This window comes from Streptococcus sp. 17.1, assembly GCF_016648655.1.
Classification (GTDB): domain Bacteria; phylum Bacillota; class Bacilli; order Lactobacillales; family Streptococcaceae; genus Streptococcus; species Streptococcus salivarius_E.
In genome coordinates this window covers 329,575-372,671 of sequence record NZ_JACLQM010000001.1, presented here as the reverse complement: position 1 = coordinate 372,671, position 43,097 = coordinate 329,575, and the positions used below count along the sequence as shown (strand labels likewise).

38 protein-coding genes and 4 pseudogenes (1 of these 42 running past the window's edge) are annotated in these 43,097 nt (G+C 38.5%); 35 read left to right on the top strand and 7 right to left on the bottom strand.

Annotated features, from left to right (window positions below):
- The 11 genes and pseudogenes from H7T99_RS01730 to htpX form a co-directional block, all read left to right on the top strand.
- A partial coding sequence (locus H7T99_RS01730) for a DUF2326 domain-containing protein (RefSeq protein WP_201035939.1) occupies window positions 1-517 on the top strand: 517 nt, incomplete at its 5' end.
- Window positions 518-612: 95 nt separating this feature from the next.
- Window positions 613-1,764 (top strand): restriction endonuclease subunit S, encoded by a 1,152-nt coding sequence (locus tag H7T99_RS01725; RefSeq protein WP_201035938.1) that lies wholly within the window; start codon window positions 613-615, stop codon window positions 1,762-1,764.
- Between the two features lie 165 nt (window positions 1,765-1,929).
- Window positions 1,930-2,294: pseudogene (locus H7T99_RS01720) on the top strand (type II toxin-antitoxin system RelE/ParE family toxin).
- Window positions 2,284-2,577: a helix-turn-helix domain-containing protein gene (locus tag H7T99_RS01715; RefSeq protein WP_021144391.1), complete on the top strand. Its 294-nt coding sequence runs from the start codon at window positions 2,284-2,286 to the stop codon at window positions 2,575-2,577. The pseudogene H7T99_RS01720 and the gene H7T99_RS01715 overlap by 11 nt, the downstream one beginning before the upstream one ends.
- Window positions 2,578-2,598: 21 nt before the next feature.
- Window positions 2,599-4,200 carry a type I restriction-modification system subunit M gene (locus tag H7T99_RS01710; protein ID WP_037600884.1) on the top strand — a complete coding sequence of 534 codons (1,602 nt, stop codon included), beginning with the start codon at window positions 2,599-2,601 and terminating at the stop codon, window positions 4,198-4,200.
- Window positions 4,201-4,277: 77 nt separating this feature from the next.
- Window positions 4,278-5,237: an Rpn family recombination-promoting nuclease/putative transposase gene (locus tag H7T99_RS01705; protein WP_037600887.1), complete on the top strand. Its 960-nt coding sequence runs from the start codon at window positions 4,278-4,280 to the stop codon at window positions 5,235-5,237.
- Window positions 5,238-5,248: 11 nt separating this feature from the next.
- Window positions 5,249-5,485: pseudogene (locus H7T99_RS01700) on the top strand (hypothetical protein); the annotation flags it as partial.
- A gap of 532 nt (window positions 5,486-6,017) precedes the next feature.
- Window positions 6,018-9,008: a YSIRK-type signal peptide-containing protein gene (locus H7T99_RS01695; protein WP_201035937.1), complete on the top strand. Its 2,991-nt coding sequence runs from the start codon at window positions 6,018-6,020 to the stop codon at window positions 9,006-9,008.
- A 145-nt stretch (window positions 9,009-9,153) separates the two neighbouring features.
- Window positions 9,154-10,158, top strand: coding sequence for a DNA/RNA non-specific endonuclease (locus tag H7T99_RS01690; RefSeq protein WP_037600896.1), 1,005 nt, complete (start codon window positions 9,154-9,156; stop codon window positions 10,156-10,158).
- A 148-nt stretch (window positions 10,159-10,306) separates the two neighbouring features.
- Complete coding sequence (locus H7T99_RS01685; RefSeq protein ID WP_002890636.1) at window positions 10,307-10,867, top strand: LemA family protein; 561 nt, start codon at window positions 10,307-10,309, stop codon at window positions 10,865-10,867.
- Between the two features lies 1 nt (window position 10,868).
- Window positions 10,869-11,768 (top strand): zinc metalloprotease HtpX, encoded by a 900-nt coding sequence (gene htpX, locus H7T99_RS01680; RefSeq protein WP_048790736.1) that lies wholly within the window; start codon window positions 10,869-10,871, stop codon window positions 11,766-11,768.
- 50 nt (window positions 11,769-11,818) lie between these two features.
- On the opposite strand, the gene H7T99_RS01675 is transcribed toward htpX, so the two are convergent.
- The 4 genes from H7T99_RS01675 to H7T99_RS01660 form a co-directional block, all read right to left on the bottom strand.
- Window positions 11,819-12,466: a metal-dependent transcriptional regulator gene (locus tag H7T99_RS01675; RefSeq protein WP_048790737.1), complete on the bottom strand. Its 648-nt coding sequence runs from the start codon at window positions 12,464-12,466 to the stop codon at window positions 11,819-11,821.
- 79 nt (window positions 12,467-12,545) lie between these two features.
- The gene (locus tag H7T99_RS01670; RefSeq protein WP_048790738.1) at window positions 12,546-13,472 is read right to left on the bottom strand and encodes a metal ABC transporter substrate-binding protein; all 927 of its coding nucleotides are present in this window, start codon (window positions 13,470-13,472) and stop codon (window positions 12,546-12,548) included.
- Between the two features lie 19 nt (window positions 13,473-13,491).
- Window positions 13,492-14,331, bottom strand: a complete 840-nt coding sequence (locus H7T99_RS01665) for a metal ABC transporter permease (protein ID WP_021147014.1) — start codon at window positions 14,329-14,331, stop codon at window positions 13,492-13,494.
- Window positions 14,321-15,049 (bottom strand): metal ABC transporter ATP-binding protein, encoded by a 729-nt coding sequence (locus H7T99_RS01660; RefSeq protein ID WP_048790739.1) that lies wholly within the window; start codon window positions 15,047-15,049, stop codon window positions 14,321-14,323. Before H7T99_RS01660 ends, H7T99_RS01665 begins: the two co-directional genes overlap by 11 nt.
- A 289-nt stretch (window positions 15,050-15,338) precedes the next feature.
- Here H7T99_RS01660 and H7T99_RS01655 point away from each other — a divergent pair, with 289 nt between their 5' ends.
- From H7T99_RS01655 to H7T99_RS01630, 6 genes are all read left to right on the top strand, one after another.
- The gene (locus H7T99_RS01655; RefSeq protein WP_014634243.1) at window positions 15,339-15,812 is read left to right on the top strand and encodes a membrane protein; all 474 of its coding nucleotides are present in this window, start codon (window positions 15,339-15,341) and stop codon (window positions 15,810-15,812) included.
- Window positions 15,809-16,204, top strand: a complete 396-nt coding sequence (locus tag H7T99_RS01650) for a DUF4430 domain-containing protein (RefSeq protein WP_002884044.1) — start codon at window positions 15,809-15,811, stop codon at window positions 16,202-16,204. Before H7T99_RS01655 ends, H7T99_RS01650 begins: the two co-directional genes overlap by 4 nt.
- A 175-nt stretch (window positions 16,205-16,379) precedes the next feature.
- Window positions 16,380-19,202 carry a phosphoenolpyruvate carboxylase gene (ppc, locus tag H7T99_RS01645; protein WP_195519914.1) on the top strand — a complete coding sequence of 941 codons (2,823 nt, stop codon included), beginning with the start codon at window positions 16,380-16,382 and terminating at the stop codon, window positions 19,200-19,202.
- A gap of 67 nt (window positions 19,203-19,269) precedes the next feature.
- A complete protein-coding gene (holA, locus tag H7T99_RS01640; RefSeq protein WP_195519915.1) occupies window positions 19,270-20,304 on the top strand; it encodes a DNA polymerase III subunit delta in 1,035 nt (344 codons plus the stop codon).
- A 95-nt stretch (window positions 20,305-20,399) separates the two neighbouring features.
- Complete coding sequence (sodA, locus tag H7T99_RS01635; RefSeq protein WP_049545964.1) at window positions 20,400-21,005, top strand: superoxide dismutase SodA; 606 nt, start codon at window positions 20,400-20,402, stop codon at window positions 21,003-21,005.
- A gap of 98 nt (window positions 21,006-21,103) precedes the next feature.
- The gene (locus H7T99_RS01630) at window positions 21,104-22,495 is read left to right on the top strand and encodes a serine hydrolase (protein ID WP_195519916.1); all 1,392 of its coding nucleotides are present in this window, start codon (window positions 21,104-21,106) and stop codon (window positions 22,493-22,495) included.
- A gap of 31 nt (window positions 22,496-22,526) precedes the next feature.
- On the opposite strand, the gene H7T99_RS01625 is transcribed toward H7T99_RS01630, so the two are convergent.
- Complete coding sequence (locus H7T99_RS01625) at window positions 22,527-23,183, bottom strand: prepilin peptidase (protein WP_195950484.1); 657 nt, start codon at window positions 23,181-23,183, stop codon at window positions 22,527-22,529.
- A 109-nt stretch (window positions 23,184-23,292) separates the two neighbouring features.
- Between H7T99_RS01625 and H7T99_RS01620 the strand changes: the two genes are divergently transcribed.
- The 18 genes and pseudogenes from H7T99_RS01620 (at window position 23,293) to ileS (ending at window position 40,779) form a co-directional block, all read left to right on the top strand.
- Complete coding sequence (locus H7T99_RS01620) at window positions 23,293-23,814, top strand: Dps family protein (protein ID WP_014634248.1); 522 nt, start codon at window positions 23,293-23,295, stop codon at window positions 23,812-23,814.
- An 87-nt stretch (window positions 23,815-23,901) separates the two neighbouring features.
- A complete protein-coding gene (locus H7T99_RS01615; RefSeq protein ID WP_002884117.1) occupies window positions 23,902-24,339 on the top strand; it encodes a Fur family transcriptional regulator in 438 nt (145 codons plus the stop codon).
- Between the two features lie 102 nt (window positions 24,340-24,441).
- Complete coding sequence (locus H7T99_RS01610) at window positions 24,442-24,648, top strand: YqgQ family protein (RefSeq protein WP_014634249.1); 207 nt, start codon at window positions 24,442-24,444, stop codon at window positions 24,646-24,648.
- Window positions 24,641-25,609, top strand: a complete 969-nt coding sequence (locus tag H7T99_RS01605; RefSeq protein WP_195519918.1) for an ROK family glucokinase — start codon at window positions 24,641-24,643, stop codon at window positions 25,607-25,609. The genes H7T99_RS01610 and H7T99_RS01605 overlap by 8 nt, the downstream gene beginning before the upstream one ends.
- 144 nt (window positions 25,610-25,753) lie before the next feature.
- Complete coding sequence (gene typA / locus H7T99_RS01600) at window positions 25,754-27,604, top strand: translational GTPase TypA (protein ID WP_002884130.1); 1,851 nt, start codon at window positions 25,754-25,756, stop codon at window positions 27,602-27,604.
- 19 nt (window positions 27,605-27,623) lie between these two features.
- Window positions 27,624-27,893, top strand: coding sequence for a DUF3165 family protein (locus tag H7T99_RS01595; RefSeq protein ID WP_037600914.1), 270 nt, complete (start codon window positions 27,624-27,626; stop codon window positions 27,891-27,893).
- Window positions 27,894-28,020: 127 nt separating this feature from the next.
- Window positions 28,021-29,373 (top strand): UDP-N-acetylmuramoyl-L-alanine--D-glutamate ligase, encoded by a 1,353-nt coding sequence (murD, locus tag H7T99_RS01590; protein WP_037600917.1) that lies wholly within the window; start codon window positions 28,021-28,023, stop codon window positions 29,371-29,373.
- A 3-nt stretch (window positions 29,374-29,376) separates the two neighbouring features.
- Window positions 29,377-30,447, top strand: a complete 1,071-nt coding sequence (locus H7T99_RS01585) for a UDP-N-acetylglucosamine--N-acetylmuramyl-(pentapeptide) pyrophosphoryl-undecaprenol N-acetylglucosamine transferase (protein ID WP_037600920.1) — start codon at window positions 29,377-29,379, stop codon at window positions 30,445-30,447.
- A 9-nt stretch (window positions 30,448-30,456) separates the two neighbouring features.
- A complete protein-coding gene (locus tag H7T99_RS01580; protein WP_037600923.1) occupies window positions 30,457-31,599 on the top strand; it encodes a cell division protein FtsQ/DivIB in 1,143 nt (380 codons plus the stop codon).
- A gap of 126 nt (window positions 31,600-31,725) precedes the next feature.
- On the top strand, window positions 31,726-33,102 hold the full coding sequence (gene ftsA, locus H7T99_RS01575) for a cell division protein FtsA (protein WP_037600477.1): 1,377 nt from the start codon (window positions 31,726-31,728) through the stop codon (window positions 33,100-33,102).
- Between the two features lie 28 nt (window positions 33,103-33,130).
- Window positions 33,131-34,220 (top strand): annotated as a pseudogene (gene ftsZ, locus H7T99_RS01570) (cell division protein FtsZ); the annotation flags it as partial.
- Between the two features lie 74 nt (window positions 34,221-34,294).
- A pseudogene (locus tag H7T99_RS10720) lies at window positions 34,295-34,453 on the top strand (cell division protein FtsZ); the annotation flags it as partial.
- A gap of 2 nt (window positions 34,454-34,455) precedes the next feature.
- On the top strand, window positions 34,456-35,139 hold the full coding sequence (locus H7T99_RS01565; protein WP_037600930.1) for a YggS family pyridoxal phosphate-dependent enzyme: 684 nt from the start codon (window positions 34,456-34,458) through the stop codon (window positions 35,137-35,139).
- A gap of 4 nt (window positions 35,140-35,143) precedes the next feature.
- A complete protein-coding gene (locus H7T99_RS01560; RefSeq protein WP_037600934.1) occupies window positions 35,144-35,743 on the top strand; it encodes a cell division protein SepF in 600 nt (199 codons plus the stop codon).
- Window positions 35,744-35,746: 3 nt separating this feature from the next.
- On the top strand, window positions 35,747-36,004 hold the full coding sequence (locus H7T99_RS01555) for a YggT family protein (RefSeq protein ID WP_004182719.1): 258 nt from the start codon (window positions 35,747-35,749) through the stop codon (window positions 36,002-36,004).
- Window positions 36,004-36,807, top strand: a complete 804-nt coding sequence (locus H7T99_RS01550; protein ID WP_002883997.1) for an RNA-binding protein — start codon at window positions 36,004-36,006, stop codon at window positions 36,805-36,807. The genes H7T99_RS01555 and H7T99_RS01550 overlap by 1 nt, the downstream gene beginning before the upstream one ends.
- 52 nt (window positions 36,808-36,859) lie before the next feature.
- Window positions 36,860-37,735, top strand: coding sequence for a DivIVA domain-containing protein (locus tag H7T99_RS01545; protein ID WP_037600939.1), 876 nt, complete (start codon window positions 36,860-36,862; stop codon window positions 37,733-37,735).
- A gap of 245 nt (window positions 37,736-37,980) precedes the next feature.
- The gene (gene ileS, locus H7T99_RS01540; protein WP_037600942.1) at window positions 37,981-40,779 is read left to right on the top strand and encodes an isoleucine--tRNA ligase; all 2,799 of its coding nucleotides are present in this window, start codon (window positions 37,981-37,983) and stop codon (window positions 40,777-40,779) included.
- A gap of 91 nt (window positions 40,780-40,870) precedes the next feature.
- Here the strand turns inward: ileS and nrdF are convergent, their stop codons facing one another.
- Window positions 40,871-41,830 carry a class 1b ribonucleoside-diphosphate reductase subunit beta gene (gene nrdF / locus H7T99_RS01535; RefSeq protein ID WP_002890675.1) on the bottom strand — a complete coding sequence of 320 codons (960 nt, stop codon included), beginning with the start codon at window positions 41,828-41,830 and terminating at the stop codon, window positions 40,871-40,873.
- A 157-nt stretch (window positions 41,831-41,987) separates the two neighbouring features.
- Window positions 41,988-43,097 carry the 3' portion of a class 1b ribonucleoside-diphosphate reductase subunit alpha gene (nrdE, locus tag H7T99_RS01530; RefSeq protein ID WP_002890676.1) on the bottom strand. The gene runs 1,050 nt beyond the window's last position, so only the last 1,110 of its 2,160 coding nucleotides appear in the window; the start codon falls outside the window, past its right edge; the stop codon is at window positions 41,988-41,990.

The window sequence follows — 43,097 nt, the reverse complement described above, 5'->3', positions numbered from 1 at the left end:
GGAAAAAAATGTAATAACTAAAAGAATTGAAAGTTTATCATCTTTTACTAAAGAAGAATTTAAAACTGTTTATTCTGAAAAGATAAATTTATTTAATACTTATTTTAATAAGATTTCAAATAAAATAAATGGTGAAAAACCTATTCTAATTTATAATCCAGATATTAGCGAATTCCCAGTTTCGATAAAAAATATACATAGTGGAACTAGTACTGGAACAAAAAAATCTCTCATTGCAGCATACGATATTTCATATCAAAAGTTTGCAACAGTTGAAAATAAAAAAGTACCAAAATTTGTCATACATGATGTTTTAGAAAGTATAGAAGGTGATAATTTAAATAATATTATAAGAGAGGTTAATGAATCTGATTCACAATACATAATTGCTATTTTAAGTGAAAAATTGGATTCATCGCAAATTTCCAAAGTTGATCAAGAAAGAATGAGAATAATTGAGTTATCAAAAAGTAATCTTTTGTTTGAAGGAAATATCAAACAAGCTGGAGAAGATTAATCTAATGGTTATGGTTATATCTAGAAAAATGTAATAATTAAAGCTATTTACTATATTTATGTGCTAAATATAGTACAAATAGAGGAGACTAATTAATGTTTGAACCGAAAATACGGATAAATATTTTTAAAGATAGTTTATGGGAACTGAAGACTATAGTAAATTTTGTACTTGAAATTGGTACAGGAAAAAGTGAATATATAATTAATGATTATTCTATAAAAAATTCTTTTCCGATATTGGGGTCAACTTCTATTATTGGATTTGATAATTCTTTTGATTATTCTGGTGATTTTATTTTAACTGCTAGAGTTGGAGCGAATGCAGGAGAGATTTATAAATATTCTGGAGAAGCAAAAATAACAGATAATACAGTTTATATAAAATCAAATTGTTTGGATTATTTATATTATTCATTACTGCATTATAATCTTAAAAGGTTATCTTTTGGTACAGGACAACCATTAATTAAGACTAGTGAATTAAAAAAGATAAAGATATTTTTCCCAAGTTCATTAGAACAAACTGCTATCGGCACCCTCTTCCGCACCCTCGACGACCTTCTGGCTAGCTACAAGGACAATCTTGCTAACTATCAATCTCTCAAGGCGACCATGCTCTCTAAGATGTTTCCAAAAGCTGGACAGACTGTTCCTGAGATACGTTTGGATGGATATAAAGGTGAGTGGGACCTAATCAAGTTAGGTGATTTTTGTGATTTGATTACAAAAGGAACTACGGGAAAATCGCAATCAGAACAAGGAAAGGTTAACTTTGTTAAGGTTGAAAACTTAAAAGATAATGAAATCTATCCTATTGTTAAAATTTCAGAGGAAGAGCATTTCGGAAGTTTGAAGAGATCTATACTGTATGAAGGAGATATATTGTTTTCGATTGCGGGTACTCTTGGTAGAACTGCAATTGTTAAAAATAATATTCTTCCAGCTAATACAAATCAAGCTCTTGCAATTATTAGAGGGTACAAATTAGATGCATATTTTTTGTTAGTAGTATTATCTGGGGAAGTTGTGAAAGATTATATCCGAAAAAACCCCACAGTAGGTGCACAACCAAATCTGTCCTTAGAACAAGTTTCTTCTTTAAAAATAAAAATACCATCTTTAGAAGAACAACAAGCCATCGGCGCCTATTTCTCTAACCTTGATAACCTCATCAACTCTTACCAAGATAAAATTTCTCAGCTAGAAACACTCAAAAAGAAACTCTTGCAAGATATGTTTATCTAACCTTCAAAAATTCCCTTTATCAGCATCCATAAGCACAGCCTTTTTCGAATAGTATAAGTGAGCCCCTTTGATTCTTTCAAAGGGTGTTCCTTAGTATTTAATAACTTAAAAGTATTTACTTTTAATAACTTTAGAGTTATAATAAGTTCGAAAAGGGGTTGCTTTGTGCACGCTATTTATTTTTATAAGGACAAACAAGGGAATCAACCGGTCTTGGACTACATGAGGAAGCTAGCCGTAACGATAGCAAGGACAGTCGGATCAAACTCAACAAGCTCAACGACTATATTGAACTGTTGAGCCAGCATGGAACTCGTGCTGGCCAACCCTACATCAAGCATCTGGATGCGGAAATCTGGGAGTTGAGACCCTTGCGGGATCGGATTTTATTCGTGGCTTGGCTGGATGGGAGCTTTGTCCTACTGCATCCTTTTGTCAAAAAGACGCAAAAGACACCCAGACGAGAGATCGAAAAAGCCAAGCGAGAGTTGCAAGATTTGAAGGAAAGAGGGCTAAGAGATGAAGAATAGTGCCATCGGCAGCAATTGGAAAGATGTGAGAGCAGAGCTCTTCACCAAGGAAGAAATCCTGGAAAGTGATTTGCGGGTCGCGATTATGACTGAGCTCATCGAGGCTCGGCATGAAAAGGGCATTAGCCAAAAGAAACTAGAAGAACTTAGTGGGGTCAGTCAACCGGTCATCGCTCGGATGGAGACAGGAAAGACCAGTCCTCAATTGGACACGGTTTTGAAAGTCTTAGCCAGTCTGGGCAAGACCCTCGCTGTCGTCCCACTGGAACAAGAAAAGGTCTAAAAGAAATCAGAAAGAATTATTATGGAAACAACACAAACCTCCCAGTCGCTTTATCAAGCCCTGTGGAACTCAGCGGATGTGCTCCGCTCTAAGATGGATGCCAACGACTACAAGTCTTATCTCTTGGGCATGGTCTTTTACAAGTATTTGTCGGACAAGATGCTCTTTTTCGTGGCAGAGACCATGGGGGAAGAAACAGAAAGCTTGGAAGAGGCACTGGCAGTCTATCGTAAATACTACGAGGACGAGGAGACTCACGAGGACCTCTTGACAGTTATCACTGATGAGATGAGTTATGCCATTCATCCTGACTTGACCTTTACGGCCTTAGTGGAGCGAGTGAACGATGGAAGCTTTCAGTTAGAGGACTTGGCTCAGGGCTTCCGTGATATTGAGCAGAGTGACGAGCTTTATGAAAACCTTTTTGAAGATATCGACCTCTACTCTAAGAAACTTGGAGCGACTCCTCAAAAGCAAAATCAAACGGTTGCGGCTGTGATGAAAGAGTTGGCAGTCCTAGATGTGGCAGGTCATGCTGGTGATATGTTGGGGGATGCTTACGAGTACTTGATTGGTCAGTTTGCGACGGATTCGGGTAAAAAAGCTGGTGAGTTCTATACACCGCAACCTGTTGCCAAGCTCATGACTCAGATTGCCTTTTTAGGTCGTGAGGACAAGCAAGGCTTTACCCTTTATGATGCGACTATGGGGTCAGGATCGCTCTTGCTTAATGCCAAACGCTATTCACGTCAACCACAGACAGTGGTTTACTTTGGTCAAGAGTTGAACACCTCAACTTATAACCTGGCACGTATGAACATGATTCTGCACGGTGTGCCGATTGAAAACCAGTTTTTACACAACGCTGATACCTTGGATGAAGATTGGCCAACCCAAGAGCCGACTAACTTTGACGGTGTTCTCATGAACCCGCCTTATTCAGCCAAGTGGTCTGCAAGCTCAGGTTTCATGGATGACCCCCGATTCTCACCATTTGGGAAACTAGCACCTAAGTCTAAGGCTGATTTTGCCTTCCTCTTGCATGGTTACTATCACTTGAAGCAAGACAATGGTGTTATGGCCATCGTTCTACCTCATGGGGTGCTCTTCCGTGGTAACGCCGAAGGGACTATTCGTAAGGCTTTGTTAGAAGAGGGTGCCATTGATACGGTTATCGGTCTGCCTGCTAATATTTTCTTTAATACCAGTATTCCGACAACGGTTATCATTCTCAAAAAGAACCGCACCAATCGTGATGTTTATTTTATCGATGCCTCTAAGGAGTTTGATAAGGGGAAAAATCAGAACATCATGACAGATGCCCATATTGAAAAGATTCTCAATGCCTATAAGAGCCGTGAGGATATGGACAAGTTTGCCCATCTGGCTAGTTTTGAAGAGATTGTGGAAAATGACTACAACCTTAATATCCCTCGCTATGTGGATACCTTTGAGGAAGAAGAAGTGGAGCCCTTGACCGAGATTGTGGCTAAGATTAATCAGACCAATGCGACGATTGAAAGTCAGACAGCCTCCCTTCTTGATATGCTTGGTCAGCTTCATGGAACGACCAAAGAAGCAGACGCAGAACTCAAGGCTTTTGTGAAAGCATTTAAGGGGTAGTTGCAAGCTTTCATTTACTTTTTCCGAATAGTAGAAGTAGAGGGGCCAACCCTCTATTTTTTCTTAAGGAGAGGTAAATGGAAAAAAGACACAAGCATGTCTCACCGACCTTGGATATCATGGCTAAGAAGATTTTTAGCCTGCCTGAGGTGACGGTGGCTTTTATTCGAGATATTTTGGATTTGGATGTTGTGGATGCTCAGATTTTGGAGGGGACACAGCTTCATAAAAAGGACTTTGACGAGGATGAGCTCTTTTCAACCTCGGTGGATGTTTGGGCTAAGTTGAATGATGGAACTGAGGTTATCATTGAGATTCAGGTGCGTAAGCAGCATTATTTTCTCAATCGTTTTCATTATTATTTGGCTAACCAGCTGGTGGAAAATGTGCAACAATTACGCCAACAAGGACAGACGCATAAGATGTACGAGCAGATGAAGCCAGTCTATGGCATAGCTATCTTGGAGAAGACCTTGTTGCCAGATGAGGAGTCCCCGATTAATACTTATTGGATGGCCAATAGTCGGACGGGCAAGCCTTTGTATTCTTTCTATAAGGATGGGAAACGGCAAAACCTTCTTCAGATTGCCTTTTTAGAGTTGGATAAGTATAATAAAGGTAAACATATTACGGATGAAGGGCGGCAGTGGCTAGAGTTTTTTGGGAATCTCCCATTTTCTAAGGAACCTAGTCAAGCGGTCACGCATGCCGATTCATTACTGGATTCATCCAGCTGGACACAGGAGGAAAAGGCGATGATTGATGAACGCATACGTATTCAAGAAAATTATGACATGACCATGGAAACAGCAATTGATGAAGCACGTGAAGAAGGCTTGGAACAAGGGATAGAGAAAGGAATAGAGAAAGGGTTAGAGCAGGGACTAGAGCGTGGACTTAAACAAGGCCTGGAACGAGGTCGTCATGAGGGACAATTAGAAATGATTCATAAGATGCTCTCAAGAGGTCTATCACTAGAAGTTGTGTCAGATGTGACTGGTCTATCGCTTGAAGAATTAGAGGCATTGTTATCGTAAAAACCGGTCGACAGGAGGAAAAGGCGATGATTGATGAACGCATACGAATTCAAGAAAATTATGACATGACTATGGAAACAGCAATTGATGAAGCACGTGAAGAAGGTTTGGAGAAAGGACTGGAGCGAGGTCGTCATGAGGAGCGCTTAGAGTTGATTCGTAAGATGCTGTCAAAAGGTCTATCTCTAGAAGTAGTATCAGATGTGACTGGTCTGTCACTTGAAGAACTAGAGGCAATGTTATCGTAAAATCTTGTTAGGTTAGTTATTTTTTTGAAAAATAAGAGGCAGATTTTTGTCTCTTTTTTATTTTTTTGATGTTTAACATTTGTAATACTAAAACATTCGGAAAATAATACTTTGAAGCGTAAAATTAAAAAAGACTGTCAAACGTTTGACAGAAATCTGAGAAAACAAATTTAAAACATTTTGATTGTTTTGCCTGATAACTCTTGCTAAATAAGCCTTTATGGAAATTCAGAGTTTTTTCTTTCTTACACGTGAAAGAAATCACCTTTTTGTGCGACATTTTTAGACTGTAATTTAGACGTGATTGACTGAACTTTCTAATATGACAATTTTGTTAAGGCCTTGTTAAAATGGATAGCCTAGCCTTTTTTTTTACTTTTTCATCCCTTATAATTTATTTTGGTTTGTTTTTAATAAGAAAAACAACAGCATTATTAACAATCTTTAATGTGAGGGAATCTTTATTTTCTTTCAAAGGACGGCTTGGTCCTATGATAGAGAGATTGTGAAAAAAAGTATCAGGAGAATAGACTTGTTTAAAGAAAGAAAAACGAAACCAAAGTACAGCATCCGTAAATATTCTATTGGCGCAGCATCAGCTTTGATTGGCTTTATGGCTCTTGCTAATGGGCAAGCTGCTCAGGCTGATGAGGCACAATCGATTAGTGATTTGACTGATGCCTCAAATCAGGCACAGACACCTCAAACAGCCTCAACGGCACAATTGGCGACTTCCGAACCAGCATCAGTTGAGACTGTGCAAGCGTCACAGCCTGCCAATATTATGCCAGCTCAGCCACAGGTTACCACTGTTCAAGCGGCTGAACAGACTCCGACCATTGATCAATTAGTTGAGGCAAGTAACCCACAAACTCAAGAAACTTCAGCAAATGTCTTAACCAATGCGACTGAGGACCAAGGTCAAGGCAAGGAGTACAGCACAGATGGTTACGGTGCAAAAATGCCTTATACGACTCATGAGGCAGAAAATGCAAGTGTTGAAAATGGTGCTACAATCCAGCAGTCAACGGACATGGAATCTACGGCTGTGGAAGCGACTAACCAAACTTATGTTGAACTTCCTAAAAAGGATGCGGCAGTTACTTTCAATGTCACTGAGCCAGCCAATGCTTTGAATGTGCGTTATACAATACCTGATGGTGCATCAGGTCAGTTGGATGTGCAGGTCAATGGTTCAAGCGTTGGTAATCTTGATTTGTCATCTCACTCAGCATGGCAGTACCTTAAAGGGGACCATGAGTATGATCAAGCCATTGATGGTTCAAGTGCACGTTTTCGTTTTGATGAGACACGTCTTCTCCTAAAGGATATCCAATTGAAATCTGGAGATAAGATTTCTCTAGTTAAAAAGAAAGATGACAATGTCCCTTACGGTATTGACTTTATTGAGCTAGAACAGGCTCCAGCGCCTGTTGCCCAAGGTGAAAATAGTATCAGTATCGTGGATAAGGGTGCATCTGCCAATGATGATAGTGACGACACAGCTGCCCTACTTGCGGCTGTGGAAGAAGCTAAAGCCAGCGGAAAATCTGTCTATATTCCAGAAGGACGTTTCAATTTTGACAAACAGGTTAATATTGAAGCTGATAATCTAAAAATCTCAGGTGCCGGCGTTTGGCATACGCAACTACACTTTACAAGTGACAAACGCTATGGTGGTGGTATTGTCTTCGGTCATAATAGTAATGGCATTGAGTTGAGCAATCTTTACATGGATTCTAACTTGACGTCTCGTTATAATGAGGATGCGCAGTACAAGGCTATTTCGGGAACACTTGGTAAGGATTCGAAAATTCACGACATCTGGGTTCAGCATTTTGAAGTCGGTATGTGGATTGGAGACTACGACCAGACGGGAAATATGAAGTATACGGACGGTCTTGTCGTTGAAAATGCTCGTATCCGTAATAACTTAGCTGATGGTATTAACTTTGCTCAAGGGACCAAGAATTCAACAGTTAAAAACTCTAATATCCGTGGGAATGGTGATGATGGTTTAGCTATCTGGTCAAGTATTTCAGATGGGACAAATGCAGCAGTTGAGGAAAATAATAGATTCCTAAACAACACCATTGAATCAGGCTGGCGTGCGGCTGGTATCGGTATTTTTGGTGGTAAGGGGCATGAAATTTCAGGAAACCTCATCAAGGACGTCTTTGCTGGAGCAGGTATCCGTATAAACACTGTCTTTGCAGGTCACAATTTTGACCTCAATGATTCTGGAATTAAGATTCATGACAATACCGTTCTACGTTCAGGGACAACTAATGACCTCTATAACCTCCATCGTGGTGCCATTGATTTCCAACAAGTTCGTGGAACAATCAAGAATGTCGATGTCTACGATAATAAACTATTGAATACCTTGGCTGATCCAGTGATTACCAAAAACTTTGAGATGGGTGACAATGGTAATGGAGAAATCCGTTTATCTAATAATACGATTGACAATAAGGCGACGATTGTTGGAGCTGTTTCAACAGTTTCTCCAACAAAGCCTGTCAATAATCCAGTCTCAGAGACTTCAGTTTCCGAGACACCAAAGAGTGAGGGAGGTTCAAGCACTCCAGTTTCTGAAGCATCTAACAGTGAAGTAGCTTCCGAGACATCAGTTTCAGAAACACCAAAGAGTGAGGCAAGTTCAAGCACTCCAGTTTCTGAAGTATCTAACAGTGAAGTAATCTCAGAGACATCAGTTTCAGAAACACCAAAGAGTGAGGCAAGTTCAAGCACTCCAGTTTCTGAAGCTTCTAACAGTGAAGTGATCTCAGAGTCTTCAGTTTCAGAAACAGCAAAGAGTGAAGCAAGCTCAACTGCTCCAGTCTCTGAGTCACCAAAGAATGAGGAAACTTCAGTGGCTTCATCTACTAGTCAGGTTAACGTAGCAATTACTTCTGACAGCCCAGAGAAATCTCCAACTTCAGAAAGTACACAAAAGGATCCGATTAGCGAGGTTTCTTCAGAAGTTATTGAAAAAGGTTCAACAAGTCAGGTCGATGTCAAAGTTTCTGAATCTCCAACAACAGCACGTACATCTGAAGTTGTCAGCATCTCACCAAATAGTCAGGTCGCTTATAACAATGACCTAAAAATCTCTGTAACAAGCAGTCAGCTCGCCTCAGAAGCTATTCGCTATAATTCTCTTTTGAATGAGAAGTCTGTGGATATGATTGCAAGTAAAGTTATGGCGGTTATGGCCTCTGAAACATTAGCCTCAGAAGCGGCATCACTTACAAGCTCTGAAGGTGTTGCCAAAGAGATTAGCAGTGATTTGTCAGAATTGGCGGAAAGCAAGAAGGATGACACACCTAAGAATGTCGCCCGAATTGATAAAGCAACTGAGGCTAAACAGGTGGCCAAGAGTTCTGAAAGCCAAGCTAGCACTTCAAAAGAAAAAGGTAAGTCTAATACGACAACGGTCTTCCTTCTTGTCGGAGTTGCTGCGGCACTAAGTATATCTACAGTTTATCTTACAAAACAAGGTAAAAAAGCAGGTAAATAATAGGTAAGAAACATCCATTAAATTGGATGTTTTTTTGTTTTTAAGCAAGCTCTAAGATACCTAATATCATTATTCTTTATTTTTAATCATCCGTTTTGATTTGGTCCTGTATAATTAAAGTGATAAGAAAAATTAAGGAGTTAAGATGATGAAAGAAAAAAGAAATAGTAGGATTTGTTTATTTGCTCTCCTTGTTTTAGTATTTACTTTAGGATTCGGATTTTCATTAGATACTAGCAAACAATCTTTGGCTGTGAGTTCTCAAGTGGTTCAAGCGGATGAGAATAATGGTATCTTGGCTTTTAATGGTCAAAAGCAGTTTGTCATGGAGGAGAAGGACCAGCTAGGACGTGCCCACAGTGCTCATATACAGTTACAAGATAAGGACGAGCCGAAGAATAAACGCCCCGGTAAAATAAAATATGATCCTGTAGGATGGCATAACTATAAGTTTTATTATGGTGATGGTAAATCAAAATCTTGGTTAATGAATCGAGGACATTTGATTGGCTATCAGTTTTCTGGTGTCAATGACGAGGGCAAGAATTTAGTACCTATGACTGCCTGGTTGAACTCTGGAAATTATAAAGGAACCGACGAAGGTAATCAGTCAGGCATGCTTTATTACGAGAATCGCTTGGATAACTGGCTGGCACTCCACCCTAACTATTGGTTAGATTATAAGGTAACAGCTATCTACAGTGGAGACGAGTTGTTGCCTCGTCAAGTGGAACTTCAGTATGTCGGTATTGATAGTTCTGGAAATCTCTTAGAAATTAAACTTGGTGGAGATAAGGAGACTCTTGACAGTCAGGGAGTTACGCATGTTATCTTGGATAACCAATCACCAAATGCAGAAATCAATTATGCAGATGGGACAGCGACAAATACGGTTACTGAATTTACTGAAGCACCATCTGAGCCTAGTTCTGAGAGTTCACAGGTGACTGAACAACCGAGTTCTGAGCTAGAGCCTGTGCAACCTACACAAGAAGAAAGTAGAACAGTTTATGTGGCGCGTCATGGAACAGCAGATGTTTATTGGTATGACATCAACAGTATGCCTAGCAATACCAACAAAGCAAATGTCGTTACTATGACAGAAGCAGATGCCCTAGCCCAAGGTAAACGACACACGTCTAAAGAGTAGTACAAAAGCTGGACATCTTGTCCAGTTTTTTTGTAAAACGGCTCACATTTTACCACTTTTATCTGAAAATTTGATATACTGAGACTATCAAAATACTTGTAAGAGAAGTCGTACCGACTCTTTTTAAGTATAAGAAAGGAAACTAAATATGATTTGGATTATTATTGCCATTATTGTTGTTCTTGTGATTTTTGTTATTACAAGTTATAACGGCTTGGTTAAAAGCCGTATGCAAACCAAGGAGGCTTGGAGTCAAATTGATGTTCAATTGAAACGTCGTAATGATCTCCTTCCTAACTTGATTGAAACAGTTAAAGGTTACGCTAAATATGAAGGTTCAACGCTTGAAAAAGTAGCAGAACTTCGTAATCAAGTAGCAGCTGCGACTTCTCCTGCAGCAGCTATGCGTGCCAGTGATGAATTGACTCGTCAGGTTTCTGGAATCTTTGCCGTAGCTGAAAGTTACCCTGATCTTAAGGCTAGTGCCAACTTCAGCCAGCTTCAAGAAGAGTTGACGAACACTGAAAATAAAATTGCCTATTCGCGCCAACTCTATAACAGTGTGACAAGTAACTACAATGTGAAATTGGAAACTTTCCCAAGCAATGTTATTGCTAAAATGTTTAGCTTTAAGGCTGCTGAATTCCTTGAAACACCAGAAGAAGAAAAAGCTGTTCCTAAGGTTGATTTCAGTGGACTAGGTAACTAATATGTTATTTGATCAGATTGCTCGAAATAAGAGAAAGACTTGGCTTTTGCTCCTGGTCTTTTTCCTCTTGTTGGGTCTTGTTGGTTACGGTGTCGGCTATCTTTGGTTAGGTTCAGGCTTCGGTGGTCTGATTCTTGCTCTAGTTATCGGTTTTATCTATGCTGTTACCATGATTTTCCAATCAACCAATGTCGTTATGGCTATGAATGGTGCACGAGAGGTTGATGAACAAACCGCTCCGAACCTTTATCATGTGGTCGAGGACATGGCTATGGTGGCTCAAATCCCAATGCCACGTGTCTTTATTGTCAATGATCCTTCAATGAATGCTTTTGCAACGGGATCTAGCCCTAAAAATGCTGCTGTAGCTGCTACAACAGGTCTTCTTGCGGTTATGAATCGTGAGGAACTTGAAGGAGTTATTGGACATGAAGTGAGTCATATTCGCAACTACGATATCCGAATCTCTACCATAGCAGTTGCCTTAGCATCTGCCATTACCATGCTAGCTGGGATGGCTCGTAATATGATGTTCTGGGGTGGAGGCCGTCGTAGAAATGATGATGACCGTAATGGAAGCAGCGGTTTGGAAATTATTCTTCTCATTATTTCCTTGATTGCCATTATTCTTGCGCCTTTGGCAGCTACCTTGGTTCAGTTGGCTATTTCACGCCAGCGTGAATTTTTAGCTGATGCTTCTAGCGTCGAATTGACACGTAACCCACAAGGTATGATTAATGCTCTGCTTAAACTTGATAATAGTGCGCCAATGCAACATCATGTGGATGATGCTAGCGCAGCCCTCTTTATCAATGACCCTAAAAAAGAATCTGGTTTGCAGAAGCTCTTTTATACCCACCCCCCAATTTCAGAACGGGTGGAACGCTTGAAACAAATGTAAAAAAAGTGAGGCTGATGACACTTCTAAGTGTGTTCATCAGCCTCGCTTTTTTAGTTTGATTCAATATAAAGGTTGCTAGCAACAGTTTCTGGAATTTGAATTTCTTTTCCATCAATATTCAGGCGGTATAGTAGTGTAAAAGGGTCAAAGCCTTCAAAGGTAAAAGGTGTTCCAATTTTAAGACCGACAGTCTTCAAATAATGGAGTAGATCAATTTGATCTTGAACTCGACGAAGGACATAGTCTCCAGGAGCAAGGTCTTGTGTAAAAGTCTGGTTGTAGATTTCCTCTATGAGCTGACCTGATTTAGGAATCTGCCCACCGTGTGGACAGGTTTTGGGGTAATTGAGTAGGCGGTCAAGGGCATTGATAAAGTGATCAGAGACAGTATGCTCTAAAATTTCTGCCTCTTGATGAATTTGATCACAAGTGTATTGCAAGTGGTCCACCAAAAAGGCTTCGATGAGGCGATGTTTCCGATAGAGTTCAGCAACGTTGATTGTACCTGTTTCCGTTAGGAGGTAGCCCTTGGCTTTATCTTTGATGATAAGGCCTTCTGAAATCAATTTCTTAATCATTTCTGTCACAGCAGGTGGAGACACCTGCATGCGGTTCGCAATTTCCTTATTACTAATTTTGCCTTCTTCAGTACCAATCTCATAGATACATTTGAGGTAGTCTTCTTTATTAGGTGTCATTTCTCTTCCTTTGAAAATAGTCTCATCTTAGTATAACAGATTTATCAGAAGAATACAGAACATATCTTAGATAAGATTTTTACTGATTCAAGCCTTGGGTGATTTTATCCAGATTATATTTCATCATGTTGTAGTAGCTGTCACCGTTTTGCCCTTTTTCAGCAATAGAATCTGTAAAGATCTTTGCATAGATAGGAATATTGGTATCCTTAGATACTGTTTTCATAGGGCGTTCATCGACACTAGATTCGACAAAGAGAGCTGGTACCTTTGTTTGACGTAGTTTTTCCACGAGTGTTTTGATTTGGTCTGGTGTGCCTTCTTCTTCTGTATTGATTTCCCAGATGTAGGCAGATGGTACGCCATAGGCTTTTGAGAAGTATTTGAAGCATCCTTCACTAGTGACAATCAGTTTTTTCTCATCGGGAATCTTGTTAAATGTTTCTTTAGCTTCTTGGTCCAGTTTACTAAGTTTGTCAGTATAGGATTTTAGATTCTTTTCGTAGTAGGTCTTGTTTTTAGGGTCCTTAGCAATCAGTTGCTTGGCAATATTTTGAGCATAAATAATCCCATTTTCCAGATTAAGCCAAGCGTGGGGATCCTCTTTACCTTTTTCTGACTGACCTTCAAGATAAATCACCTCAACACCATCACTAACTGCAAAATAATCTTTATTTTCTGTCTTATGAGCATTCTTGACTAACTTAGTAAACCAAGCATTTCCACCAGTTTCTAAATTGATACCGTTGTAAAAAATCAAGTCAGCTTGCGATGTCTTCTTTACATCATCAGGAAGGGGTTCGTATTCGTGAGGATCCTTACCAACGGGGACAATACTGTGGAGAGTGATTTTATCTCCGGCAATATTTTTGGTGATATCAGCAATAATGGAATTGGTCGTAACGACTCGTAATTTATCCTTGTTACTGCCTTGTTTATTGGTACAAGCTGTTAGAGTAACTACCGCTAAAAGTAGTAGTACTATTGTTGATAGTATTTTTTTCATATTATTTTCATCCTATTTTTTATTGTTTAGAAGTTTTATTCATGCCACTTTGTTTTGGGGCGATGAAAAAGCTGATGAGAAAGAGTAGAGCAGACGTTAATACAATGCTCGAACCAGCTGCAATATTAAAACTATAGCCGATAAAAAGACCTAGAACAGATGCCAGAGCCCCCAATCCTGATGAGAGAAGAATCATTGTTTTTAGGCTATGAACATAAAGGTAGGCAGTGGCAGCCGGTGTAATTAAAAGTGCCACAATAAGAATAGTGCCAACACTCTGCATGGCAGTTACAGAAACCAAAGTTAGAATAACCATAAGTAAGTAGTGGTAGAAGGTGACCTTAACTCCCATAGACTTGGCCAAAATTGGATCAAAGGATGTTAGGAGTAGAGGGCGAAAGAAGATTGTAATAGTTGCTAGTACGAGAAGTGAAACGATAATCGTTATCCACATATCCATGTCTTGTACAGCTAGAATATTCCCGAAGAGAATATGAAAGAGATCTGTGGAACTATTAGCAACACCGATGAGAATAATACCGAGAGCTAGAAAGCTCGAAAAGGTAATCCCAATTGCCGTGTCACTCTTAATAATGGAATTGCTTTTGATATAGGTAATCATTGTAGAAGCTAAAAGTCCAAAGATGATGGCTCCTATGAAAAAGTTAATACCCAAGATAAAGGAAGTAGCTACGCCGGGTAAAACCGCATGTGAAATCGCATCACCCATAAGCGACATGCCTCTTAGAATAATAAAACAACCAACAGCCCCTCCGACAATTCCAATAACTAAAGCCGTTATAAGAGCATTTTGTAAGTAGTGGAAATTTAGCAAACCATCAATAAATTCAGAAATCATTTACATCTCCTTTATAAAATAAACTGTTACCGTAGGTTTTACGGAGATTATCCTCATTAAAAACAAGATTAGTAGGCCCACTAGCAATCAGTTTACGATTTAGGAGGATAACTTGGTCAAAATAATGAGGAACTTTGCTCAAATCATGGTGGACAATAAGAATAAGCTTACCTTTGTCCCTAAGTTCTCTCAAGGTGTCCATGATAATATCTTCACTAACAGAGTCAATCCCTACAAAGGGTTCATCTAATAAAATAATATCAGCCTCTTGTACAAGACAACGAGCGATTAGAACACGTTGAAATTGGCCTCCTGATAATTGGCTTATTTGTCGATGGGCCAAATCATTTAGACCAAGTAGTGTTAAAGCATCTGTGACCTTAGACCAATCACTCTTAGATAGACGTTTAAAGAACTTGGTTTTGGGATAGAGTCCTAGAGAGATGCACTCTCTGACAGTAATCGGAAAGTTAAAATCAATATCAGCCTTCTGTGCAACATAGGAAATACGATTCAATTGCTGACGAATAGGTTGTTTATTGAAAAGGATTTTTCCAGAGTGAGGAATAATACCAATTAATGCTTTGATTAGAGTTGATTTACCAGCACCATTTGGTCCAATAATCCCAGTAATACTAGGTCCCTCCAAGTTTAAGGTGATATTATCCAGAGCTAATGTCTGTTGGTAAGACACATTAATATTTTCAATTTGAATCATTAGCTACCTCCTTGAGTCTAATATACTTTAAAACAAAAATTAAGTCAAGTTAACTATAATAATTAATTGAACTTAATTATTTATTATTATCAAGATGACAGAGGATAGTGAATGAGAGTACATTTTTTATATCAAATATTTAGCCTGATCAAACTGTTTGATATTTGGGAGAGGCAACAAGGGACATTATTTTCTTCAATTTGTACGATCTTACTCTGTATTTCAAGAAATCTTTAGTTTTTATTTTTAAAAACTAGTCATATTTCCTTATTTCTGGCATAATAGATATATGAAATTAACGATTCAACGAATGGCTCGGATAGCTATTCTGTCAGCGCTGGCAGTAGGATTACGGTCAGCATTTATAGGATTGCCAAATATTCAGCCTATTACAGCTATGTTTTTTGTGGCTGTTCTTTATTTGGGTTTGGTTGATGGTCTATTGATTATGGCTTTAACCATGTCCATCTCAGGATTCATCTTTGGTTTTGGTCCCTGGGTCTTTAATCAGATTCTGGCCTTCGGAGTATTGATGGCTCTTTGGAGTTTGATGGCACCTAGGTTATCACTTGTCTGGCAGATTGCTTTGGTCACTCTTTTGTCCTTTCTCTATGGGGTTCTCATGGATTACAGCTATGGCCTCCTATTTAAAAGTGGGATTACCTTTGTTATTTCTGGTCTACTTTACGACACCTATCATGCAATATCGACGCTTCTATTTTATCCATTCATACAGTCTATTTTTCGGAGGTTTTTGAAATGAAAAAATTATTAACCTATATCTTTCTTGCCTTATCACTTGTTACCCTAGCAGCCTGTGGAAAAAATGAGGCAGCTAAACTTACTAGTAGCACAAACAATCATCAGTCTAAGGTTCAAGGTCAGGTGACTTTGATTTTGAAAACAGATAAGGAAAGTAAGAAAAAATCAGTAGAAATCCAAAAAGGAGATACAGTACTTGATGTCTTGGAAGAGGTATATCCTGTTCAAGAAAACGATGGCTTCATCACTGAGATTGATGGTATTTCTCAAGATAAAGATAAAGGCATCTATTGGATGTTTGATGTTAATGGGAAACTTGGTGAAAAAGCAGCCAACCAACTTAAGGTTGAAGATGGCGATGAAATAAAATTCTATCAAAAAAAGTATAATTAAGATTCTGAACTCTGTTTCAGAGTCTTTTTTTTATAAAGTTCGGAAATAGACTTAAAAAATTGTTTGAAAAAGTCGGAAAATTGCAAAATAACTGACGATTTAAAGGAAAATAGTTTACTTTTGTTTTAAAAGTGATATGATAAAAGGGTACTACATAAAGTAAGGAGAATACGGTTTGGCTTTTAACAAATTGGAAAGCAGTAACAACCAGGAAATCATCTCTGAAGAAGTTGGTATCTTGAAAGAATTGTTGGATGATGCAACACGAGGCATGGCTGGAGAGCAAGGTCTCACAACTATCCAACATTTGGTTGAACTTTATGATGAAGGTGACTATGTGGCCCTTACACAAGCCATTTCAGAAATGACGAATGACGATATGGTCGTTGCATCACGTTATTTCTCTTTGTTACCTCTCTTGATTAATATCTCTGAGGACGTGGATTTGGCTTATGAAGTCAACCACAAGAACAATATTGATGAATCTTATCTAGGTAAGTTGTCTGAAACCTTTGATGTTGTCGCTGAAAGTGATAATGCACGTGACATTCTTGAACATGTCAATGTCGTGCCAGTATTGACAGCCCACCCAACTCAGGTTCAACGTAAAACTATGCTTGAATTGACTAACCACATTCACGAACTTCTTCGTAAGCATCGTGATGTTAAGGCTGGTCTTATTAACAAGGATAAATGGTATGCAGATTTGCGTCGCTATGTAGAAATTATGATGCAAACAGATATCATTCGTGAGAAAAAACTTAAGGTTAAAAACGAAATCACTAACGTTATGGAGTATTATAACTCCTCATTGATTAAGGCGATTACGAACCTATCACATGAATTCAAACGTTTAGCAGTTGAAAAAGGTATTGAACTCGACAATCCAACCCCTATTACTATGGGTATGTGGATTGGTGGTGACCGTGACGGGAACCCATTTGTAACAGCAGAAACTCTTAAACTTTCTGCAACATTGCAAAGTGAAGTTATCCTCAACTACTATATCGAAAAAGTTGATAATCTTTACCGTTCATTCTCCCTCTCATCACGCTTGACTGAGGTTTCAGATACAGTAGCAGAGATGGCGAAACATTCTCCAGATACATCTGTTTATCGTGAAAATGAACCCTACCGTCGTGCTTTCAGTTACATCCAGTCTAAGTTGATTCAGACACTTCTTTTCTTTAAAGAAGGAAACTTCAATAAGGAAAGAGTTGCTAAACGCCTTTCTGAAAATGTTCGTCTGGGTTCAGCTTCAACAGGTGAAGTAGTAGCTGATTACGTGCAACAACGTCTCAGCCAAAGTCTTCAAGCTGTCTCACAACAAACAACAGAATTCTACGAAACAGCAGATGCCTTCCATGACGATCTTTTGGCAATCAAAAATTCACTTCTTGAAAACGACGATGCTGTCTTGATTTCAGGTGATTTCGAAGAGCTTCTTCAAGCTGTAGAAGTCTTTGGGTTCTATCTTGCTACAATCGATATGCGTCAAGATTCAAGTGTTCATGAAGCATGTGTAGCAGAGTTGCTTAAATCTGCAAATATTGTTGATAACTATAGTGAATTAACAGAGGTTGAAAAAGTTGCGGTTCTTCTTAAAGAATTGCAAGAAGACCCTCGTACCTTGTCATCAACTAATGTGCCTAAGTCTGAAACACTTGAAAAAGAATTGGCAATCTTCCGCACTGCTCGTCTCTTGAAAGACTATATCGGTGAAGATGTCATCAAACAACATATCATTTCTCACACTGAGAGCGTTTCTGATATGTTTGAGTTGGCTATCCTTCTTAAAGAAGTTGGCTTGGTTGATACAGAACGTGCGCGTGTCCAAATCGTTCCACTTTTTGAAACTATCGAAGACTTGGAAAACTCTAATGATATCATGAAACAATATCTTGGTTATGATATCGTTAAACGTTGGATCAAGAATAGCAACAACTACCAAGAAATCATGTTGGGTTACTCAGACTCTAACAAAGATGGTGGTTACTTGTCTTCAGGTTGGACGCTTTACAAAGCTCAAAATGAATTGACTAAGATTGGTGAAGAGCGTGGTATTAAGATTACCTTCTTCCATGGTCGTGGTGGTACTGTCGGTCGTGGTGGTGGTCCATCATACGATGCCATTACGTCTCAACCGTTTGGTACCATTAAAGACCGTATCCGTTTGACTGAACAAGGTGAGGTTATCGGTAATAAATATGGCAACAAGGATGCTGCTTACTACAATCTTGAAATGCTTGTTTCAGCTGCTCTTGACCGTATGGTGACACGTCAAATTGCCGATCCAGAAGAATTGGTTGATTTCCGTGAGGTTATGGACGGAATTGTTCACGATTCAAATGTTATTTATCGTGACCTTGTCTTTGGAAATGAACATTTCTACGATTACTTCTTTGAAGCTAGTCCTATCAAAGAAGTGTCAAGTTTGAATATTGGTTCTCGTCCAGCTGCTCGTAAGACTATTACTGAAATTTCTGGTCTTCGTGCGATTCCTTGGGTATTCTCATGGTCACAAAACCGTATCATGTTCCCAGGTTGGTATGGTGTGGGTTCTGCCTTTAATCGCTTTATCCAAGCTGAAGAAGGCAACCTCGAGAAACTTCAACATATGTTTGAAACATGGCCATTCTTCCGTTCACTTTTGTCAAACGTAGACATGGTGCTTTCAAAATCAGATATGAATATCGCCTTCCACTATGCACAATTGGCAGAAAGTGAAGAAGTTCGTAGTGTCTTCAATATTATTTTGGATGAGTGGCAGTTGACTAAAGATGTCATTCTTGCGATTGAAAAACATGATGGCTTCCTAGATGAGAGTCCGTCACTTAAAGCAAGTTTGGACTTCCGTTTGCCATACTTCAATGTCTTGAACTACATCCAAATTGAATTGATTAAACGTCTTCGTAACAATGATTTGACCGATGACGAAATTAGCCTTATTCACATTACCATCAATGGTATTGCAACAGGTCTTCGTAACTCTGGTTAATCAAGTAAAGTTCATCACTTTAGTGGTGGGCTTTTTGTTATGGGAAAATTTCTGTTATAATAGGACCATGATTGCTATGGAAACGATTGAAAAGCTGTCCAAAGAAAAGCTTCCCATGATAACTGTCTTGGCTGGTGAAGATTTAGGGCAGTATAGTCAAGTTAAAGAAAAATTTTTAAAACAAATTGGTTTCGATCCCAGTGACTTGACCTATTCTTATTTTGATATGTCAGAGACTGATTATCAAGATGCTGAGCTCGATTTAGAAAGTATGCCTTTTTTTGCAGATGAGAAGGTGGTCATTTTTGATCATTTCGCAGATATGACTACTGCTAAAAAGTCGTATCTGGATGAGAAAGAGTTGAAGCGTCTTGAAAATTATCTTGAGTCTCCTGTTGAAACAACTCGTCTTGTCTTAATGTCTGCAGGAAAGCTAGATGGAAAGCGTCGTTTAGTCAAACTTCTCAAACGTGATGCCATGGTGCTTGAAGCTAGTCCTTTAAAAGATGCAGAACTTAGAACCTATTTTCAAAAGCAGGCGCATCAAGAGGGGCTTACTTTTGATACAGGAGTTTTTGAGGAACTTTTGATCAAGTCAAATTTTGATTTTTCAGATGTTCAAAAAAACTTAGCTTTTCTAAAGGGATATAAAACTGAAGGGAATATCTCATCACAGGACATTGCGGAGGCCATTCCGAAAAGTTTGCAAGATAACATTTTTGATATGACGCAACTTCTTATACGAGGACAGATTCAGAGCGTTCGTGAATTGGTTCATGATTTACGGCTGCAGGGTGAAGATGAGATTAAGTTGATTGCTGTTATGTTGGGACAGTTTCGTACCTATTTACAGGTTAAACTTTTATCTGCTCAAGGTAAAAGTGAGCAGCAAATTGTTTCAAGTCTCTCAGATTATCTAGGGCGTAAAGTTAATCAGTTTCAGGTTCGTTTCGCACTGAGAGATAGCCGTCCCTTATCAGTAGCATTCTTAAAGATGACGATTAAGATTTTAGTAGAGACAGATTACCAGATAAAAACAGGAACTTTAGATAAAGACTACTTGTTTGATTTAGCACTTTTAAAAATTCTATCAAACCGCTAGAGATTTAGAGTTTTCTATGATTTTGTAAGCAAAATTTTTGAAAGCTCTACCACTTTGCGGTAAAATGAAGAAAAAATGAAAAGAGGACCTTTACTATGGCAATTATTCTTCCAGACCTTCCTTACGCATATGATGCTTTGGAACCTTACATTGATGCTGAAACAATGACTCTTCACCACGATAAACACCATGCAACTTATGTAGCAAATGCTAATGCTGCTCTTGAAAAACACCCAGAAATTGGTGAAGACCTTGAAGCACTTTTGGCTGATGTGGAACAAATCCCAGCTGATATTCGTCAAGCACTTATTAATAATGGTGGTGGACACCTTAACCACGCACTTTTCTGGGAACTTTTGTCTCCTGAAAAACAAGAACCAACTGCTGAAGTAGCAGCTGCTATTAACGAAGCTTTCGGGTCATTTGAAGCCTTCCAAGAAGCTTTCACAGCAGCAGCAACAACTCGTTTTGGTTCAGGTTGGGCATGGCTTGTTGTTAACGATGAAGGTAAACTTGAAGTTGTTTCAACTGCTAACCAAGACACTCCTATCTCAGATGGTAAGAAACCAATCTTGGCGCTTGATGTTTGGGAGCATGCTTACTACCTAAACTACCGTAACGTACGTCCAAACTACATCAAAGCTTTTTTTGAAATCATTAACTGGAATAAAGTTGCTGAGCTTTATGCAGCAGCTAAATAAGTTTAAAATTATCCTCAATAAAAGAGGATAATTTTTTTGTAATATGATTGTAAAATCTCCTTGCTTTTTAGTGAATTATAGCTTAAACTATTATTGTTATGAAAAAAAAGAAAAAACATTCAAGCAAGAAGTACAGTGGAAGTCGCCGAAAAACTAAAGATAAAAAGAAAGATTCGGTAAAACAAGACCTTCAACAAGACGTCAAGAAAGACACTAAAGATACTAAAAAAGATGTCAAAAAAGGCGCTAAAAAGGCCAACAAAAAAGAAGCGAAAAAAGATACAAAAAAGGTTTCTAAAAAATCAGCAGACAAAAAAGTAGCTGAAGAAACAGTAGTACCAGTTGAGCACAAGGAAAAAGAAACAAAAACTGAAACCTTGGCACTTAGAAGTAAACGCTCTAAGAAATCTAAATCAAAATCATCTCGTGATGATAAAAAAGCATATCTTATCTTAGCCTTCCTAGGTGTTCTGGTAATACTTTTGTTTGTTGCCATGCTTGCTTTAGCAGGACGTGGGAAAAAAGCTGGTCACACCGGTAGCCTTGGAAATATCTTCGGCTCTAGTTCTAAAGTCACTAAAAAAGAAGACAAAGAAAAAGAGGAAAAGGTAACTCCAACTAATAAATCAGCCGAAGCTAAACAAGCAGTCATGGAAGCAGATGCAGATACCATGTATGGTAATGGCTTGTATTATGATTATGCTAACATGACATTGAACCAAGTGGTTGAAGCTTTTATGGCTGACCAAGGTATCGAGTCTAGCCAAATTGCCTTTTCATATAAAAATACCAAGACAAATGAGCAATTCTCTATGAATGATACTCAGCCAATGACTGCAGGATCAACTTATAAATTGCCACTAAACATGCTTGTCATGGATCAGGTTAATAAAGGAAAACTTTCTTTAACTGAACGTTTTGATATTACTAATACTGAGTATGAGTATCAAGGCGAACATGATAATTATGTTGCTGCTTTCGGTGGTTCAATGACTATTCCAGAAATGCAAGAGTATTCTCTTGTTTACTCTGAGAATACTCCAGCCTATGCTTTGGCGGAACGCCTTGGTGGTATGGAAAAATTCTATGGTATGCTTGATAAATACGGTAAATCAAAAGGTGAAGTGAAGACCATCCAAATGCATGGTAATAAGACAACAACGGATTATTACATCCAAGTTTTGGATTATCTTTGGAAACACCAAGAGGATTATAAAGACATTCTCAAATATTTAGGAGAGTCTTTCCCAGAATATTATTATAAAACATATAATCAAGGATTGACTATTTATCAGAAACCAGGTTATGTTCGTGAAGCACTTAACGTTGATGCTATTGTAATGGAAGATACACCGTATCTTATTGCAATTTATACACGTTACCTAGGAGGTTCTAACGAAGAAACTTCAGAGGTTAATAATGTGGGATTACAACAATTAGAGATGCTCTCTTATGTCATTAATGAGTGGCACCGTGTCAATATGAACTAACAAAGAAAAGCCGAGTTTATCGGCTTTTTTTCTATACAATTGAACAAAAAGTAAGAAGTACTATTCCTAGAAAAAGAAATGGGACAAATGCGATGCATTCTTTAAGATTTCTTCGTAGAAGGAAGTAAGCTAGTCCTAATAGGCAGGCAATTTCGATAATTAGTAGTATTTTTGAAAATGGGAAAATAAGTGAGGCACTTGCTAAGTAGAGAAAATCTCCTTCCCCAATATTTAGATGTTTCATATAAGAAAGGATAGCGAGGATTATACCTAAGGCAAATGTGATGTAGTAGTTGCCCATGAATAAGAGTGGGACTGTTCCAACTATCCAAATCAGAAGCGGATAGGATTTATGTTGCAAATCAAAAATCGACAGACAAAGGCTGAAGTAAAGAAAGTAGGTCACTTCAAGACTTAAAAAGTCATAGAAATATAGCAGGGATATTACTCCACAAAATAGTTCCATAAAGAGGTAACGAAAAGGGATAGGAGTCTGACATGAACGGCATCGAGATCTTAAGAAAAGTTGTGAGAGGATAGGGATCATCTCGAAAAAACGCAGCTGATGCTTGCAATGGCTACAGTGACTTCTAGGGAAAATAATCGACCTCTCAGGAAAACGATCACAAATTAGTCCGATGAATGAACCAAAAGAGGCTCCTAGAAAAAAATAAATAATACTTAACATACCTAATTATTCGAAAAAGAGTGAGAAAAAGCATTTTACTTGCATCTTATTTAGAAATATTCTAAAATAAAAGTATAAATAATAGTAATTCTAAATAAGGAGTATTAATATGGTAGATTCAATTAAAGAAACAATCAATGAAACAGTTAACCAACAAGCTGAAACACCTTCATATACAAAAACTAAAGCAGTTTTGAATCAAGCAGTCGCTGATTTGTCTGTAGCAGCTTCAATTGTTCACCAAGTTCATTGGTATATGCGTGGTCCTGGTTTCCTCTATCTTCATCCAAAAATGGATGAATTGATGGATAGTTTGAATGCTCACCTTGATGTTGTTAGTGAACGTTTGATTACTATTGGTGGGGAACCATACTCAACTTTGGTAGAATTTTCATCTAATTCAGGCTTGACTGAAACTACTGGTACATTTGATAAACCAATGTCTGATCAAATCCAATTATTGGTTGATACATACAAATATTTGTCAGTCTTGTTCCAAGTTGGTTTGGATATCACAGATGAAGAAGGAGATGCTCCTTCAAATGATATCTTCACTGCAGCTAAATCTGAAATTGATAAGACAATCTGGATGTTGACTGCAGAACTTGGACAAGCTCCAGGCTTGAGATAAGCATTTTTGAGTTAAGATGATTGTCAAGAGTTCCTCTAAAAGTGTATAATAGACATAAAATACTTTTAGACGAAGGGAGGCGGCGATATGTCTGAGCATCGACGTAGTCTAGGCGTTTATGAAGATGTCCTGAATCAGTTAAAAGCTAAAGGAATTCGGTTGACGGAATCTCGTAAAGCTGTTATTCGCTATTTGATGATGTCTGATCAACACCCTAGTGCAGATGTGATATATTATGACCTACTCCCTGACAATCCTGGGATGAGTTTGGCGACGGTCTATAACAACCTGAAGGTGTTGGTTGAAGAAGGGATTGTCTCTGAAATCAAGGTTAATAATGATAATACAACCTATTATGATTTTATGGGACATGACCACTTAAACATTGTTTGTGAAAAATGTGGTCACATTACTGACTTAGACTTACCGATTCCGTCTTTCAAGGAAGAGGTAGAATCACAAACTGGATTTCGCATTACTCGTGAACAGATGATTTTACATGGGATTTGCCCGAATTGTCAATAACCTGAGTCTAAATGACTTAGGTCTTTTTTGAAGTATACAATAATCTGTAAAGGTTTTCAAAACTATCTTGTCATGGCAGAAGCTTTTTGCTAAAATATTGCTATGAAAACTTTATATGACGTTCAACAGTTGTTGAAACAGTTTGGCATAGTAGTTTACCTGGGAAAAAGGCTCTATGATATCGAAATGATGAAGATTGAATTAGAAGCCCTCTACCAGAATGGTTTGGTGGACAAGGACAGCTACCTTACTGCTGAAATGATTTTACGACGTGAACATCGCATTGAAATGGAGAAAGAAAATGAGTAAAAAACTCTTGGGAATTGACCTTGGTGGAACAACTGTTAAATTTGGTATTTTGACTTCAGAAGGTGAAGTGCAAGAAAAATGGGCGATTGAAACAAATACGCTTGAAAATGGTCGTCACATCGTCCCTAACATCGTGGAGTCTTTGAAACACCGTTTGGAAATGTACGGACTTACTGCAGAAGATTTCATTGGAATTGGTATGGGTTCTCCAGGAGCTGTTGATCGTGAAAATAAAACGGTTACTGGTGCCTTCAACTTGAACTGGGCAGAAACTCAAGAAGTTGGATCTGTCATCGAAAAAGAACTCGGTATTCCATTTGCCATTGATAATGATGCTAACGTTGCTGCCCTCGGTGAACGTTGGGTTGGTGCTGGTGCTAACAATCCTGATGTTGTCTTTGTGACATTAGGAACAGGAGTTGGTGGTGGCGTTATCGCTGATGGTAACTTGATTCATGGTGTTGGCGGTGCTGGTGGTGAAATTGGCCACATTATCGTTGAGCCTGAAACAGGATTTGAATGTACTTGCGGAAACAAAGGATGCTTGGAAACTGTAGCTTCTGCAACAGGTGTCGTACGTTTGGCACGTCATTTAGCAGAAGGCTATGAAGGTAACTCTTCTATTAAAGCTGCTGTAGATAATGGTGAGCAAGTAACAAGTAAAGATATTTTCGTTGCCGCTGCCGAAGGCGACAAGTTTGCTAATAGCATCGTTGACAAAGTCTCTGAATACCTAGGACTTGCAACAGCAAATATCTCAAATATTCTTAACCCAGATTCAGTTGTAATCGGTGGTGGTGTTTCAGCAGCTGGTGAATTCTTGCGTAGCCGTGTTGAAGGATACTTTACATGTTATGCATTCCCACAAGTTCGCCGTACAACAAAAGTGAAATTAGCAGAGCTTGGAAATGATGCTGGTATCATTGGAGCTGCTAGCCTTGCACTTACAATTGATAACTAATGAATGACAGAAGGTGTGTCTGACCAATTATAGGTGGACAGCACCTTTTTCTTGTTGAAAAACGTTTACAATCAGCTGAGCTCTGCCATTTTGTTGAAAATGTGGTATACTTTAAAAGTTGAAATAAAAATTAAAGAGGAAAAAATGACTAAACTTAGAGAAGATATCCGTAACGTAGCCATCATTGCCCACGTTGACCACGGTAAAACAACACTTGTTGATGAATTGTTGAAACAATCACACACTCTTGACGAGCGTAAAGAGCTTGATGAGCGTGCAATGGACTCAAACGATCTTGAAAAAGAACGTGGAATTACAATCCTTGCCAAAAATACAGCCGTTGCTTATAACGGTACGCGTATCAACATCATGGATACACCAGGTCACGCGGACTTCGGTGGAGAAGTTGAACGTATCATGAAAATGGTTGATGGGGTTGTCCTTGTTGTCGATGCCTACGAAGGTACAATGCCTCAAACACGTTTTGTGTTGAAAAAAGCACTCGAGCAAAACTTGACACCTATCGTTGTTGTTAACAAGATTGATAAACCATCAGCTCGTCCTGAAGAAGTTGTTGATGAAGTTCTTGAACTTTTCATCGAGCTTGGTGCGGATGATGATCAGTTGGAATTCCCAGTTGTGTATGCTTCAGCGATTAACGGAACATCATCATTGTCAGATAACCCTGCTGATCAAGAGCACACTATGGCTCCAATCTTTGACACTATTATTGACCACATCCCAGCTCCTGTAGATAACTCAGATGAGCCTCTTCAATTCCAAGTGTCGCTTCTTGACTACAATGATTTCGTTGGTCGTATCGGTATTGGACGTATCTTCCGTGGAACTGTAAAAGTTGGTGACCAAGTTACCCTTTCAAAACTTGACGGAACAACAAAGAATTTCCGTGTTACTAAACTTTTCGGTTTCTTTGGTTTGGAACGTCGTGAAATTGAAGAAGCAAAAGCTGGTGATTTGATTGCCATCTCAGGTATGGAAGACATCTTCGTTGGTGAAACAATTACACCAACTGATGCTGTTGAACCATTGCCAGTTCTTCGTATTGACGAACCAACACTTCAAATGACTTTCTTGGCGAATAACTCACCATTTGCCGGCCGTGAAGGTAAACACGTGACATCACGTAAGGTTGAAGAGCGTCTTTTGGCAGAGTTGCAAACAGACGTTTCTCTTCGTGTTGATCCAACTGATTCTCCAGATAAATGGACTGTATCAGGTCGTGGTGAATTGCACTTGTCTATCCTTATTGAAACAATGCGTCGTGAAGGATACGAACTTCAAGTGTCTCGTCCAGAAGTTATCATCAAAGAAATTGATGGCGTGAAATGTGAGCCATTTGAACGTGTTCAAATTGATACTCCAGAAGAGTACCAAGGTTCTATCATCCAAGCCCTTTCAGAACGTAAAGGTGATATGCTTGATATGCAAATGGTTGGTAACGGTCAAACTCGCCTTATCTTCCTTGTACCAGCTCGTGGACTTATCGGATTCTCTACTGAATTCTTGTCTATGACACGTGGTTACGGTATCATGAACCATACCTTCGACCAATACTTGCCAGTTGTTGCTGGTGAAATTGGTGGACGTCACCGTGGTGCCCTCGTTTCTATCGATACAGGTAAAGCGACAACTTACTCAATTATGCGTATTGAAGAACGTGGTACAATCTTTGTTAACCCAGGTACTGAAGTTTATGAAGGTATGATTGTTGGTGAAAATGCTCGTGAAAATGACCTTGGTGTCAATATCACTACAGCAAAACAAATGACAAACGTGCGTTCAGCAACTAAGGACCAAACGGCAGTTATCAAAACTCCACGAATCTTGACTCTTGAAGAATCACTTGAATTCTTGGATGATGATGAATACATGGAAGTAACGCCTGAATCTATCCGCTTGCGTAAACAAATTTTGAATAAAGCAGAGCGTGATAAAGCCAATAAACGTAAGAAAAAAGCAGCAGAAGCTGAATAATATATAGAGAGGAGAAGAGATGTTTTATCTGATTGTTGCTGTATTGATTGCATCATTCTATTTCTTTATTGCACCAAAGTCGGTAAAAAACACCATGAATCTTCTCTTTGTCATGGCTACCTTAGCATTGCTCCTACTTTTAGCAGTGCTATCAATCATTAAATTCTTCAGCCTACCTGGTGAGTTCTTTGTTACAGTTGGAATGCTTGTATTGGGCTATTTCACCTTGAAAGATTTTTTCGCCATGTCGGACCTTAATCATGAAAAAGCTGAGCATGAAGATAAATAAGTAGCATGAGATTAAAAGTCAGTCTGATAGATTGGCTTTTTCTTTTACCAAGAAGAGGTAACTCCTTGAAATAGCTTGGGATAAAGGGTAAAATGATTATGATACAATTTGAGAGAATGGACGAATTATGAAATCAGTAACACAATTTGAAAATAAAAAAGTTTTGGTCCTTGGCTTGGCTAAATCTGGTGAAGCAGCTGCCCGCCTATTGGCTAAGTTGGGTGCTATTGTCACAGTAAATGATGGTAAACCATTTGAGGAAAATCCATCGGCTCAAGCCCTTCTTGAAGAAGGCATTAAGGTTGTTTGCGGCGGACATCCTCTTGAACTTTTGGATGAAAATTTTGAATTAATGGTGAAAAATCCTGGAATTCGTTATGACAATCCAATGGTAGCTCGTGCACTAGAAAAAGGTATTCCTGTTTGGACTGAAGTGGAATTGGCCTATCTAGTATCTGAAGCACCTATTATCGGTATTACAGGGTCAAATGGTAAGACAACAACGACAACTATGATTGCTGATGTCCTAAATCACGGTGGTAAATCAGGTGTCTTGTCTGGGAATATTGGTTTCCCTGCGTCAGAAGTTGCACAGTCAGTAACTAATCAAGATACCTTAGTTATGGAATTGTCTTCTTTCCAATTGATGGGGATTGACAGCTTCCATCCACATATTGCTGTGATTACTAACTTGATGCCGACACATATTGACTATCATGGTAGTTTTGAAGCATATGTGGCTGCCAAGTGGAATATTCAAAATCAAATGACTGTGGATGATTTTGTTATTTTGAACTTCAATCATGATTTAGCTAAGGAATTAGCTACACAAACTAAGGCACGAGTAGTTCCATTCTCAACAGTGGAAAAAGTAGATGGTGCCTATCTTGAAAATGGTGCTCTTTACTTCAAAGGTGAATTAGTGATGCAAGCTGATGAAATTGGCGTTCCTGGTAGTCACAATGTTGAAAATGCCTTGGCAACTATAGCTGTAGCAAAATTGTCAGGTGTTTCAAACCAAGCTATAAAGGAAACCCTCACAAGTTTTGGTGGGGTTAAGCACCGTCTCCAATTCGTTGATACTATTGATGAAGTGAAATTCTATAATGATAGTAAGTCAACTAATATTTTAGCGACACAAAAAGCACTTTCTGGTTTTGATAATAGTAAAGTTATTTTGATTGCTGGTGGTTTGGACCGTGGTAATGAATTTGATGAACTCATTCCTGACATTACCGATCTTAAGAAAATGGTGATTTTAGGGGAATCAGCTCCTCGTGTCAAGCGTGCTGCTGATAAAGCAGGAGTAACTTATCTTGATGCCAAAGATGTGGCAGATGCGACACGTATTGCTTTTGATCAAGCCAGTGCAGGAGATGTTGTCTTGTTGAGCCCTGCAAATGCAAGCTGGGATATGTACAAGAATTTCGAAGTGCGTGGTGACGAATTTATCACAACTGTTGAACAATTGAAGGGATAGGCTATGGCAAAAGCGAAAAAAATTGTTTTTACCGGTGGTGGAACTGTTGGACATGTGACTTTAAATCTTATCTTAATTCCAAAATTTCTAAAAGATGGATGGGAAGTGCACTATATTGGTGATAAGCACGGAATTGAACACGAGCAAATTGATAAATCTGGCTTGGATGTGACATTCCATAGTATTGCTACAGGTAAACTACGTCGTTATTTCTCATGGCAAAATATGTTAGATGTCTTTAAAGTTGGTTGGGGGATTCTACAGTCAATTGCAATTATTGCCAAGATTCGTCCTCAAGCACTCTTTTCAAAAGGTGGATTTGTCTCAGTGCCACCGGTAATTGCTTCTAAATTATTGGGGGTTCCTGTATATGTGCATGAGTCTGATCTTTCTATGGGCTTGGCCAATAAGATTGCCTATAAATTTGCGACTACTATGTTTACGACTTTTGAACAATCTAAAGGATTGGCGAAGACAAAACATGTAGGTGCTATTACAAAGGTAGGGATGGCAACGTCCAATCAGTCTGATGCTCTGGATAAGATTAAAGTACAGTTTGATGACAAGTTAAAAACTGTCCTTTTCATAGGTGGATCAGCTGGTGCAAAGGTATTTAATGATTTTATTAGTAATACTCCACAACTGACTGAAAAATATAATGTCATTAATATTTCTGGGGACTCTTCATTGAATACTTTAGAACGTCATCTTTATAGAGTTGATTATGTGACAGATTTGTATCTACCTCTTATGGATACGGCAGATTTAGTTGTCACTCGTGGTGGTTCAAATACGATTTTTGAATTGTTAGCTATGAAAAAACTTCATTTAATTATTCCTTTAGGGAAAGAAGCTAGCCGAGGAGATCAACTTGAAAATGCTGCCTATTTTGAACGAAAAGGTTACGCACGTCAATTACAGGAAGCAGAGTTAAGTTGGGAAACCTTAAATCATGAGCTTGAACAACTTGTTGAACATGCAGAGACTTACAAAGAAGCTATGGCTAAATCTGAGGAAATTACTTCTCCTGATGATTTTTATAACCTATTAGTGACTAGTATTTCAAAAAAATAAAGGAATTTCATGGCAAAAAAGGATCAAGAATCACAAGAAAAACAAGTTCTCACAGAGTGGCAGAAGAGAAACCTCGAATTTTTGAGAAAAAAAGAAACCGGAGATTCTGAAGAATTTGCGAATGGGAAGGTCGTTCATTCAGAAGGAGCGACTTCAAATGAGAGCCAGCCACCAGTGAAAAAGAAGGTTAGAAAGAAAAAAAAGACCAAAAAGAGGAAACGAAAAAAAGGGAATACGAGTAGTAATATTCCAATTGCACAACAAAATCTTGCGGGACTAGTTATTTTTATCGCTGCAATCCTAATCGTATTTTCACTTTTCTTTATTTCACCTTGGTCAAAACAAAAGGTTCTCACTGTATCAGGAACAAAAAATGCTCTACCAGAAGATGTGAAAGTTGCAAGTGGAATTCTTGATACAGACTATATCACTCATGTCTTTTTCAACCAAGGAAAGGTTGCATCAACTGTTGAAAAAACCAATGTTTGGGTTAAAAAGGCTACAGTAACTTATAGTTTTCCAAATCAATTTAATATTGCAGTAAAAGAATACCCAATTGTTGCTTATCGTCAAACTACAAATGGTTATGTTTCTATTCTTGAAAGTGGTAAGACAGGAGGAACGGTTTCAACTAGCAATCTACCTGATAAATTCATCACTTTAAAGATGGATGACGAGAAGAAAATCGAAGATTTAGTAAAAGAATTGAATAAACTTGATTCAAAAATCAAGAATAATATTCAAATTATTAATCTTACGCCAACTAAAGCAACTTCAGATTTACTAACGATTGAGTTGTATGATGGCAATTCCATTCGTGTTCCTCTTTCTCAATTAACGGTTAAGCTCCCTTACTACGAGAAAATTAAGAGCCAACTTTCAGATGGAAGTATTGTTGATATGGAAGTTGGACTTTATACAACGACTCCTGAGGTTGAATCATCAAAAACTGATGGGGATAAAAAGAAAGACAAAGATAAGACTGATAAAAAGGAAGAAAATAAAACTTCTGAAGAAGATCAAGATACTACAACATCAACTGAACAGCATTCTGAGGGAGAGTCTAATTCTGAAAATCCGGGTATTCAAGGACAGGAAAATCCAACTGTTGGTCAAGAAACAACTCTTCGTCCTTCCCCTGCTCAAGGCTAATATTGAATAATAAAAAACGTAAAATGCTGACATTTTACGTTTTTTTATGGTACAATAGTATCCGAATAATTCTGTTTTTATACAGTTTACAAAGATATTGAATGGAAAGATTGAGAGGTCGAGTGAATGGCTAGAGATGGCTTTTTTACAGGATTAGATATAGGAACTAGCTCGATTAAGGTTCTTGTTGCTGAGTTTATTGATGGATCAATGAATGTCATCGGGGTAAGTAATGTTAAGAGTTCTGGTGTGAAAGATGGCATCATTGTTGACATTGACGCTGCAGCGAAAACAATCAAAACAGCTATTGAACAAGCAGAGGAAAAAGCTGGGATTGTTATTGAGCAAGTGAACGTTGGGCTTCCAGCTAATCTTCTTCAAATTGAGCCTACACAAGGTATGATTCCTGTAACAAGTGAATCAAAAGAAATCAAAGATGAAGATGTTGAAAGTGTTGTTCGCTCAGCCTTGACAAAGAGCATTACACCTGAGCGTGAGGTTATCTCACTAGTTCCTGAAGAGTTTATTGTTGATGGCTTCCAGGGGATTCGTGATCCTCGTGGAATGATGGGGATTCGTCTTGAAATGAGAGGTCTCATTTATACAGGACCAACAACAATTCTTCACAACCTTCGTAAAACAGTTGAACGTGCTGGTATTCAAGTAGAGAATATTATCATCTCTCCTCTTGCAATGACACGTGCTGTTCTAAACGAAGGTGAACGTGAATTTGGTGCTACTGTTATTGATATGGGTGGCGGTCAAACAACTGTTGCAAGCATGCGTGCTCAAGAACTTCAATTTACCAATATTTATTCTGAAGGTGGCGAGTACATCACTAAGGATATTTCAAAAGTTTTGAAGACTTCAATGCAGATTGCTGAAGCGCTTAAGTTCAATTTTGGTAATGCAGATATTGAAGAAGCAAGCGAAACAGAAACTGTCCAAGTAGAGGTTGTAGGTGAGAATTCACCTGTTGAAATTACAGAAAAATACCTTGCTGAGATTATCTCAGCTCGTGTGAAGCATATCCTTGATAGAGTTAAACAAGACTTGACTCGAGGACGTCTACTTGATTTGCCTGGTGGCATTGTTCTTGTAGGTGGAACAGCTATCATGCCAGGTGTGGTTGAAGTTGCTCAAGAGATTTTTGAAACAAATGTTAAACTTTACGTGCCAAACCAAGTTGGTATCCGTAATCCAATGTTTGCAAATGTGATTAGTCTTGTTGAGTATGTTGGTCTTCTTACAGAAGTTGACATCATTGCGCAACAGGCTGTGTCTGGTGAAGAGTATCTACGTCGTAAACCAATCGACAATGAGGCTCCTTCCTTGAGTTTTGACAGAACTCCTGCTCCAGCACCTCGAGTGGCTCCTCAACCAAATCCTATTCCTGTTGAGAACACTATTGAGGTACCTCTGCCAGTTGAAGAAGAAAATCATGAACAAAAACAAAAACTTGGTGATCGTGTTCGTGGAATTTTCGGCAGTATGTTTGATTAATTGAATCTAGTAAAAGCGAGGAAATAAAATGAGTTTTTCATTTGATAGCGCATCAGTTCAAGGTGCGGTAATTAAAGTTATCGGTGTCGGTGGGGGTGGCGGAAATGCTATCAACCGAATGATTGAAGAAGGTCTTGCTGGTGTTGAATTTATTGCAGCTAATACTGATATTCAAGCACTCAGTTCTTCTAAAGCAGAAACAGTAATCCAATTGGGTCCTAAATTGACTCGTGGCCTTGGTGCCGGAGGTCAACCTGAAGTTGGTCGTAAGGCAGCTGAAGAAAGTGAAGAAACACTTACAGAAGCACTTACAGGAGCTGATATGGTCTTTATCACTGCTGGTATGGGTGGTGGCTCTGGTACAGGGGCAGCACCAGTTATTGCACGTATTGCGAAAAGTTTGGGTGCATTGACAGTTGCAGTTGTGACACGTCCATTTGGATTTGAAGGTAACAAACGTGGTGCCTTTGCTGTCGAAGGGATTCAAGAGTTGCGTGAGCAAGTTGATACCCTTCTTATTATCTCTAACAATAACCTTCTTGAAATCGTTGATAAGAAAACACCTCTTCTTGAAGCTCTTAGTGAAGCAGATAATGTTCTTCGTCAAGGGGTTCAAGGTATTACTGACCTTATCACTAACCCAGGTTTGATTAACCTCGACTTTGCCGATGTGAAAACAGTTATGGCCAATAAAGGTAATGCACTTATGGGTATCGGTATTGGGTCTGGTGAAGAACGTATTGTTGAAGCTGCACGCAAAGCAATCTATTCACCACTTCTTGAAACTACTATTGATGGTGCAGAAGATGTTATCGTTAACGTAACTGGTGGTCTTGATATGACGCTTACAGAAGCAGAAGAAGCTTCTGAAATTGTTGGTCAAGCAGCTGGTAACGGTGTTAACATTTGGCTTGGTACATCAATCGATGATACATTGAAAGATGAGATCCGTGTAACAGTTGTTGCAACTGGTGTTCGCAAAGATCGTGCTGAAAAAGTATCTGGTATCAAAGCTCAACCACGTAAAGTGACTACAGCTCCTTCACAACCATCAGCTCCTACTCAACAAGTTGTTCAAGAAGAACAACGTCCAGTCTCTCAACCTTCATTTGAACGTCAACCAAATTTTGACTATAATGAAACACCTTCAATGCCACAACCAGGAGTTCGTCCTGCAGCGGCAGCTCCTCAACAAGAGCAGTCAGCTTTTGGTAATTGGGATTTGAGACGTGATAATATTTCTCGTCCTGAAACTGGTCAACTAGATAGTCAATTGACTATGTCTACATTCTCAAGTGATGTTGAAGATGATGATGAATTGGAGACACCACCATTCTTTAAAAATCGTTAATAATGACTATAGAAGAGAATAAAAATAATGTTTATCAAGCGGTAAAAAAAGCATGTGAAAAGGCTAATCGCTCTAGTGATGAAGTCAATATAATTGCCGTAACCAAATATGTTTCAAGTGATGTCGCTGAAGAATTGGTTCAAACGGGAATTAAGCACATTGCTGAAAATCGCGTTGATAAATTTTTAGATAAGTATCAAGCTTTAAAAAATTATGATTTGACTTGGCACCTTATTGGTACCTTGCAACGTCGTAAAGTAAAGGATGTTATTAATTTAGTTGATTATTTTCATGCTTTGGATTCTGTTAAATTAGCAGAGGAAATTCAAAAGCGTGCCGACCATACTATTAATTGCTTCCTACAAGTTAACGTTTCAGGGGAGGAATCAAAACATGGTTTTTCAGCTGAAGAACTTGATACTGTTCTAAAACAAATTGAAAATCTTGATAACATTTGTATAGTTGGACTAATGACTATGGCTCCAATTGATGCAGATGCTCAAGAACTTGATAAGATTTTTTCTGAGACAAATGAGCTTAGACAATCAATTCAAGAGAAAAAACTAAAGAATGTTCCTTGTGATCAGTTAAGCATGGGGATGAGTCGAGACTATGACATGGCTATTCAGAATGGATCAACCTTTGTCAGAATAGGCAGTGCATTCTTTAAAGAGAACGGAGAATAACCTTATGGCATTAAAAGACGCAATTGATAAAATTGTTTCATATTTTGATACCGACGAAGTAACAGATTATGAAGATGCTGCTAAAGAAGAGGCTAAAGAACGTCCAGTAAAAGCACGTCCAGTAAAAGCACAGAGACCTGTGCAGACACCACCTCCTCGTCAGCAACGTCAACCTGAGCGTTCTCAGGCAACAGTCCCTCCTCGTCGCCAACATGTTAATTCAGACTTACAGGAAACTCAAGTCCTTCGTAGTTTACCTCTGAGTCGTTCACAAGCAAATCAGGGACCACAACAAATGAATACAACTAAAACAACAATTGCAATTAAATATCCTAAAAAGTATGAAGATGCTCAGGAAATTGTAGAACTATTGATTGAAAATGAATGTGTTTTAATCGATTTTCAATATATGTTGGAAGCGCAAGCTCGTCGTTGTCTTGACTTTATTGATGGTGCTAGCAAGGTACTTACAGGCAACTTGCAAAAAGTTGGCTCTTCAATGTATTTGCTTACGCCAATTAATGTCGTAGTTGACATTGAAGAGATTGGTTTGGCTCACGGCAACCAAGAAGCCAATTTCGACTTCGACATGAAGAGACGTTAAGTGATGTCTGTATTACTTTATGTTATTTGGGCACGTGTTGTTAACGTGATAGAGATTCTTCTTGTAGTCTATGCGTTCTTATCCTGGTTTCCAGGAGCTTATGACACTAGCCTTGGAAGAATCATTAGACAAATTGTTCAACCGATTCTCGCACCATTTCGTCGCTTGAATTTAGCTTTTGCTGGTATTGATTTTTCAATATTGGTAATTGTACTTCTACTAAACTTTTCACTTAGAATTCTTAGATTTATTCTACTCTGATGTCAGATATTAAAAATATTGAACAGCATTACTCGTTAGATGAACGGCCTTTTCTAGAGAAGGTTAGGGGATTTTGTCAATTAGTTGATGATAGGTACAGTCCTTACTTAACTGATTTCTTGAATCCTCGTGAAATTCAGATTGTTGAAGAGTTAGCTCATTACTACAATTTAAAATTTTTTGTGAGTTCTACTCCTGAATCTGAAGAATATGGAAGAGTTATTCTTGCTCCCGAATATTACGAGCTTGATGACGAAGACTTTGAAATTAAACGCCTAGAAATCTCTTATGCGAGACAGTTCAATAAATTGACACACCCAAAAGTTTTGGGAGCACTGATTAATCAACTTGGTCTTGACCGTCAAGTATTTGGAGATATTATTCTTGATGAAGAAGGACGCGTTCAATTTTCCATTGCTTCTCATTTAGCAAGTTATGCGATAATGACTATTACTAAGATTGGTAATGTTTCGGTTACTCTAAAAGAAGTAAGTAAAGACGATTGGATTTCAAATCAAGAAAATTATTCACAATCTTTTGTTTTACTTTCCAGTATGCGTCTTGATAATGTGTTGGCGACGGTACTAAACCTATCCCGTTCTAACGCCTTAAAACTTATTGCTTCTGGAAAAGTTAAATTAAATTATAGACAAATTGAGAAGGCTAATCAGACGGTTATGATTGGTGATATGATTTCGGTTAGAGGTTATGGTCGATTTCGACTAGCTCAACGAGACGGATTTTCAAAGTCCGGGAAAGCTAAAATCGTTATTGAAAGTCTGTTAAGACGGAGAAAAAAGTAGTTATTTAATTTAAACCATCAGATATGGTAATGAAAAATAAAGGAGGCCTGTAATGGCTATTACAGCACTTGATATTAAAGATAAACAGTTTACAACTAAATTTCGTGGATATAATGAGCAAGAAGTTGATGAATTTCTTGATATTATTGTAGATGATTATGAAGATTTGGTTCGTGATAATCGTGAACTTGCTGCTCGTGTAAAAGAGCTTGAAGAAAAATTGGCTTATTTTGATGAAATGAAAGAATCATTGAGTCAATCAGTTATTTTGGCTCAAGAAACAGCTGAAAAAGTTAAAGCTTCAGCGGCTGATGAATCAGCTAACTTGATTAATAAGGCTAACTTCAATGCTACTCATTTGGTTGAAGAAGCTAAATCTAAGGCATCTGAAATTCTTCGTGATGCAACAGATGAAGCCAAACGAGTTGCCATCGAAACAGAAGAACTTAAGCGTCAAAGTCGTGTCTTCCACCAACGCCTATTGGCTGCAGTTGAAGGTCAACTTAGCTTAGCAAGTGCTCCAGAATGGGGTGAATTGTTGCAACCAACAGCTATTTATCTTCAAAATTCAGATGCTGCCTTTAAAGAAGTTGTTGAAAAAGTTTTGGATGAGCATGTACCTGATTCAAATGACGCAGCTTCATTTGATGCAACTCGTCAATTCACTCCTGATGAAATGGCTGAACTTCAACGTCGCGTTGCTGAAAGTAATAAGCAAGTTGAAGATTTCTCTAGTCCAGAAGTTGATGAAACAAACGAAGTTGTCTCAACTCCAGTTGATTTTGGTATTCCAGATACTTTCGAGAGTGAAGTGGCAGATTTCCCAACTTCAGCACCAGTAGATGAAGATTTTGATTTGCAACCTGAGACAACAGGTGAAATTAATCTAAACGAAACACAAACGTTTAAATTGAATATTAGCGAATAAGAAAAATACAACTTACCAAGTATATTAACAGCGAGTGGGAGATGGTGTGAGTCCCACATTCCCTATTTGGATAGTTATCATTTTCAAGCATTCTAACTGAAATAAGTAAGTTAGAAGGATGGTCCTCCTTACGGACATATGAGGGAGCAAATTCTTTTGCTCTGAATTAAGGTGGTACCACGAGCTTTCGTCCTTTTTGATGAAGGCTCTTTTTATTTAGTAAATTAAATTAAAGAGGAGATATAATGAAACTCAAAGAAACCTTAAATCTAGGTAAGACAGCCTTTCCAATGCGAGCTGGACTTCCTAACAAAGAACCAATCTGGCAAAAAGAGTGGGAAGAAGCTAAGATGTATCAACGTCGTCAAGAGTTGAACCAAGGTAAACCTCACTTCACTCTTCATGATGGTCCTCCTTATGCCAATGGTAATATTCACGTTGGTCATGCGATGAATAAAATTTCTAAGGATATCATTGTGCGTTCAAAATCAATGTCTGGTTTCTATGCTCCTTACGTGCCTGGTTGGGATACGCATGGTCTTCCAATTGAACAAGTGTTGGCAAAACAAGGTGTGAAACGTAAAGAACTTAATCGTGCTGAATATCTTAAGATGTGTCGCGATTATGCACTTTCACAAGTTGACAAACAACGTGAAGATTTCAAACGTCTTGGTGTTTCGGCTGATTGGGATAACCCATATGTTACTTTGACACCAGATTATGAAGCAGCTCAGATTCGTGTCTTTGGTGAGATGGCTAAAAAAGGTTACATCTATCAAGGTGCAAAACCAGTTTATTGGTCATGGTCATCAGAATCAGCGCTTGCTGAAGCAGAAATTGAGTACCATGATTTGGTTTCAACTTCACTTTACTATGCCAATAAGGTTAAGGATGGTAAAGGAGTACTAGACACAGATACATATATCGTAGTTTGGACAACAACACCATTTACAGTAACAGCTTCACGTGGATTGACTGTTGGTGCTGATATCGAATACGTTCTCGTAAAACCTGCCGGAGAAGACCGCAAATTTGTTGTTGCTTCTGAATTACTTAATAGTCTTTCTGAGAAATTCGGTTGGACAGATGTGGAAGTACTTCAATCATACCGTGGTGAAGAATTAAATAAAATTGTGACTGAACACCCATGGGATACAGAAGTTGATGAGCTTGTTATTCTTGGTGACCACGTTACTACAGATTCAGGTACAGGTATCGTCCATACGGCTCCTGGTTTTGGTGAGGATGACTATAACGTAGGTATTGCTAATGGTCTTGAAGTTGCCGTAACCGTTAATGAGCGTGGTATCATGATGGGAAATGCTGGACCTGATTTTGAAGGTCAGTTCTACGATAAAGTGGCTCCAATTGTTATGGAAAAACTCGGCGATTTACTCCTTGCCAAAGAAGAAATCTCACACTCATACCCATTCGACTGGCGTACGAAGAAACCAATCATCTGGCGTGCAGTACCACAGTGGTTTGCATCTGTTTCTAAATTCCGTCAAGAGATTCTGGATGAGATTGAAAAAGTTAAATTCCATTCTGAGTGGGGTAAAGTTCGTCTCTACAACATGATTCGTGACCGTGGTGACTGGGTAATCTCTCGTCAGCGTGCTTGGGGTGTGCCACTCCCAATCTTCTATGCTGAAGATAAAACACCAATCATGACTGAAGAAACTATCGAACATGTGGCTAAACTTTTCGAAGAACACGGTTCAGTTATTTGGTGGGAACGTGATGCCAAAGATCTTCTTCCAGAAGGTTTTACACATCCTGGCTCACCAAACGGCGAGTTTACTAAAGAAACTGACATTATGGACGTATGGTTTGACTCAGGCTCATCATGGAACGGTGTTGTTGTTAACCGTCCTGAGTTAACTTATCCAGCTGACCTCTATCTCGAAGGTTCAGACCAATACCGTGGATGGTTTAATTCATCTCTTATTACATCTGTTGCCAATAATGGTGTTGCACCATATAAGCAACTCTTGTCTCAAGGTTTTGCGCTTGATGGTAAGGGTGAGAAGATGTCTAAATCGCTCGGTAACACAATTGCTCCTAGTGATGTTGAGAAACAATTTGGTGCTGAAATTCTTCGTCTTTGGGTAACAAGTGTTGATACAACTAATGACGTTCGTATCTCAATGGATATCCTTAGTCAAGTATCAGAATCTTATCGTAAGATTCGTAACACACTCCGTTTCTTGATTGCCAATACTTCTGACTTCAATCCAACAACTGATGCAGTAGCCTTTGAAGACTTGCGTTCTGTAGATCAGTACATGACTATTCGATTTAACCAATTAGTTAAGATTATTCGTGATGCCTATGCAAACTTTGAGTTCTTGACTATCTACAAAGCCTTGGTTAACTTTATTAACGTTGAGTTGTCTGCATTCTATCTTGATTTTGCCAAAGATGTGGTTTATATTGAGAGTGCGGAATCACTTGAACGTCGTCAAATGCAAACAGTCTTCTACGATATTCTTGTTAAGATTACAAAACTCTTGACTCCAATCCTTCCTCATACTGCAGAAGAAATTTGGTCATATCTTGAATTTGAAACAGAAGACTATGTTCAATTGTCAGAGTTGCCAGAAGCAGAATATTTTGTGGGCCAAGATGCACTTCTTGAAAGATGGAATGCCTTCATGGATTTCCGTGGCCAAGCTCAAAAAGCTTTGGAAGAAGCTCGTAATGAAAAAGTTATTGGTAAATCGCTTGAAGCTCATTTGACTATCTATCCTGATGATGAAGTCAAAGAACTTATTGAAGGTTTGAACACTAACCTTGCTCAACTTTTGATTGTTTCAGCATTGACTATTGCTGAAGGAGAAGCACCTGAATCTGCTGTAAGCTTTGAAGGCGTGGCATTCACAGTAGAACGTGCTACAGGTGATGTCTGTGACCGTTGTCGTCGTATCGATCCAACTACTAAAGAACGTAGCTACAACGCGACTATCTGTGATCACTGTGCTAGCATTGTTGAAGAAAACTTTGCTGAAGGTGTAGCAGAAGGTTTTGAAGTAAAAGCAAAATAAAATAAAAAGAGTTCACCGTGAACTCTTTTTTCTATTTGTTTTTCGAATATAGTATTGAACACAATAAAAAACTAGCTAAGCTAGTTTTTTATTATAGTCCGTAGTTATAATCATCGTCTTGCATGGCTTCGACAGTTCCTAGAAGGTAACCATTACCAACTTGAGAGAAGAAGTCGTGGTTAGATGTTCCTGTAGAAATACCATTCATAACGATTGGGTTAACATCGTTCGCACTATCTGGGAAGAGTGGATCTTGTCCCAGGTTCATAAGAGCCTTGTTGGCATTGTAACGAAGGAAAGTCATAACTTCCTCAGTCCATCCAACACCGTCATAAAGAGATTTAGTGTAGAGCTCTTCATTTTCATACAATTGATAGAGGAGATCATACATCCATTCACGGAAACTTTCTTGCTCTTCTTCAGGCAATTCGTTGAATCCAAGTTGGAATTTATAGCCAATATAGGTTCCGTGAACAGATTCGTCACGGATAATGAGCTTGATAATTTCAGCGACGTTAGCTAGCTTGTTATTACCAAGATAATAGAGTGGAGTGAAGAACCCTGAATAGAAAAGGAAAGTTTCAAGATATGTTGAAGCAACCTTTTTCTGAAGAGGCGTTCCATTTTCATAGATATCGTTAATGATTTTCGCCTTGGTTTGGAGGTATTTGTTACTGTTAGTCCACTCGAAAATTTCTTCAATTTCAGATTTAGTATTCAAAGTTGAGAAGATTGAAGAGTAAGATTTGGCGTGAACAGACTCCATGAACTGAATGTTGTTCAATACAGCTTCTTCATGAGGTGTACGGACGTCTGCACGAATGGCTTCAACACCCGTTTGAGATTGCATGGTATCTAGCAAGGTTAAACCACCGAAAACTTTTCCAACCAAATCCTTTTCTTCAGCTGAAAGTTTACGCCAGTCATCAAGGTCATTTGAAAGTGGGATACGTGTATCTAGCCAAAATTGTTCGGTCAATTTTTCCCAAGTAGATTTATCAATCGCATCTTCGATTTCATTCCAGTTAATGGCTTTGTAGTAAGTTTCCATTAGAAACCTCTTTCTTTATTGATATCGTTACTATTTTATCATAATTCAAAATCATGATATAGTTTTTTGAGTTGATCTATTAAAAAAGTCGGCGAACCGACCTTTTAATGCATTTTGTAAATAAGAGTAGTGAGGTTGTTATCGTTAAATCACCATCTTAGATGACACAGCTTTCACATTGGTTAGAACCAACCTCTTCACCGTCATCTGTATAAGTACGGATGTAGTAGATTGATTTAATTCCCTTGTTAAAGGCGTAGTTACGAAGGATAGAAAGGTCACGAGTCGTTTGTTTATTTTCTGTTTTCCATTCGTAAATTTCTTTTGGTAACTCACTACGCAAGAATAGGGTTAATGACAAACCTTGATCAACGTGTTCAGTTGCAGCGGCATAAACGTCGATAACTTTACGCATGTCCATGTCGTAGGCTGAAGTGTAGAAAGGAATTGTGTCTGTTGAAAGACCGTTGGCTGGATAGTAGATTTTTCCGATTTTCTTTTCTTGACGTTCTTCAATACGTTGTGTGATTGGATGGATAGAAGCAGAACAGTCATTAATATAAGAGATTGAGCCATTTGGTGCAACAGCCAAACGGTTTTGATGGTAGAGTCCATCTTTCTTAACGAGTTCACGTAGTTCTTCCCAATCTTTGGCTTGTGGGATGAAGTGACCATCGAAAAGTTCTTTGATACGGTCAGATTTAGGAACGTATTGGCCTGTAACGTATTTATCAAAGTAAGAACCATCAGCATATTTTGATTTTTCAAAACCGACAAAGGTTTCTTGACGTTCGCGGGCAATATTGTTAGATTCAACCAAAGTCCAGTAGTTCATAAGCATGAAGTAGATATTAGTGAATTCAACAGATTCGGGGCTACCATACTCGATATGGTGTTTAGCAAGGTAAGAGTGAAGCCCCATAGCTCCTAAACCAAAGGTATGAGCTTGTTGGTTACCATTTTTGATGGATGGTACAGCATCAATACTTGAACTATCTGTAACAAAGGTAAGTGCACGTGTCATAGCCTTAATCGAACGTCCGAAGTCAGGAGATGTCATCATGTTAAGGATATTAGTTGATCCAAGGTTACATGAAATATCTGTACCGAGTTTGACAAACTCTTGTGCATCGTTAAGTTCACTTGGTGTTTGAACTTGGAGAATTTCAGAACAGAGGTTGGACATGACGATCTTACCATCAATTGGGTTGTGTCGATTGGCTGTATCAACATTGACAATATATGGATAACCTGATTCTTGTTGGAG

What these genes read in the sequence shown, in the direction of transcription:
- H7T99_RS01655 (WP_014634243.1), top strand. Translation starts at nt 15,339, where the DNA reads ATGAAATTAACGATTCAACGAATGGCTCGGATAGCTATTCTGTCAGCG.
- H7T99_RS01670 (WP_048790738.1), bottom strand. Translation starts at nt 13,472, where the DNA reads ATGAAAAAAATACTATCAACAATAGTACTACTACTTTTAGCGGTAGTT.
- H7T99_RS01605 (WP_195519918.1), top strand. Translation starts at nt 24,641, where the DNA reads ATGAGTAAAAAACTCTTGGGAATTGACCTTGGTGGAACAACTGTTAAA.
- H7T99_RS01675 (WP_048790737.1), bottom strand. Translation starts at nt 12,466, where the DNA reads ATGACACCTAATAAAGAAGACTACCTCAAATGTATCTATGAGATTGGT.
- H7T99_RS01610 (WP_014634249.1), top strand. Translation starts at nt 24,442, where the DNA reads ATGAAAACTTTATATGACGTTCAACAGTTGTTGAAACAGTTTGGCATA.
- htpX (WP_048790736.1), top strand. Translation starts at nt 10,869, where the DNA reads ATGTTATTTGATCAGATTGCTCGAAATAAGAGAAAGACTTGGCTTTTG.
- H7T99_RS01625 (WP_195950484.1), bottom strand. Translation starts at nt 23,183, where the DNA reads ATGTTAAGTATTATTTATTTTTTTCTAGGAGCCTCTTTTGGTTCATTC.
- H7T99_RS01620 (WP_014634248.1), top strand. Translation starts at nt 23,293, where the DNA reads ATGGTAGATTCAATTAAAGAAACAATCAATGAAACAGTTAACCAACAA.
- sodA (WP_049545964.1), top strand. Translation starts at nt 20,400, where the DNA reads ATGGCAATTATTCTTCCAGACCTTCCTTACGCATATGATGCTTTGGAA.
- ftsA (WP_037600477.1), top strand. Translation starts at nt 31,726, where the DNA reads ATGGCTAGAGATGGCTTTTTTACAGGATTAGATATAGGAACTAGCTCG.
- H7T99_RS01690 (WP_037600896.1), top strand. Translation starts at nt 9,154, where the DNA reads ATGATGAAAGAAAAAAGAAATAGTAGGATTTGTTTATTTGCTCTCCTT.
- H7T99_RS01715 (WP_021144391.1), top strand. Translation starts at nt 2,284, where the DNA reads ATGAAGAATAGTGCCATCGGCAGCAATTGGAAAGATGTGAGAGCAGAG.
- holA (WP_195519915.1), top strand. Translation starts at nt 19,270, where the DNA reads ATGATTGCTATGGAAACGATTGAAAAGCTGTCCAAAGAAAAGCTTCCC.
- H7T99_RS01555 (WP_004182719.1), top strand. Translation starts at nt 35,747, where the DNA reads ATGTCTGTATTACTTTATGTTATTTGGGCACGTGTTGTTAACGTGATA.
- H7T99_RS01710 (WP_037600884.1), top strand. Translation starts at nt 2,599, where the DNA reads ATGGAAACAACACAAACCTCCCAGTCGCTTTATCAAGCCCTGTGGAAC.
- H7T99_RS01615 (WP_002884117.1), top strand. Translation starts at nt 23,902, where the DNA reads ATGTCTGAGCATCGACGTAGTCTAGGCGTTTATGAAGATGTCCTGAAT.
- H7T99_RS01650 (WP_002884044.1), top strand. Translation starts at nt 15,809, where the DNA reads ATGAAAAAATTATTAACCTATATCTTTCTTGCCTTATCACTTGTTACC.
- H7T99_RS01705 (WP_037600887.1), top strand. Translation starts at nt 4,278, where the DNA reads ATGGAAAAAAGACACAAGCATGTCTCACCGACCTTGGATATCATGGCT.
- H7T99_RS01725 (WP_201035938.1), top strand. Translation starts at nt 613, where the DNA reads ATGTTTGAACCGAAAATACGGATAAATATTTTTAAAGATAGTTTATGG.
- H7T99_RS01545 (WP_037600939.1), top strand. Translation starts at nt 36,860, where the DNA reads ATGGCTATTACAGCACTTGATATTAAAGATAAACAGTTTACAACTAAA.
- nrdF (WP_002890675.1), bottom strand. Translation starts at nt 41,830, where the DNA reads ATGGAAACTTACTACAAAGCCATTAACTGGAATGAAATCGAAGATGCG.
- H7T99_RS01685 (WP_002890636.1), top strand. Translation starts at nt 10,307, where the DNA reads ATGATTTGGATTATTATTGCCATTATTGTTGTTCTTGTGATTTTTGTT.
- H7T99_RS01560 (WP_037600934.1), top strand. Translation starts at nt 35,144, where the DNA reads ATGGCATTAAAAGACGCAATTGATAAAATTGTTTCATATTTTGATACC.
- H7T99_RS01550 (WP_002883997.1), top strand. Translation starts at nt 36,004, where the DNA reads ATGTCAGATATTAAAAATATTGAACAGCATTACTCGTTAGATGAACGG.
- H7T99_RS01580 (WP_037600923.1), top strand. Translation starts at nt 30,457, where the DNA reads ATGGCAAAAAAGGATCAAGAATCACAAGAAAAACAAGTTCTCACAGAG.
- H7T99_RS01565 (WP_037600930.1), top strand. Translation starts at nt 34,456, where the DNA reads ATGACTATAGAAGAGAATAAAAATAATGTTTATCAAGCGGTAAAAAAA.
- H7T99_RS01630 (WP_195519916.1), top strand. Translation starts at nt 21,104, where the DNA reads ATGAAAAAAAAGAAAAAACATTCAAGCAAGAAGTACAGTGGAAGTCGC.
- H7T99_RS01660 (WP_048790739.1), bottom strand. Translation starts at nt 15,049, where the DNA reads ATGATTCAAATTGAAAATATTAATGTGTCTTACCAACAGACATTAGCT.
- H7T99_RS01665 (WP_021147014.1), bottom strand. Translation starts at nt 14,331, where the DNA reads ATGATTTCTGAATTTATTGATGGTTTGCTAAATTTCCACTACTTACAA.
- typA (WP_002884130.1), top strand. Translation starts at nt 25,754, where the DNA reads ATGACTAAACTTAGAGAAGATATCCGTAACGTAGCCATCATTGCCCAC.
- ileS (WP_037600942.1), top strand. Translation starts at nt 37,981, where the DNA reads ATGAAACTCAAAGAAACCTTAAATCTAGGTAAGACAGCCTTTCCAATG.
- H7T99_RS01585 (WP_037600920.1), top strand. Translation starts at nt 29,377, where the DNA reads ATGGCAAAAGCGAAAAAAATTGTTTTTACCGGTGGTGGAACTGTTGGA.
- murD (WP_037600917.1), top strand. Translation starts at nt 28,021, where the DNA reads ATGAAATCAGTAACACAATTTGAAAATAAAAAAGTTTTGGTCCTTGGC.
- H7T99_RS01595 (WP_037600914.1), top strand. Translation starts at nt 27,624, where the DNA reads ATGTTTTATCTGATTGTTGCTGTATTGATTGCATCATTCTATTTCTTT.